This is a genomic window from Psychrobacter sp. PAMC 21119 (assembly GCF_000247495.1).
GTDB classification, from domain to species: domain Bacteria; phylum Pseudomonadota; class Gammaproteobacteria; order Pseudomonadales; family Moraxellaceae; genus Psychrobacter; species Psychrobacter glaciei.
In genome coordinates this window covers 115,344-161,762 of record NZ_AHVZ01000007.1, presented here as the reverse complement: position 1 = coordinate 161,762, position 46,419 = coordinate 115,344, and the positions used below count along the sequence as shown (strand labels likewise).

Here is a 46,419-nt window from a genome sequence, read left to right as displayed (position 1 = left end):
TGATCAAACTCTTCAGTTTAATCTTGCTATGTAACCCTTTTAAAGAGGCTACTAAACTTGGCTCATCTAATCTGGCAAAATCGCTAAAAATTATGTTCGTAATGAATTAACTTTGAGTTTTTCTGCTGTCTTAAATGATAATTTTTATAGTTAGAATCCTATCGAAAAGATAGTCAACCAACTTTATTTTTTAGCATTCTGAATCAGCAAAAATCCACACAAGTTGTTCTTTAGTTATGCTTTTAAATAGTGCTCAATCACTGTCGTCCAGTAACTGATATATTGGGTAACTCTCTTGCTGTTTAGACTTAATCCCTTGCGGGTTAAGCTATCTAGCGAGCCGACTATCTTATCATAATGATTGGGATTGTCAAGATTTTTTATAATTTGTTTCATCAGGTTAACTGGGTTATTAATGTGTAATCTACACACTAGTTACTTCCAGCTCGTCTTGATGAGGGCGTATTATAGACGCTTTAAATTCTGTGTCAAGAGGTAATTTCTATTTAGTTTGAAGTAAATGTCTCATCACTCATTCTAAACAGCCTTCCCTTTCAACTAGGGCGCATTATACGGGGTTTTAGATAGAAAACAAGGGAAGTTTCTAGAAATCGTCTAACTTCATAAGTTCAATTGATTGAGCCTACTATTGAAAACAATCGTAGGCTCAGGTATTTTCTTATTTCCTAGAAATAAACGCTAGTCAAAAGTATAGCTTACACCAACGTTACCACCATTTTGGCTGCCGCTACCACCAAAAGCACTACTGATAGAAAACTGTCCGTCAGATGTGGTGTAACCTACACCAAAAGCATAACCTGTCTCACCCTCCCATGTACCACCGCCTAGACCAACGCTGACTTTACCTGGTACATTAGGGTAGCGTAGGGCACCGAAAGCAAGCGCGCCTGCAACTGCTGAGTGAGTCTCTCCTTCTAGATCATTTATTCTTCTATCTGTATAACCAAAGGCTTCAGCACGATTTTGGTTAAGTTGAGAGACGTTAACGGCATCATTTGGATTGATACCAGCGGCGACATTGGTAACTCGGCGCTGGCTGCTTGCATTGCCAACTGATACGGTATTGTCTGCACTGGTCTGTGACCCTGCTCCTAATGCTATAGCATTGCTATGAGTCACACTGCTATTAGCACCGATGGCCACTGCATTAGCTGCTTGGACGTTCACCGACTCACCGATAGCGACAGAGTTTGAGGCATTAGTCTCGTTTTCAAAAGTTGGTGTACTATTGGTACCAACTGTTGCCGCTGTAGCACCAACAGTTGCATTACTACCTAGTACTACAGAGTTACTGGTAGTATCACCAATGATGTTGTCGTTACCAACTGCATAATTGGCGTTACCACCGACAATATTGGGATCTCCAAATGCACCTGAACGATTACCTGAGACGATGTTGCCATTACCCACGCTAGTAGATTGATCGCCGGTCACTGTATTATTAGTGCCCATAGCGATGCTATCCTTACCTTTAGATTGAGCGTTAACCCCGATCGCTATCGCACCGTCAGCAGTAGCGCCATTACCGCTATAATTACCTGCATCTTCACTGTTACTAGAACCATTAACGCTAAAAAAACGCGCTTGGCTGTCTTCGATTTTACTTTCTAATTCAATTTTAGCTTCTTCGCTAATACCTGAATCACCTTTAGCGCCGTCGATACCATCCTGACCTTCTGGTCCTTGAGCACCATCAACACCGTCTTTACCGTTAGTGCCATCAGCACCATTTAAACCATCTGTTCCGTTTTGACCTGCTGGACCTTGTGGGCCAATTGCTCCTTGAGCACCGTCAGCCCCATTTTGACCATTAATACCGTCTACGCCATTAGTACCATCAGCACCATTAGTGCCATCAGCACCATTTAAACCATCTGTTCCATTCTGACCTGCTGGACCTTGTGGGCCAATTGCTCCTTGAGCACCGTCAGCCCCATTTTGACCATTAATACCGTCTACGCCATTAGTACCATCAACTCCATTCTGACCGTCAATACCGTTTGTTCCATTGATGCCGTCAGATCCTGCTGAACCTTGTGCACCATCTTGACCCGCTGGACCTTGTTTACCTTGCGCGCCGTCCTGACCATTAGTGCCATCAACACCATTAGTGCCATCAGCACCATTAGTGCCATCAGCACCATTTAAACCATCTGTTCCATTCTGACCTGCTTGACCTTGTGGGCCAATTGCTCCTTGAGCACCGTCAGCACCATTTTGACCATTAATTCCGTCTACGCCATTAGTACCATCAACTCCATTCTGACCGTCAATACCGTTTGTTCCATTGATGCCGTCAGATCCTGCTGGACCTTGTGCGCCAGTCTCACCTTGATCGCCTTTGTCCCCTTTAGGTCCAGGGGTTAATGCGATGTTGGTTATTTGTCCTTGCAAATCTGTCAACTTGCCATCAACTGCGGTAAATGCTGAACCGACATCACTGTAGTCAGTGTTATTGATACGATATTTGGGTGCTTGAAATACACCCATGCTGTTAAGCTGCGCACCCCCACCCAAAGCTGCTGCTACATTGCCGAAATAAGAGACACCTGTTGTTTCTAACCTTTTTAACTGAGCAATATTAACGGCATCAGTATCAGATGTCCCTGCCGCTACGCCAGTGATTTGGCGAGTTTGCCATTGGCTAGAGCTGGCATTGCTGGTATCACCAACACTAACGGCGCCAAGAGTTGATTGCCAAATAGGGCTAGTATCGCCATTAGCTGAATAACCTGCCGCGCCAGTTACGGTAGTCGTTTTACTTTTCGATCCTAAGGCAATGCTGTCACGCTTATCAGCCACTGCGTTAGTACCGAGCGCAACTGCTCGGATACCACTCGCCGTAGCACCGATGCCTAGAGCTTCGTAGTCACTCTGTGCAAACTCAAAAATTTGACCGCCAGTACCATCATCTTTAAAACGTCGACCATCATTATTAGTCTGAATGGGGGTAGTAGCCGCAGTAAAGTCCGCTTGCACAGTAGCACCTTCAACAGCAGCTACTGCAAATGTACTGCCACTACCGAGTGCAGTAGCCCCACTAGCATCGGCTCTACTATAACCACCTAATGCTGAGCTGGCATAGCCTGACGCTATATTGCTATAACCCACTGCTGAGCTATTGTTACCTGTGGCTTGGTTAAGGTAACCTGATGCTGAACTATTAAGGCCTGAGGCAAAATTGGCACGACCCATCGCTGAGCTGTCACTGCCTAAAGCTCTATTTCCAGTACCCAACGCTGAGCTATTATTAGATGAAGATTGGTTAGCAACACCTATCGCTGTGCTAGCAATACCAGAAGCTGTGTTACTACGGCCGAAAGCTGAGCTGTCTACTCCAGTTGATCTATTATTAGAGCCTACTGCTGAACTATCATTACTTGATGCAGTATTACCATACCCCACTGCTGAGCTACGTTCTCCCGAAGCAGTATTATTAGAACCTAGCGCTGAACTACGCAACTTAGAAGCTACGTTTAGACTACCGACTGCAGTACTACGCTCCTCAGCGGTTGAGTTGTCGCTACCTATTGCCAAACTACGAACTCCGGAGGCTGTATTTTCGTTACCTATTGCGGAGCTGGCTTGACCAATTGCCTTATTACTAAAACCTACAGCCGTACCAACATAGCCTTCAACCTGGTTAAGGCGACCTGCCGCCAACCCAAAACCTTCTGTTATTCTATTTTCGTTACCAAATGCTGAGCTTCTAAAACCTACGACATAATTTTCTGAACCTATAGCAGAACTAGCATTCCCTAAAGCTCTATTACCAGAACCTATCGCTGAACTATTTTCACCAGAGGCAGTATTAGTGTTGCCTACCGCTGAGCTATATAGACTTGATGCTTCATTTCTATGGCCCATTGCTGAGCTAAAAGAACCTGAAGCGGTATTGACGTAACCTATTGCTGTTGCATTAGTATTCAAAGCTCTATTTTGGAAACCTACTGCTGAGCTAGAAAAACCTGAAGCGGTATTGACGTAACCTACTGCCGTTGAATTAGTGTTCAAGGCTCTATTTTGGAAACCTACTGCTGAGCTGGATTCATTTTGCGCTAGGTTGCCAAACCCACAAGCTATAGATGTATTTTGTGGAGCGACACTTCCATTTGGTCCATTGAACTGCGTTAAGCACACATCTGCCTGAGCACTCATCGCTGTTAATCCTAACACTGAGCCAATTGCAGTGGCAATGGCATGTCGACGTAGTGATGCGCCTGTTTGGCTAGCTGGCACAGTACCAACTTTACCTGATGTGTTGCTAGACTTTCCACCCGACTTGCTGATTTCACTAACGGCGGTATAGCAACCCGTAGAACGATTAAAAACAACGCGGTAAACATGGTTTAACATGAGAGTATCCTGTATATATAAAGTCGCTATCAAAGCAACTATGTGATGACTGATAGTTGGACTATCACTGTTAGATATAGACGTTAGATTTAATGAATAGTTGAACAAGATAGCTATTTTATAGGTAGCTCAATTAGTGACATCTCCAATAGCAGGTTGAAATATTGTTGTCTTAAAACTTTTGAAAAATAAATTACCTGCTGTTTCTAGAAACGACTTTTGTACAATTAAAACATATAAAGAAACTTTTTAGTTACATACTGAAACATTACATGGAAATTGTAAAGTTATTGTTCTGAATTTGCAACTTATAAATATGTATATTACAGAATATACCACGGCTCCAAAACAAGTAATACTGGATATAATCAATAGATATTTAATCTGTATGCATACGTAAACAGCATTAATCTATTAGAGACAGGCAGTATCATTCGTTAAAGTAACGCAGTGTGAAAATTACGAAGAGAGTAATAATTTAATAGCACGCACAAAAAAACCGCTTATTGAAAATAAGCGGTTTTTTTGTGGCTATATCTTACACTTTTAACTGTTATGAGGAATCCAGCAGAATGTTTCAGTCATATTAACGCCAAGCCTTGGCTTTCAACGTCGTGACTATGCCTGATAAAGCATAAATAATACCGATCGCTAAAATACCAACAGGGATATCATAAAGCACAATACTCATGACTAGTACCCCAATGATAAGAACCACAAAAGGTACTTTCTTTTTGTCAAATTCCTTAAAGCTGTAGTATTTAACATTACTGACCATCAGTAAACCGCAAATAACGACCCAAGCCGCGAACAAGAACATTACAAGTGTATCGTACTGTCCTATCCACTGATTATGGTCTATTGCTACCATAACAGCTGAGGTGACCAATATAGCCGCAAGTGGACTTGCTAAACCAACAAAGTATTTTTTGTCGACAGTACCAACCTGCACATTAAACCGTGCCAAGCGGAAAGCACCACAAGCCGTGAATACAAAGGCACAACCAAGACCAATACGACCCAAGGGCTGTAGCGCAAAACTATAAATCAAGATGGCAGGTGCAACGCCAAACGCTAGCATATCGGCTAAAGAATCATACTGCTCCCCAAACGGGCTTTGGGCATTGAGCATGCGTGCGACGCGACCATCAGCCCCGTCGAGAATTGCGGATAAAAAAATGGCTAAAGAGGCTTTGTAGAACTCACCTTGCGTACTCGCCAAAATCGAGTAAAAGCCTGACAATAGTGACAAAGTAGTGATCAAATTGGGTGCTAAATACACACCGCGACTGACCACACGTTTCCCTTCAGCAACTTCTGCCTCAATCACCTCAAAGGTCAAGCCATCGTAGCTGTCATTATCCGCTAAGCGGATATTAAACTCATGCTCATCAACAAAAGGTGGCTGGGTGGCTGCATTATCTTGCAGCAAACCATCGCTTAGAGGCGCATTGTTTGGTTGGCCGGTAGGTGGTTGCACGTTTGTCATCTTGATATCCTTATTGGCCGACATTGCTATTCATTGACCCCGTTGTTTACTAACACCCTTATTTACTGGCGCTATTATTCGCCGACGAGCCAGCGCACATTGGTCGCACTATCAGGCGTTAAATCTGGGGCATTGGCAACTTTTAGTACTGGCTGCAAGAAACGTAGAATTTCACGCGCATGGTTATCGAACTGCCATGGCGGATTGATAATCAGCATTCCTGTGCCGTTAAGACCCACGGCGATATCGTTCGGATAAATATTTAGCTCACAAACCAACTGACGTCTCATTTCAGTACGTTTTAGCTTTTTATAGAACAGCTCTACCGCTTCAATGTTTTTGATCGGGAACCATAATGCATATGTGCCTTGTGGCCACTTATTATAAGAGTGCACCAATAGGTCGATCAGGCGAGTAAAGTCTTTGTGTTCTTGCTCGTAAGGAGGGTCCAAAAATATGAGACCACGACGTTCTTGTGGTGGAATAACGGCACGAATACCTTCAAACGCATCACGATGATGAATGCCGATTGGCAATTTATGTAGCTGATAGTTAAGCGCGTCGTACTCACTGGCTTTGGCTTCAAACGCTTCACCGCGCACGCCTGCATCTGGATTTTTTTCGATATGATGCGCAATCCACCAAGGCGAACCAGGATAGACTTTTTTGTCATAAGTGAAACGGGCTTGCTTGATACCTTCTATATAGTCTTTGACAGCAGGCGGTGCTTTTTCGACATCGGCCTTTACTAAAGATTGGATACCACCTTTAGCTTCTCCTGTCTTGCGCGCCTCTTCACTGGCAAGTGAATACAATCCACGACCGCCATAAGCATCAAGCACATAAAAAGGTTTGTTTTTTTGCCCCAGCTGGTTGAGTAATTGTACCAATAAAATGTGTTTGACCACATCAGCAAAGTTACCAGCGTGGTAGGCGTGTTTATAGTTCATAAGTTCAAAAGTTTAAATAAGAAAAATTGCATCTATGGTAGCATAGGCAGAGTAAAAGATAACGATGGTTTTGGTAAAAAGGCATCGATTGGCTGTGTATTGTCAGCTAATTGAGTGTTTATTGATAACGGCGAGACGAAATGACGAAGATTACTAGCAATCTTGAGGTGACACAATTGGTTGTCGATCAGCCAATCGGTCAGGATAATCCGCCCATGCTGTTTGTCCCAAGTGAAGACTATAGCCATGAGCCGCCAACTCAACACGTCCTGCAAACATCTGACTTTGACGTTGATTGGGAAAACAAACTAACAGATACGAAGTTTGATAAGTTTGTAGAGGATGGCTGGCTAATCATTGATGATGTCTTTGACAGTACTGCATTATTGGCGCTACAAGCGGAAAGTGGTTTTATTGACTATCGTGATGCAGAGTTGACTGCTGGCATTCGCCTCAGTGATATCCGTGGTGATAAAATCCGCTGGATCACGGAAAATTTCTTTGCTGGTTATTATTATTTGCAAAGTATCAATACACTTGCCGCTTTGTTCAATCGCAGTTTGTTTGCTGGTATTCGTCATAGTGAAGCGCATTATGCTTGCTATCCAGTTGGTTTTGGCTATCAATGGCACAGTGACAATCCGGCTGGTCGTGACGAACGTGTTATCTCGGCAGTGTTTTATCTCAATGATGAATGGGCATCAACTGACGGCGGCGCACTAGAAATCGTCGATACACATGGCATTCATCATAATGTCATGCCTGTCGCCAACAGATTGATCATATTTGCCAGCGATCTACAGCATCAAGTACAAATCGCTCATCGCCAACGCTACTCTATCGCGACTTGGTTAAGGCGCGATGATGCTATAGTCTTGGTTGCGCCACTATGAGCGTAAATTTAATACTAGCTATTATTTGAAATAAGCCTTGTTAATTAAGGATAATGACAATGCATAGGACTTTGTTTAGAAACTTTCTCTTAATTATTATATTTCCTCTGATTGTGAGCTGTGAGACGCTTAATCATCAAGCTCCTACTCAACAACACAATGAGTTCTTTTTTACCTATTATTTGCCGAAGTCCACTCCTGAAAGACCTATAATAATTAATCCGACCGCTATTACTACTGAATTCAAATATGAGGATGGATGTCTACTTGCATTTGATGGAAGTAAATGGATGACACCTGTATTTCCCGAAGGACATGCAACTTTTGATAGTCATAATAAGACTTTAAAACTACTAGGAACAAGTTATAAAATGGGTGATGTCATTTCTGCGGGTGGCTATGTGAGTGCTTACAACAGTGACAAAGTTAAAAATTATAGTAATACGCTAGCCGAAAAGTGTATTACAGAGTATCTAGCAATATATTACGGCGATTATGAGAAAATTTACTTGGATAAAAATTAAAGTTATTTTGAGCATCAGAATTGATAAACATCAGCATTAGATAAATCTTATAAAAATAAGCCAGATTTTATCACAAGAAATATTAAATCAACTTATCTAGGAATGTCATGAGTTCAGAAAATAATAGTAAAACCCATCAGCAAGAAACTCTAGATTTAAGTATTGCGTTATTGGAACGCCCTTCCGTCACCCCAGATGATGATGGCTGCCAAGATATGCTGTCAGCACGGTTAGAACAGGCAGGCTTTGACTGCGAGTTTATGTATTTTGGCGATAGAGATAAAACAGGTGAACACGCTGAAGTCAAAAACTTATGGGCGCGCCGTGGCACAGCCGATCCAGTTATTTGTTTTGCTGGGCATACGGATGTCGTACCAACAGGCGATGAAAACAATTGGACTTATCCACCATTTACGCCAACTATCGCTGATGGTTATCTATGGGCTCGCGGTGCTGCTGACATGAAAACAGGGATTGCCGCCTTTACTGTCGCAGCCGAGCGTTTCGTTGCTAATCATCCTAAGCATAACGGCTCTATTGCTTTCTTAATCACCTCAGATGAAGAAGGCCCGTCAATCAATGGCACCGTCAAAGTCATTGAAACCTTAGAAGCACGTCAAGAAAAAATCACCTATTGCTTGGTTGGCGAGCCATCAAGCACTGATACGTTGGGTGATATTATCAAAAACGGTCGTCGTGGCTCATTGGGTGCGGTGCTAACTGTCACTGGTAAACAGGGTCATGTCGCTTATCCGCATCTCGCGTCCAATCCCATCCATGCCGCTATGTCAGCATTAGCAGAACTGACAAACGCCACTTGGGATAACGGCAATGACTACTTCCCTGCGACGTCTCTACAAATTTCTAATATAAATAGTGGCACGGGTGCAACCAATGTCATTCCTGAAACGCTTGATGCCGTGTTTAATTTCCGTTTTTCAACGGAAACGACTGAAGATGAATTGAGAGAAAAAACTCACGCCATCTTTGATAAGTACTTTAAAGATAGCAAAGCCAGTTATGATATTCATTGGAAGTTATCTGGTCAGCCATTTTTGACCCCAGAAGGTAAGCTAGTGTCTGCTTGCCAGCGTGCGATTAAAGCAGTGACCGATGTTGATACTACGTTATCTACGTCTGGTGGCACATCAGATGGACGCTTCATTGCGCCAACGGGTGCACAAGTGGTTGAGCTTGGGGTACGTAATGCGACGATTCATCAAGTTGATGAAAAAGTCGAAGTTGATGATTTAGGAAAGCTTGCGCAGATTTATGAGGGGATTTTAGAAAATTTGTTATTAGGTGAGTAGGCAATTTTTTGAAAAATGCTGTTTGTTTTATAGATAGCATTTTTCAATTCATTTTTTCAATGAATAATTTAAAAATACTGTTATGCATGTAAAATTGAAGCAGATCTAAAACTCCCACTCCTCAACTTTGTTCCAATAATATACCTCCACTAAGTGTTGATAAAATCGCCATACAGCTTTCTTTACATTCTGAATATCTTTTTCAACTTTCGTTGGTGTATAAGTAACATCCGTTTCAGCACGGTGAATTATAGAGTGTCTTAATTCAATTATTCTTTTGAATAAAAGCCAAAAATCTTCTTTTTTCCTACCATCAGGTTTCTTAAAAACACCATGTAAATCTATATTTCTATCAAGCTTCTTGAAAGCTTGATGAATTTTATCCATCTCTTGGAAGTTCATCCATTTAGCTACGGCTTCTGGGACAGTCAAAAACTCCTGCTCAATTAAGACTAGCTCAGCACCTTGAACCCTTGCATCATGAATTATCTTTTCTTTATTTTCTGAATATTTCAAAAGTGCTATGTAAGTTGATCTAAAAAAATCTTCAAAAATAGATAGTATATATGGGACTAATATATTTGTAGCTAATAACTTAGGATTTAGGTCATCAAGCATCTCAATATTCTTTATTGGACGTACATTGTTATTTTTCAGATCTGAAAAATCAATAAAACTATAGGCTCGTTTAATATTATGGACAAAGCGACCGTAAGCTTGATGTACTCCCGCTTCTGCCTCCTGTCGAATAATGCCTTCAAACTTAAAGTATCTATTTCTTCCAAGGTCACTTATAAAATAGCCACCAAAACGCTTTCTAAGTTCTTTGATAGTGTAATTATGAAAATCACTATCGAATTTGCTCCGCCATACTGATGTTCGTGACCAAAATAAAAGTTCTCCAGTCTGTTCGTCAGTGTAAAGTTCTGAATAAACGCCTTCAACGTATTTATAGTCTTTGCTATCAAAAAAGAAATATGGTGTGCCCAATACTCCACTCAAAAAACCCTTTTTACCCTTCTCATAACCTAGTAGAAATAGAAACTCTTGAACCTCTTTTGATTTTGTTTTTAGAGGAAAATGATTCGTACAGTCATAGCCCATCTTCTACCCTTATTCAAACTATCTATAATTTTATTAGAAGTTCTATCACTAAAAATTCAGTATGAATTCTCAAATACATATACAGCTATACTTACTTATCAAGTACGACAATAATAAAATCAAGCTATTGAGAATCCTTACTGTCTAGAATATAAGCAACCTTATTCAATACCGATATAAAGATCTACTTGCCCAAACTCTAGATTACCACCGATATACTGCTCAAAATCGACCTGATACGTTCTAGTATGCTCACAGCTTGGATCGTTAAAGTAAGTCCAAGCATTCTCCCAAGCGTTCATCACTGTATTAGGCATTCGACCTTGTTCAGAGAATACCAAGTATTTCCCTGCAGGAATGCTGACCGTTACTAGATTACCAGCGCTTTGCTGCTCTTGCTCGCTGTCTACCTTCCAACTTGCCACGACATCAAAAGCGCCTACTAAATCATCGCTCTCATAGTTATGAAAAACACCATAAATGTCTTCACCTTCAGGAAGCTGCTTCACGTGATTTTGGTAGAATTTTTGCCATAAACGACCCAATTTAGCAGTGTCATGGCTGATTTCAGCGTTATTAGTGGTACGAGCACTGATGCCTTTGCAAACTATCGCTTCGGATAGTTCTTTAATTTGTGAAGTCATGATAGCGCCTGTCCTGTATATTTAGTCGATTTTTTATTTGAAATAGTACGTAGATTATAGTTAGTTGCTTATAGTTAGTAGCAAAGTTACTCTAATCCGCTTCATCAATCCAGTTCATTTGAATGGCTTCTAAGATGCCTTCATTTGATTTTTGTGGATCATCATCAAAGCCTTCAAGCTCAGTTACCCAGCGATGCAAGTCAGTAAAACGTATGTACTGTGGATCGGTCTCTGGGAATTTTTCATAAAGCTCGATAGCGATATCCAAGCTGTCTGTCCATTTTAGTTTTTGTGGAATCATAATGGTACCTTCTTTTTTAATTTTAGAAAAAATGTTATCGCTTTAATAGCCCCCATCCTACCAAAATTCGTCTTATGATTATAGGCAAGTTCGTTAAGCTGTCTCTATTGCGTCAGCTGGCTCAGCAGATTTGGTAGACTTGACTGCTACTTGGTGTTCATTCCACGTGGTAATCGTATCCGTAATCTGCTCGCCTGTCATATCCAATACCTTTGGTGTGCGCATACCGTTATCGTCTGTAAAAACAAACTTAGTCATGCCGACGCCCATTAGCTGGTTTTTTACAAAGAAGCGATGCTCAAAATATACATATTTGTGATCCCATCCTGCGACTGCACTACTGAGCGTCATTTTGTCCAAAAACTTAATTTGCTTAAGATAAATCATCTCTTGCATGGCGATGACCCAGTTTAGGGGCTTAATGCCTTTTTGGTGACAGTGCTTCATTACCCATCGCGTAATGTTTAGCTCAATAAAAGATAGGTAACGGTAGTTAGGTAGATGGTCGCGAAAACCCATATCATGTGGCAATATTCGATAATGGCGAACCGTCGGTGCAGCCAATGTCTCTATACTGAGCGTCTCACTCACTGATTGCTGCTTAAGTTGTTGTTTTAGCAAACTAACCATAATAAAAAAACGTATCAACATATTCATAAATAACCTTCTTAACTCTTATTTTGTATAAACTTATTTGATGTAAACAATGATTGAATATAAGCGAGGCGTACCTTAACGCAAAAAAAGCCACCTCAGTGACTTTTTTATTTAAAAGCTTATATTTAGAAGTAAATATTAACCGCTTACTCTAAAGATTAATGAGCGCCATTGATACTACGTACCATCTCTTCTACCATCTTTTTCGCATCGCCAAAAATCATCATGGTTTTATCCATGTAGAACAAGCTATTATCAAGTCCTGCATAACCCGTGCTCATCGAACGCTTGATAACCATAACTGTTTGCGCTTTGCTGACTTCTAAGATTGGCATACCAAAGATTGGTGAAGTCGGATCATCTTTTGCAGATGGGTTTACCACATCGTTGGCACCGATCACCAAGACCACATCCGTACTAGCGAAGTCTGAGTTAATCTCATCCATCTCAAGAATGTCATCGTAAGGCACATCCGCTTCAGCCAATAGGACGTTCATGTGTCCAGGCATACGACCAGCAACTGGATGAATGGCAAAACGAACGTTAACGCCTTCTTCTTTTAACAGCTCATACAGCTCTTTTACTGCATTCTGCGCGCGGCCCTGTGCCATACCATAACCCGGTACGATCACAACGTTGCTGGCGTTGGCCATCAAGAAACCAGCATCTTCTGCTGAACCAGCCTTGTAGTTTTTTGGCGCGCCATCGTCTCCGCCTGCTGCCACAGCTGACGTGCCCATACCACCGAACAATACGTTGAGTAATGAGCGGTTCATGGCTTTACACATGATATAAGACAAAATCGCGCCTGATGAACCAACCAGCGAACCTGCGATAATGAGCATTGAGTTGCCGAGGGTAAAACCAATACCCGCTGCTGCCCAACCTGAGAATGAGTTCAATAGTGATACAACCACTGGCATATCGCCGCCACCGATTGGTGCAATCCACATCCAACCGAAGATAACAGCAATCACTGCCATTGCATAAAAGGCAGGTAATGAATCAGTGACGAAATACATGCCGCCAAACCCGATCATCGCAATGAACAGTAGCGCTTGGACAGGTTTGACCCATCCTCCGACCAATGTTTTGGCCCAGCTTTTCGCCGCCAATTTACCGAAAGCAAATACTGACGCTGAGAAAGTAATCGCACCGATAAAGCAACCGATGAACAATTCGACACGAGCAACCGCGCCATGCTGCTGCTCAGTATGCAATACGGTTGCCAAGGCAATCGCAACTGCTGCCAAACCAACGAAAGAATGCATCAAGGCAACGGTTTCTGGCATTTGGGTCATCGCGACCGTTTTTGCCTTCCACATACCGACGACCGCACCCAATACCATGGCACCAATAATCAACCAAAGAACGGGGCCTTCTGCTAAGAAGAATGTGGTCACAACAGCAATCGCCATCGCTGCCATACCAAAGCGGTTGCCGCGGATAGCCGTTTTTGGACTAGATAAACCACGTAGGGTTAAAACGAAAAGAATAGCGCCGACTAGGTAAAACCAATCTGCATTTGCCGCAATCATTGTTGAAAAATCATTCATGCGTTGCCTCCATTTTCAGTCATCCCAGTTTCAAGAGCGGGTGCTTTTTTCACTTTGGGTTTAAACATCGCAAGCATACGCTCAGTCACGGCAAAACCACCAAAGATGTTGACACTGGCTAGAAATACCGCAAAGGCACCCAGCAAGCTGGTTGGTGTAAATATAGAGCCATCAATCGTGACGGTCTGTAGCATCGCACCAACGATGACAATACTTGATAATGCGTTGGTGACGGCCATCAATGGTGTGTGTAGTGCAGGCGTAACGCCCCAAACCACGTAGTATCCGACAAAAATAGCGAGCACAAATACAGTGAAAATCGCTACAAATGGTGTACTACTCATGGCGGCACCGGCTGGCGCGGCAGCTAAAATAGTGGCAATCATCTTATCCTCCTAAAAATTTATTCGTTACTGGCAAATGTATGGTGACAACGTTAGTAGTAACAATGTTGTGATGACAGGCTGTAAAAACTTAGCCAGTCAAACTAGCGTTTGGCCAGTCGTACCTGACTGTCATGTGTCACCGCCAGTGCGCCCTGAATCTCGTCTTCCATGTCTAAGTTAAGTGCCAAGTTAGCTGATGCGTCACTTGCTGAAGCGTCATCGCCAGCAGGCGCAATTAAGGTTGTGATAAAGTTAACAAGGTTATTGGCATACAAATCTGAAGACTGCGCTGCGAGCATCGATGGAATATTGGCAGCACCAACGATACGCACGCCATTATCCGTAGTGATGGTTTCGTTAGGCACACTGCCTTCTACATTGCCGCCCGTTCCAGCAGCCATATCGATCAGCACTGAGCCTGCCTTCATCTTGGCAAGGGTTGCTCCATGTACCAAGCGCGGAGCATTACGACCAGGAATCTGCGCCGTCGTAATCACGATATCGGCATTGCTTAACGCTTTGTCTACCACAGCGGCTTGGTCTTTGATATATTGCTCTGATGGTGTCCACGCATAGCCGCCTGTCGCTTTGGCTTTTTGCGCTTCTTCTTCACTCATCGGTACATCAAGCCATTTACCGCCTAGGGATTCAACTTGCTCTTTTGCTGCAGGACGTAGATCACTGGCTTCTACCACTGCGCCCAAACGCTTTGCCGTCGCAATGGCTTGCAAACCTGCAACCCCAACTCCTAAGATGACCACTTTGGCAGGCTTAACTGTACCCGCTGAGGTCATGAACATTGGAAAAGGACGCGAGTATTCATTGGCTGCCAGCAATACTGCTTTATAACCAGCAAGGTTAGCTTGTGATGACAAGACATCCATATTCTGTGCGCGTGACAATGTGCGCGGCAATAACTCCATCGCAAAAGCAGTAGCGCCTTTGGCAGCATAAGCATCTAGCTGTGTATTACGATACGGATCGAGCATACCAACGACGATTTGACCCGTGGTCAAATGTTCTATAGCCGCAGCAGGTAAGTCATTGACCGTAGTAATAATTCGAGACTGTGTAATGACCTCGGCGCTACTACTGGCAATCTCGGCACCGGCAGTTTGATACATCTCATCAGCATAATACGCTGCTTGACCTGCACCTGACTGTATGACGACTTCAAACCCAAGCTTACGCAATTTTTTGACTGCGTCTGGGGTTATCGCTACGCGACTTTCGCTCGCGATATCTGCACTGATTACACCGATTTTCATACCGTCTCCTTACTTACGTCTTAATGACTACTTTTAATACCCTCAACGCACATTGAAAAAGCACAGGGGACAAAAAAACCTTATGTCATGGTTTATGCAACTTTATGACTAAAGATTATCAATTTAATAAATGATAGCTGGTTTACCATCATGCCTTTTTATTATAGAGATATCATCGGCTAACTTTCATTGACTAATGATGACCCACAAGTAAAATAAAAAGTTAGGTATTTACACCATCTACATAACTTTTATTGTTATATTAAAAAATTTTATTTTTCAACTAACGTGTCAGCCCTTATGGTACATAGGCTAAGAGAACCAGTAACGACCTGTGACATAATTATAAACTACCAGTATACTGGTATATAAATACAAAACCACGACGAGTAAGTCAAGTTAAACCTGTGTATATCGTATAATGAGAAAGGTTGACACCTCAACAGGTCGGTCATTGATTCACTATAATAAGGAATAACGATGTATTTTGTACTCTCCCCTGCCAAATCTTTAAATGAAAAAGATACTATGCCAGTCAATTTAGGCAACTACTATAGTCAGCCTGAGCTGATTGAGCACTCACAGGCACTGATGAAAATACTGAAGTCAAAAGAGCCGATTGATTTGCAAGAGCTGATGAGCATCTCTGATGATTTGGCACAGCTGAATGCACAGCGTAATCAAGACTGGTCTTGGAGTGCTAATACTCACTTTACGGATAGTAATGCTAAACCTGCAGGTTATTTGTTTGATGGAGATGTTTATACGGGTCTTGATATGTATCACATGGATAAAGACACCGTCATTTACGTCAATGAACATCTGGGTATTTTGTCGGGTCTTTATGGCGTACTGAAACCATTGGATTTGATTCAGCCTTATCGCTTAGAGATGGGCACCAAGCTGAAAAATGAGCGCGGTGATAACCTCTATGAGTTTTGGGGCGAAGACGTGACTGACACTATCAACACACGTATGGCCGATAGCGATGACAAAGTATTGATTAACCTAGCCTCTAATGAGTACTTTAAGTCTGTGAAGAAAAAGGCGTTAAATGCTGAAATTATCACGCCGCGATTTGAAGATGAAAAGAATGGCCAATATAAAGTCATTAGTTTCTATGCCAAAAAAGCGCGCGGACTAATGGTGAAATATGCGGCAGATAATAAGCTGACCAATGCTGAACAGCTAAAGCAATTTGATTTGGCTGGATACTACTATTGTGAAGGTGCATCTGATGATAAGACGTGGACGTTTAGACGGGATGAGGCGAATCAGTAGCAGTAATACCTTCAATCAACCTCTGCCTGTGATTAATCTCTAATTGTAAGACCCTAATAAATATAAAGTCTATTAGGGTCTTATTTTATGTATATAGAGTAAGTGACTCATAAAGTATGGCTTGTAAAATTATTAATGAGAGAACGAATAAATTATAGAGAAATCTCAACCTCTATCTTAATTGGTCTTTTTAGATGAATAGTCACTGTAATATTAATAGACGCTGCTTCTGGCGGCTCATTATCTAAAGCGCCATTGACGATATGTGCTATTTTCATCGCTTCTATTTCTTTGAGCTCAAAGCCGCTCGCTTTGGCATTTTTCATAACCTTTTCGTAAATCTCCTTTTCATTGGTATTGCGTTCTTTGTTATCAAACGACAGCTGCATCACTTGTGGCCGTTCAACCCGAGACATGCTCATGGCTTTTTGAGACGTTTGCATACTATTCTGAAATTTATATTCAGCTGAACTAGGAACAGAAAATAGAGCTAACGCTGATACTGCCATCACAATCGATAGTATTTTCATCTGTTAATTCCTTCTAGTTTGATTGGTTGCTTGTGACTCATAGCGAATATATTCGCTATAACAACTATATCTTAATAATCAGTTAATTGAAAATTTAAATCTATATTAGAAATATTAATCAAATTTGATATTAAAAACCCCAGTAAGCTCAGCTCGCTGGGGTTTTTCTGTGTGACGCTAACTATTATATTAAACGCAAAAAAAGCCCTGCTATCTTTCGATAACAGGGCTTTAATGATTAAACAGACTTTGTGACGTTGGTAATACTTCTAGCGAAAAGCGATTCGTCGAGGAAGACGAGCGAAAATAGTACCTATTGTACATTGAGCGCATCTGACAAAGAAAAATCGCTTTGTAGCAGAAGTAAAATTACATCATGCCGCCCATTCCACCCATACCGCCCATACCACCGCCAGCACCCATGCCAGCCATACCGTCATCACCTTGTGGCAAATCAGTAATCATGACTTCAGTCGTGAGCATTAAGCCTGCAACAGATGCCGCATTCTCTAGCGCTGAACGAGCTACTTTAGCTGGATCAAGGATACCCATCTCTAGCATATCGCCATATTCACCAGAAGCTGCGTTGTAACCGTAGTTACCAGTACCGCTCTTCACTTCGTTGACTACCACTGAGGCTTCTTCGCCAGAGTTGGTCACGATTTGACGTAATGGTGCTTCCATTGCGCGACGTAAGATATTGATACCCGCGTTTTGGTCGTCGTTATCACCACGTAGCTCAGACAATGCATTCATCGCACGAACTAGAGCAACACCGCCACCAGGGACAACGCCTTCTTCAACCGCTGCACGAGTGGCATGTAGCGCATCATCAACGCGATCTTTCTTCTCTTTCATTTCAGTTTCAGTCGCAGCGCCAACTTTGATAACGGCAACGCCACCAGCCAGTTTAGCCATACGCTCTTGAAGCTTTTCTTTGTCGTAGTCAGACGTTGATTCTTCAACTTGACGTTTGATAGATTCAACACGGTTTTCGATATCTGCTTTGTTACCAGCGCCATCGACGATAACGGTGTTTTCTTTACCGACAGTGACTTTCTTAGCGGTACCAAGTTGCTCTAGAGTAGCAGTTTCAAGGCTCAGACCAATCTCTTCAGAGATAACCGTACCGCCAGTTAGCGTTGCGATATCTTCTAGCATCGCTTTACGACGATCACCAAAACCTGGTGCTTTAACGGCACAAGTTTTTAAGCCGCCACGCATGTTGTTCACAACTAGAGTTGCCAATGCTTCATTTTCTACGTCTTCAGCGATGATTAGCAATGGCTTGCTCTGCTGCATGACTTGCTCAAGTAATGGCACGATCTCACGGATGTTGCTGATTTTTTTGTCAACCAATAGAATATATGGGTTTTCAAACTCAGCAGTTAAGCTGTCTTGCTTGTTCGCAAAGTACGGGCTGATATAACCACGGTCAAACTGCATACCTTCGACAACTTCTAAGGTATCTTCAAAGCTTGAACCTTCTTCAACAGTGATAACGCCTTGCTTACCGACTTTTTCCATCGCTTGCGCAATCAATTCACCAATTTTGGTGTCTGAGTTGGCAGAGATAGAACCAACTTGAGCAATCGCTTTTGAATCATCAGCGGGAGTAGATAGCAAATGGATTTGCTCAACAGCCGCACGTACCGCTTTATCAATACCGCGTTTCAGATCCATTGGGTTCATGCCAGCGGCAACTGATTTCATGCCTTCTTGCAAGATTGACTGAGCCAATACCGTCGCAGTAGTCGTACCATCACCAGCAACATCGTTGGTACGGCTAGCGACTTCACGAACCAATTGAGCGCCCATGTTTTCGAATTTGTTTTCAAGCTCGATTTCTTTAGCAACTGAAACACCATCTTTAGTAATGGTAGGTGCGCCAAACGATTTATCGATTACCACGTTACGACCTTTAGGGCCTAGTGTGACTCGTACTGCATTTGCTAGAACGTTTACGCCGTCCATCATTTGTTTACGGGCATCTATGCCGAATTTTACGTCTTTTGCCATGTTAAATTACTCCACTATTATAAGTATGAGAATGCAATTAAATGTTTCAATGATATTATCAAAATGCGCTGAGTATAAAAATACTCAAAAGGACTAGCCTTCTAGCACACCCAATACATCAGATTCTTTCATGATAAGTAGTTCTTCGCCGTCAACCTTGACAGTTTGACCAGCATATTGACCGAACAAGACTTTGTCGCCAGCTTTTACATCTAACGCGCGAGTTTCACCATTGTCACGAATCTGACCGTTACCAGTTGCTAGCACTTCACCTTGTGAAGGCTTTTCTTGAGCAGAACCAGGAAGCAAGATACCACCAGCCGTTTTTGTTTCTTCTTCTATGCGGCGGACAACAATACGATCATGTAAAGGACGAATATTCATCAATATGTCTCCAATAATTTAGTTATTTACAATAAGGGTTTATTTGAATTAATGGTCTCAATACCAATATCTATAAGCATTACCGCTTAAAAGCAGCATTCTAAAGATAAGCTTTGAGCTTGTATCAAAAAGTGGGGGCAAGATGGGTTGGCTTCAAGTGTAAACACCAAAAATTTACAAGATTATTCCAGGGTCTGTTGAACATTCAAATATTAGGACTGCTGATCGCTAAAATTGCCCCAAACCTTTTAAACGACGATAATGTCTAGACCTTAGCTAAGTTTACAACAACGTTTGAGGTGATTTTAGCATCAGCCTTTGAGGGCAGGACTATTTTTTGCCAATACATGGCGAAATTGTCTAACCTAGAATGACTAGGCGTCCAAAATTTCACTGCATATTGTCTAAAAAATAGACACTGCCAGTACCACATTTGAATGTTCAACAGACCCTAATGATAATTTAGTATTCAATGTTTTCTTTCATTTATAGTCAAAATACCCCAAAAACGCTACGATACTGCTGATATTACTTTTCACTGACTATAATATTATTTGGCAAATACCATGTACTAACTTTGGAAAAATGAGAAGTGAATATATTGAGGAATGTTGGCTGGATAAAAGGCTTAGGGGAAGGCTACTAAATCGCGGTACTTAATATAAAACCTATGTTTTATTTGTCTCTTATTTCTGACTTTACAGCAAGTTACCTCTAATCGTTGGATCAAGCTTTATAGCAACATTTGCTACAAGCACTACACCTGCCAGTCTGCTGTTGCTCTTGAAAATGTAACAGAGTATGACCATTATAGGGGCTAGAAATATAAGCTATCAACATAATAAGAACTATCGATAAAAGCTGCTATATCAGCATCATATTAACTAAGGAACATCCATGAGTTTTTTATCAAAAAATAAAAAGTCATCAATAGCCGATTCTAACAACACCACACGCAGCAAGTCCAAACTCTTAACCGCCTTGACCACGGGCGCCAGTATTGCTGCTATCGGAGCTTTAAGTATGACCGCACCTACCCTTGCCAGCGCAAAAACCATTCAACCATCGAACGCCAATTATAGCTTTACCGTTGAAGACAAATATAAAGGCACGGCTACCCGTACGCTCAACAAATCGGGCAATACATGGAAGTACAATGTCAATGCACGGGTGGCTGGCGTCGCAAGTGCGGCGCAAAATAGTACGTTTACCATCAATGGTAACAATGTGATCCCAACTCAGGCCAGTACCACCTATAAGCTCCTAGGTATTGGACGTACACATAAATTAGACTTTAACCCAAGTAGCAAAAAGGTCACCAGTAACTATAGAGGCAAAACCTCAACCATGAATATGGCGCAGCAAGCCTTTGATGATTTAAGCCTTGAGGTGCAAATTCGCCAAGATTTACTGAACGGTAAGTTCTCAGGTAATTACTATATGGCGAAGAAAGATAAAATTGAGAAAACACCCTTTAAAAAATCTGGCAATACCAAAATCACCGTGCCAGCCGGTACCTTTGATACCGTGCGTGTCGATCGTATCCATGATGACAATAGCCGCTCTACCAGTTTTTGGTTAGCGCCAAGCTTAGATTATTTACCGGTAAAAGTAAGTCAGATTAATGATGGCAAAAAGATGGACTTAGAATTAACCAAAATCAATTAAGGCTTTTATCACACCAGTAAAAAGACGAAAAAAAGCGGCGCTCTGAATGAAGCGCCGCTTTTTTATGCTGGTAAATCAAGAATGAACGACTAGCGAGAACGAGGCTGCTTAACGACATTATTCATCGATGGCAGACGCTTTAGTAAAATAAATAACCAAACATTGATTGCAAATAGTAAGACAAAATCAAGCAAATAGACCAGAATTTCAATCACGCTGCTGCCATAAAAACGAGTAAACAGCACGACCCCACTAGCGCCTAAGTACACCAAGGTCAGCATACTGCCAATCAATAACATATAGGGCGAGCGGCCGCGTAATATCACTGGTGTCAAGATAAAAGCCGGAATCAACCACAGCGTTTGCCAAGCAATGCCACCAATGATATCAGGGCTAGTCGGATTAAAAACACTAATCATAATCGGCAAGGCCAGTAACCGGTACGCCATCCAAACCAACCACGTGAGCAGCAAGCGTTGACGCATCGGTGCAATAGGCTTGCCAGCAGCAGCATTCTCTATTGGGGCATTAGCCTTGTTATCAGAGCGGTTAATAGCCATTAGAAGTATCTTTTCCTTATAAGCAATATATCAGTGCGACTTAGCATCAGTGCGACTTAGCATCAGTGCGACTTAGCATCAGTGCGACTTAGCGACCAAAGTTAGCCTGTGCTAAAGCCGTCGCCGTAATGGCAAGTCTGCGACCTTGAGCAATTGCCAGTTCACGCTCATCAGCAGATACCGGTTGATCATGCAACGCGCCGCTAACATGACTCACACCATAAGGCGTACCACCACGATTGGTACGATTGAGGGCGGGTTCTGCATACGGTATACCCACGATCATCATGCCATGGTGCATCAACGGCAACATCATGGTCAGCAATGTCGTCTCTTGACCACCGTGCATCGAGCCGGTCGCCGTAAATACCGAAGCTGGCTTGTTTTGTAGATTGCCTGCCAACCAAAGGGTGACGGTATTGTCCCAAAAGTATTTCATGGGCGCGGCCATATTGCCAAAGTGCGTCGGACTACCAAGCGCCAGACCACTGCAATCTTTGAGATCATCCATCGTGCAATACAAATCACCGTCGTCCGGTATCGCTGGCTTGCTTGCCGTGGTTTCGGGTGCAACGGTAGGCACAGTACGGATACGTGCGGTCATGCCAGCATCCTCAATCCCTTGTGCAATCGCATATGCTAATGTCTTAGTCGTACCATAACTCGAGTAATAAAGCACCAAAACATAAAGGGTGGTCTGACTCATTAGCAAAACTTCCTCATAAAATCATCGACGTTATTGTCTTTAGCAGTATTCGCAGTGTACCAGCGTTTTACGCTGCCACTAGGCTGTCAATTTTTGCACAGCCACTTCTATGCCTGTGTATCGTGCAGGATTAAACACCAAAATATATGTGCACATTATGCCCCAGTCATTGACTGACATGCAAACAAACGCTGCTTGACATTGTAGCGAGCCAAACCCGTTAACGGTTGCCGCTGTGCATTTTGACACAATTATTTGGCAGATGCGGATAGTACATTTTTGTTACACTATTGTCACTCTTATCGCTGCTAAATGGTCGACATGGAAAACTTATTAAAAAAAATCCCATTTTTACACCAACGCTGGTTTCAGTTCTTACGATTTTTGATTCGGCACTTTTTTGAAGACAATTGCCAGCAAAAAGCGGCGTCACTTACCTATACAACCATGCTATCCATTGTACCGATACTAACAGTACTACTGATGATTTTATCCTCAGTACCAGCATTGGCTTTGGTCAGAGCACAGATTTATGAGGTTATCTATAGCAACTTGCTGCCACAATCAAGCATGCAGGTCAGCGAGTATATCAATAGCTTTGCGGAAAAATCATCAAATCTGACCATCATTGGGGCGATGGTGCTGTTTTTTACGACCATCATGACTTTGACGACCATTGAGCGCGCTTTTAACCAAATCTGGCGCGTAGAAAATCGTTCAGGTGGCATCAAAAGCATGCTGCGCTATTGGACCATCGTCACCATGGGGCCGCTTGTGCTGGGTACGGCATTTATCGCCTCAAGTACCGTGCAAAGCCTGAGTTTTTTAAACCGCCAAATTGCGGGTTATGGTATTGATTGGTCTTTTTGGGTACAGGCCATCTCAATTGGCATCACCATCGCTGGTTTTATTGGGATGTATTGGTTTATCCCAAAAGCGCGAGTACCAGCAAAAAACGCAGCGATTGCCGGTATCTTTGTTGCCATCGTCTTTGAGCTGATGAAGCATCTTTTTGGTACTGTGATGGCAAACTTTACCAGTTACGAGGCGATTTACGGTGCTTTTGCCGCGCTACCTATCTTTTTATTATGGATATATTTGTCTTGGAATTTAATTTTGTTAGGGGTTGAGATTAGTTATACCTTGACGATTTTTGAAACTGAGGAAGTCTACCCACGCCATCCACTGCTTAGCTTGTTAGACATGCTAAATCTCGTGTATACCCATCACTTAGAAGGTGAAGCGGTTAGTGAACAAGCACTGCGTAATGTGCTGGGTCGTAAAGAGCTACCAAAGTGGTATACCTATATTAACTATCTGCAAGATAGCAATCTCATTACTATGACCGAAGACGATGACTATGTGCTCAAAAAGGACTTGCGCAACATGACGTTATGGGACTTTTATCGTACATTGCCTTATCCGCTACCTATCAAGGATGAGCTGGACGAGATGAATCAAGAAGATCAGAAACCTTGGTTAAGCCTGTTGGTCGCTCGATTTGAGAATACTGAGGCATTTGCCAAAGCACAGCTAAACTTACCATTGGGCACTATCTTCACAAACAGTGAGCCTCGCAAAAAATCAGCAAATGACGAAGCAAGCTCTCATCCGCATAAGAGGGACAAACTGTTTAGAAAAACGATGACTACCCCAACTCAGCAATTAGCCAAAGATACTTCAGATGTTCATAATGATGTCCCGCATTTTGACCCTGTGGCGTATGATAAAGACAGCGATGTAGACTGCGACAATCATGACCATGAAATTGTTATTCCTAAAGACACTGGCGAACAACCAGTAAAAACCGATGCTGGTAGACGCGAAGGTAAAAACACTATCATTACTGAAGCAGACAATCCAAAAGCAATATGAGTAACATCAGTAATTGAGCGGTAATAGTACGGTTAGCGAGGGAAACCCACCCCGGCTGGATGTCATGCTTGCCGTAATTTCTTATATTGAACTGATGATGAATTTTAACCAACCAAGCCATATAACTGTCAAATAACTATTACTTTGGATACCTCAATACCTATGGCAGCCAATGACCATGCTAAAAACAGCCTCTTTACCCGTGCTGTCAATACAGGACAAAACGGACTAAAAAATCTCGCACAGTTATGGTCGCTAAAGACGCTAACCGACTTGCCTGATCGCTTTAGAAACCTTTGGGAGCAGTTGATTGGCTCTTATTGGTTTATCCCGACTGCTTGTGTACTCGTGGGTATAATACTCGCGCCTATCTTAGTCACGATTGATGAGCACTTTGACCGTGAAACCGTCAGGGAGCTAAGTTTTGCCTTTACGGGCGATGATGATGCGGCACGCGCAATTATGACCGCGATTGCAGGGGCGGTACTTGGCGTCGCAGGCACCACGTTTTCGATAACTATTGCCGTATTGTCGATGGCCTCCTCACAATTTGGGCCGCGATTGTTACGTAATTTTTTGACAGATACGCCAAACCAATTTGTCCTAGGTGCGTTTATCGGTACCTTTAGTTATAGTTTATTGGTCTTAAAGTCGATTCATAAGTATGACGTTGCGTTTGGTGTGCCGCAATTAGCAGTAACCTTTGCCATTATCATGGCGATTATCTGTGCCTTGTTATTGGTATATTTTGTCCAACATATGGTACATGCCATTCAAGCATCACATGTCATTCAAAATGCCAGCAACGATGCGATTAAAAGTATTTATCATTGGTATAGTGACCAGTGTGATATCACACATCAGCGTGATGTTGAAGACAATGACGTTGAGCAGTTTTACGCTTGGCCGAAGACGACTATCTATTCGCCAAGCTGTGGTTACTTACAACAAATTTATCTAGAATCGTTGATCACATTGACACAAGACTACGGTGGCGTGGTGCAACTCCATGCCAATTTGGGCGATTTTGTCACTGACAAAAACGTCATTGGCTATTTTTATCAACGCCCAGCTGATCATCCAAACAACCTAAAAAGGACGAAGACAGCACACTTGGCTGTTATCCCGCGTACACCCGATGGCATGTTTTGGCAGCGCTTTGCTACCTGCATACGTATTGAGCAGCGCGTAACACACTCTAATGATATCGCTTATAGTCTAGGACAAATGACCGAGATAGCCGTGCGTGCCCTGTCTCCTGGTATCAATGATCCCAAAACGGCGGTTAATTGTGTACAGTCACTGACCACTTGCTTGAGTATTATCATGCGTCGTCAACCACCAAGTCCTTATCACTTTTATACGCCACCAACGCAAAACGACGACGCTGATACTGGCAGTGAGCAACGATTTACAATGCTAGCTGTCGTCACTCATACGCCAAGAATATCAGACTTTATTGATACCTCACTTGGTGAAATACGCCGTTACGCGACTGCCGACTTGATGGTACTAAAAGCCCTCTGTCAGGCAATGGTCGATTTGAACTACGCTCGAGTAAATACAGCACAACAGCAAACCCTGCTGCACGAACTGAAATTGGTTGCGCGCGCAGGCGAGGAAAATCTGAGCTATATCGAATTAATCGATGATCTAAAAGCCATGTGCCAACAGGCAAAGCAATTTATCCTTGACGACGATGCTGACCATCAATATTTTGCATATGTTGGTGAGTTTGCTGCCCAAATTGATAAAGCGCTACAGACAGAATCAAGCTAATGATCTGAGTTATTGGCACATCGAATGCCAGCAGATAAGAACGAACACTCTATTTACGCAACACTCATAAGCTTTTGGCTTAGAGATATCTTTACATTCACCCTGAGACTTCTTTCATGGCATCTACCACCAGTCTGACCATCCTTGAAATCAGCGCGATTTTTTTATCTATTACCGCCTTATTGACCTATGTTAATCATCGCTTTATTGGTTTGCCCACCACCATTGGTGTCATGGTCATCTCCATTCTCTTATCTATCGGCGCGATTTTTTTGGGCTTTTTAGGCTTTGACCAGCTCATTGATTATGAAGTCAGCTTATTAGAGCAGCTTGATTTTACTGAAGTACTGCTCGATGGCATGCTTTCTATGCTGTTGTTTGCAGCAGCGTTGCACGTCAACATTAGTGATTTAAAACGTTATAAACTACCCATTGGTATTCTTGCAGGTATCGGCACCATAGTGTCATCGTTACTCATTGCCACTGCCCTGTATTTTATGCTGCCCCTATTTGACTTTGGCCTACCTTTTTTGTGGTGCTTATTGTTTGGTGCTTTAATATCACCGACTGATCCGATTGCGGTCATGGGTATTTTGGCATCGGCTGGTGCGCCAAAAAGTATCGAAACGGTCATCGCTGGCGAGTCCTTATTCAATGATGGCATCGGCGTCGTTATTTTTGTCTTGCTGCTTGGGATTTTGTCTAGCGGTGATATTCCGACCGCCAATTACGTGGCACATACCTTGGCTGTCGAGGCTGGTGGCGGTGTTGTCTTTGGCTTAGTGCTCGGTGCGATTTTGTATTATTTACTAAAGAGCATTGATAGTTACCAAGAAGAGGTGCTATTAACCTTAGCAGGCGTCATAGGTGGCTACGCGCTGGCCAGTCATTGGCATTTATCAGGGCCACTGGCTATGGTAATGATGGGATTAATGGTCGGCAACCGCGGTCGCGAGCTGGCGATGAGTGATAAGACTCGCCACTATATTGATTTGTTTTGGGAGTTAATAGACGAAATTCTCAACGCTATTTTGTTTGTTTTGATTGGTCTTGAAGTTGTGATAATTGCCTATTCGGGTAACTTATTTATCGCAGGTGGTCTGACCATTATCATCGCTCTACTAGCAAGGCTGATCGTAGTTGGCATGACCACTAAGACCTTTAGTCGTCAACTTAACTTACCAGCTGGTGCATGGAAAGTGCTGACATGGGGCGGATTGCGCGGTGGTATCTCAGTCGCCCTAGTACTACAACTGCCTATAGGCACAGAGCGCGATATCTTATTGGCACTCACTTATGCCGTCGTCATTTTCTCCATCTTGGTGCAAGGGTTGAGCGTCGGCAAAGTCGCCAAAAGCATTCGTACGGATGAGAAAACCGTTTAGCTATAGTCAAAGAACTCTAAAACGCTACGATACTGCTGATATTAATTTTTTGTAGCCTCTGTCTGCACAGGCACAGCAATCAAGAAAAATTGATGTCAGCAGTGCGTGATTTATTGATATTACTTTTCACTGACTATGTAAACAATAAAAATATCAATTATAAAAGCTTGCAGATAATAAAAACCCAGTATAAAGCCCTTAACTTTATGCTGGGTTTTTTCATCAGTATCTATAGTCAAGGAATGTTAGAATCGCTACAAGGCGACCGACCACATATATAGTCGGTTCAATTTAAAAGTGGTACAAGGCAACCGAGTGTAGATGTATATTTAATACCTCAAGCGAGGTTAACGCTGTAACGCTTTTATAGTGGATTGACTATAGTACACTGAGTCCATCTAGGGCAGGTAACACCGTAGCGGTTTAAAAGTGCTCTGACTATAAAACTTTATATTAGACCTTTTTGCTTCATATTACGATACACCACAATAACGATGACAATGTTTAAAATAAAAATAGCCAGCTTAAACCAGTCAAAGGGACGGGCGATCAAATAATACAGTTCTATAGGAATAAATATTCCGTAGCCGATGACGCTGAACCAATAGGCCCATGTCTTATCTTGCCACAAGCCATAAGCTTCAATGAAACGTATTGCTGCATAGACAAATATAAATAATAGAAACAAAGGCCAATTTTTACTTGCCTGCTGGGCAATCCGCACGGTGCTGTCGATTTGCGGTGCAAGGAAATGACCAAAGTTTTGCTGCCAAGTTTCTGTGGCAGTGGCGAGCCAACGCTCAAGGTCAGTATGCCATAACCATAACGCGACTGCCCCGAGTAGCGCGCTGACTCCTTTAGCCACTTCATAGACAGCCACCGCTTTAATCGACTCACTAGATTCACCGCGCAACCTATCGTCATGACTTGACCGGTCATGGCGATTAGCCCTCGAAGATGTCTGTAAATCCTCGTCCCGTTGGGGAAAATTAGCCAAAGAACGTCTCCACGACGCGCCCTTGCAATTTCTGATTAAAGAACGGCGTGTTTTTACCATTTGACAGCATCGATTGCGCAGTGACTTGCCACTCGATATTCGGATCGACCAATACGGCACCGCCAATGTGTTCATATTGCGTGCTAATGCCAGCGATTTTTGCAGGATTTAGACAGATTTTATCGACCAACTGCTCTAGCGTTAGTACGTCATCATTGACCAGTTGACATGCCAGCGCCATAAAGGTATCAAAGTTTGAAATACCGGGCGTACAATCGGCAAAGGGCGCTTTTTTGGCAGTACTGTTCAATGGCTCATGATGACTACAAATCGCATCAATGGTGCCATCTTTTAATCCACGACGGATGGCTTGCTGATCTGTATTACTGCGCAGTGGCGGCAACACGTAAGCTTGGGCGTTAAAACCCTCTAAATTGTCATCGGTTAAATACAACTGATGCATGGCCACATCACAAGTAACCGGCAACCCTTTATCCTTCGCCCAGCGCATTAGCTCGATGGAAGACTTACATGACAATTGGCTAAAATGAGCAGCAATTCCAGTCTCTTCGACCATCAATAGCTGAGTAGACAAGGCCACAGTCTCTGCAATCCATGGAATACCTTTTAGTCCATGATATGAGGCAATATAGCCCTCATGTGCCACCCCATCTCCTGACAGACTGGACTCGTCAGGATAAAAGAACACTTTCATCCCAAAGGTTGCGGCATATTCTAAAGTACGCAGCAATACCAAATCATTGGCAAAAGGTCTACGTGCATTAGAGACCGCAATACAGCCCCCTTTTTTGAGTCCTGCGATATTAGACGGACGCTCACCTTCCAAACCTGCCGTTAGTGCACCCAGGATATGCAAATAAATACCGCCATCTTCAAGCGCGCGCTCACGCAAACCTTTTAACAGCGAGCCGTTTTCTAAGATAGGATTGGTATCGGGTGGCGTCACTACATGCAAAAAACCATTGGCTCGAGCAGCGCAACCTTCTGACTTTAGCGTACCGTGTTGTTGTTGGCCTGGTTCACGTAGACGGGCACATAAATCAACCAACGGTGGCAGCAACCACATCTCGCGTCCAGCCTCAAGGCTAGCCAGCTTAGTTCTCGCAGTATCTGAAAGTGATGCTTTAAAAGTATCAGGGAGATGGTCAATGAGCGGTGCATCAGTATTGAGCATAGTAGACATGAGCGTTATTACCGTATCAATAAAATAAGTGAGAATAAAACAGCGCGGCAGCGATTACTTACTAGCTGCTTGATGAGCGCGTTGACCTTCCATCGCAAGCGACAATACCGCCATACGAATAGCAATACCGTTATTCACCTGCTTTAAAATCACAGATTGTGCCCCATCGGCAACGCTAGAGGCAATCTCCACCCCACGATTCATAGGTCCTGGGTGCATCACCAACGCATCAGGTTTAGCAAGTGCGACCCGCTCTGGAGTGATGCCATAGTGCTTATAGTATTCATTTGATGACGCCAGTAATGGCGAGCCAATACGCTCGTTTTGAATTCTCAAGCCCATAATCACATCGCAGTCTGTCACGCACTCATCCATATTTTCATAAACTTGTACACCAAAACGCTCAATACCTTTGGGCAATAATGTACGTGGTGCGCAGACGCGAATATCTGTAACCCCTAGCGTTTGCAAGGCGCTGATGTCCGAGCGCGCGACGCGTGAATGCTTTATATCTCCAACGATTGCCACCGATAATTCTTCAAAAGGACGCGGCGCTTCACGGTGAATGGTGAGCATATCCAGCATGCCTTGGGTCGGATGGGCATGCCAGCCATCACCGCCATTGATGATAGCAATGTCTGGTGTGACTTCGGTCGCCATAAAGTGGGCAGCGCCTGAAGCAGAATGGCGTACGACAAAAATATCCGCTGTCATGGCTTGTAGGTTCCACAAGGTATCTCGCAGGCTTTCGCCTTTTTTGGTGCTAGAGCGTTCAATATCGATATTGAGCACATTAGCACCTAGGCGTTTTTCTGCCACTTCAAAGGTCGTGCGCGTACGCGTTGATGGTTCAAAAAACAGATTCATCACCGTGTAGCCTTCCAGCTCAGGACGATTGATTAGTTGTCCATTATCATCAAAAAATGTCTCAGCTTTGGCAATAATCGCCTGCAATTGGGCTTTATTTAACCCTTCTACGCCCAAAAAATGCCGGATGCCGCCATCTATATTAAGCTGTGGACGACTCAACGAGGTATTTAGTTTTTGATGAATAGTATCGGGGTCGAATTTGGCATAATCTGTCGGTGAGATGGTGTGTGTTGCGCTACTATCAATAGAATTTGACATAATGACAAGTCTTTATCGTTGGTTTATATGAGTCAATAATAACGGATTATTCATCTTTGTTTGTTCATTTATAGCGGATACGCACAGATACAGGGACATTTAGGCGCTTATTTGCTACAATTTACCCTAATAGTATAAGCGATGTAAAACAAGTTCGGCAGCGCTATTAGATAATAGTCATAGACATATACCCACCACAATAAAAAACCAGTACTCTAAAACTATCAATGAATAATAACAGAGATAGTGTAGCTGATTTTGTGTGTGGGACAAAGACGCCGTACCACCTATTTAAATATTTACCTGCTCCAAGAGTGGTTAATGCTACCTGCAAACTGCTTTAGCGCTTATCTTTTTTCAAATTTCTAGGCCATTTATTAGGAAGCCTCATGACGACCTTAGCACACTATTTAAACACCAATGCGACCAGCCCTGCACTGAATGACGTTATTATGACGGTCACAGACGTTGGCAAAACTATTTCGCAGTTGCTTAGAAAAGGGGCATTGGCAGATATCTTGGGTGAAGCCGGCAATCAAAACGTCCAAGGCGAAGAGCAAAAAAAACTAGACGTACTGGCAAATGATTTATTGCTTGATGCGTTGGAAAAAAATACCCATTGCGCAGGTGTTGCCTCAGAAGAGCTTGATGATGCTACCGCCGCCAATGCTGATGGCAGTCTTTTGGTATTGTTCGACCCCCTTGATGGCTCATCAAATATCGACATCAATATGGCAGTGGGCACTATTTTCTCTATTTTACCGTATGAGCGTCAAGGTCAGACAAGTGAAAATAGCGATTATTTGCAAGCGGGTAATAAGCAGCTAGCAGCTGGCTATTTGTTATACGGCACCTCTACCGTCCTAGCATTGACCATAGCAGATAACGTTGTCATGTTTAGCTTAGATCCAGACACCAATGACTATGTACTCATTGAAGACCATGTCCAAATCGATGCTGATACAAGCGAGTATGCGATCAACAGCTCAAATTATCGCTACTGGCGCGCACCCATGCAACAGTATATCGATGAATTGATTGCTGGCGAAGCTGGTGTGCGTGGTCGCGATTTTAACACCCGCTGGGTTGCCGCCATGGTTGGTGATGTGCACCGTATCTTATGCCGCGGTGGTCTCTTCACTTATCCGTTTGATACCAAATACGCTCACAAAGCAGGGAAATTGCGCTTGATGTATGAAGCCAACCCAATGAGCTTATTAATCGAGCGTGCTGGTGGCGGTGCTACTGATGCTGTCCATCGTATCCTAGATATCGAACCGACGGATATTCATCAGCGCGTCCCAGTGGTACTCGGTAGCAAGAATGAAGTCAATTATATTAAAGACTTACATGTAAAGCACACTGATAAATAAGTCAGCTGAACCAGTCCGGTAACACTCATTATAATGTCCATTATTGATGTGGATTTATAATGAGTGTCCAAATTCTCTATCTTTTTTTCTAAGCGATCCATTATGGTAGCAAATCCCACCGAGCTGATTACCTCAGATAAAAATACGACGGTCAAACTGGTCAAGGCACTATTGGCGCAAGCTCGACAGCGTAAAAAACAAGGTCAAACTGTCATCGAAGGGATTCATCTCATCGATGCAGCTCTGCGTAGCGACTACCCGTTTACCCAAATATTGCTAGCAGAATCCGCACATCAGCATTCTGAGGTGCAGCAGGTTTTAACTCGTCTGCCGACTTATACGCCTATTCTAACGCTATCAGACTCGCTATATGAGAGTATTCGTAGCTTGGGTACAGGTATCGATATTATGGCGCTTATCAACATACCGACGCCCAGCTTAGCGATAATTAATGATGACTGCCTGATTCTGAATGATGTCCAAGACAGTGGTAATGTTGGTACATTACTACGCACCGCAGCAGCAGTTGGCATCAAGAACATACTCTGTACCGATGCCACAGCGCAAGCATGGTCTCCTAAGACTCTAAGAGCAGGTATGGGTGCTCAGTTTGCCCTAACTATCTATGAAGGTCTAAGTGTGCAAGACATCTTAGATTATGTCCAAGTACCACTTTTAGCGACCAGTTCACATACCGATACAATTATTTATCAACATGACTTAAAAGAACCAATCGCTTGGATTATGGGACATGAAGGTCAGGGCGTTTGCGATGAACTGATGCAGTGTGCCACCCCTATCGCTCTACCACAGCCCAATGGTCAAGAAAGCCTCAATGTCGCCATTGCAGGCTCATTATGCTTATATGAAACGCTACGTCAAAGAAGCTATTCCTAAAGCGCAGTGTCATTTATGTAGTACAGATAAAAGATTGATAAAAAAATGACTGAATAAACATATTTATTCAGTCATTTTTTATTTAGATCTGATTCACTCAACTCTACATACACATCAGTTTTGTGCTTCCATAAAGCTCGCGGAATAGTTGTTCGGTGCATTAAAGTTAGTAAAACTAATACTAATAGATTTTTCCAGTCCATTCACACAGTGCCACCACCCGATAGGAATGAATAATGCATCGCCAGCTTCAATAGTGATTTCAACTGGAGTCACATGCCGCATCAAAGGATGTTTCTTCAGATCGAAAGTAGGAAAATTCACTTCACTATATACGTGCAAATCATTGTATAACCAAGGTACTTGCCATGCTGGAATCAATGTTACTTTCTTAGCACCATATACTTGAACCAGCATATTATTGGTCAAATCGTGGTGTAGCGGTGTAAAGGTTCCTTTGGGTCCCATCCAAAAATACGTACTAAAGGCCGCATCATTGTCTAAAAGCTGTCGATAACCTTTACCAAAATCACCGATGTCATCGAGTGCCGGTTTAATGGTTTCAACGTTTTGTTGCGTGTTATTAGCAGTCATATAATAGTTGTTACTTTCACCGTCATTTTCTATCATATTAACAAATTCAGACATCAGCATTGATTTACGATACTTATCAGAATGACGTTCAAAAAGCGCATCATTCTCGCGGTTGAACTGCACCTGAATTTCTGCATCCCCCAACGTATCTGCAAAATACTGTGGGCTCCATTTTTTTAGTGCTGGCCAATGATCAATGCCTTTTTTCAGTACCACAGGCTTATGTTTACTATAGTAATCTTTGATAAACACCTCAAACGGTGGCGTATCGATCACATCAATTTGCTTGTTATAACCAGGATCTAACTTAGCCAAGTCATCGCAGGTGCTAAGCAGCCATTCTCGTTTTTTTAGGAGCTTAGCGGCTTTAACGCCTGCTTGTAGGTAAGGGCTTTTAGAAGCCGTCTCTATTTCTAGTAATATCTCCGCATGACTAAACCCTTGCTGCGTCAATACGTTCGCAATACTGTTTCTACTCGTGCCTTCAAGCAAATTGGTAGCGACCCATTCTTTCCAGTTATTTGGCAGCCTACGAATCGGTTGTTTACTGTCGTTTGCTGCTACCTTAAAATCATCACTCAGTGCGACTTTGATTTGAGCGTCTGAAAAGCGATTATCCTTTAGTGTTTGAACGATTGTCTCTGTTCGAACACCGCGCATCATATTCGTTGCTACCCAATCATTCCATTCTTGAGGTAAGCGTTCTGACATGTTTAATCCTGCCTCCATTAGTATCTCCTAATCCCTTAACGTACTAATTAATTGGTCTATCATTTAGTCATCTATAGTCAGATCAATCTAAAAACATACAAATCAAATGATAGTATCAGTATAGTAGCTGACATTTATCGATTTGACTAGCGTGTGCCCTCATTTTGATAGGTCTTATAAAATCTAGATAAATTCTAAGGCGTATTATCACTTTGAGAATAATAATAAAAATAAGCTAAATTACAGCGATATAAAAAGTGGCATAGAAAATATCAGTATCTAAAATATCCCATAAAAAAGCCCCCGATTCATTGAACCGGAGGCTTTACGATTTATCATAGATTAAGCGATATCAGACGCTTAATCGTTCAAGCTTACACCTTGCTGGTTAGCTCAGGCAATGCTTCAAACAAATCAGCTTCTAAGAAGTAATCAGCAACGCTAGCGATAGGCGCTTCTGGGTCATTGTTGATAGCAACGATGACTTTAGAATCTTTCATACCAGCTAGATGCTGAATCGCACCTGAGATACCAGCAGCGATATATAAATCCGGTGCAACGATTTTACCCGTTTGACCGACCTGCATATCGTTTGGTACATAGCCTGCATCAACAGCAGCACGTGATGCGCCAACCGCTGCGCCTAATTTGTCGGCTAATGGTTCGATGTACTTAGTGAAGTTCTCACCATTGGCCAATGCACGACCACCAGAAACAACGATACCAGCTGAGGTCAATTCAGGACGGTCAGATTTCGCCATCTCTTCGTTAACAAAGCTTGATTTACCTGTTTCTTGCACGTTATCGATTGCTTCAACTGTGGCTGAACCACCTTCGCTCGCGACTGGATCAAATGCGGTCGTACGTACAGTTAATACCACTTTATCTTCTGATGTTTTAACAGTCGCTGTTGCGTTGCCTGCATAGATAGGACGCTCAAAAGTTTGCGCATCTACGACAGCAGAGATTTCTGACAACATGCTCACATCAAGTAATGCCGCAACACGTGGCATAAAGTTTTTGCCAGTCGTTGTAGCAGGTGCAATGATATGGCTGTAATCGCCAGCAATATCAGCAACCAATAGCGCTATGTTACCAGCCAATTGATGCTCATAAGCTGCATTATCAGCCAATAATACTTTAGCCACGCCTTCAGCTTTCGCTGCTTCATCAGCCACTGCTTGCGCGCCGCTACCAGCGACCAATACATGGACATCACTACCCATTTGTTTAGCAGCAGCGATAGTGTTTAAAGTTGCCTTTTTTAGACTGGCATTGTCATGTTCTGCATATACCAAAATTGCCATTGTTTTTATCCTTTATTTGTTCGTATCATCTATTCATGTGATCATCTGTTCATAAAATTATTCGTACGCTTAGCTTTAAAATACACGAGCAGCGTCATGATAATTTTACACAGAATACGCTATAACAAAGTACTAGATTACTTTTGCTTCGTTTCTTAGCTTATCGACCAATTCATCAACTGACTTCACTGTAATACCAGCTTTACGTTCAGCAGGTGGCACAACTTTAATAATCTCTTGCTTAGAAGCCATATCAACACCAAAATCAGCTGGCGTTTTTTCATCAAGTGGCTTTTTCTTCGCTTTCATGATGTTAGGCAGTTTGGCATAACGTGGCTCATTCAAGCGCAAATCAGTTGTAATCACCGCTGGCAAGTCAAGCGCAAGCGTTTGTAAACCACCATCGATTTCACGTGTGACATTGACTTTATCGCCTTCAACTTTCACTTCTGAGGCAAACGTACCCTGACCAATGCCCATCAATGCGGCTAGCATCTGACCAGTTTGGTTGTTGTCATCATCAATCGCTTGCTTACCCAATAGGATAATATCTGTAGATTCAGACTCAGCAATGCTTTTCAGGATCTTAGCGATTTGCAGTGGATAAGGCTTGGCATCAGTCAATACTAAAACACCACGATCAGCACCCAATGCTAGCGCTGCACGGATTTGCTCTTGTGACTCTTTTGGACCAATAGACGCAACAATGATTTCGTCAATCACACCCGCTTCTTTTAGACGAACGGCTTCTTCTACTGCAATTTCATCAAAAGGGTTGATTGACATCTTAGTGTTAGATAGATCTACGCCAGAGTTATCAGCTTTTACACGAACTTTTACGTTATAATCAATGACACGCTTGACCGCTACTAATGCTTTCATACGTTCCTCGTTTATTAATGTTATGAATTAAAAAATTGTCAGTTAAGAACCAAAGGTTCATCTTTTAAACTGTCGTTCAAATCGTCGTTCAAAATGCTACTTAAGGTCGTTACTGCCTCAACAGCAAATTAATAGTCAGAAATGCCAAAACAATACCAAAGGGTATCGGTCTACTATTCCCTACTCATCAAATCTGTTAAAGCTAAGCCAACCGTTATTATCAGACCTATCTATCTTGCGCGAGCAGCGCCTTAAGGTCAAGGCAGTGCCGTGAATAATGCGTCATAAATTTGTCACTATTATTAAAAAAATAGTTTATATACCTATTATTTACGGTTTCATTCTAATAAGGGGCTTAACCTTTTGCCCTTTATAGCATTATCATCGCCTTACTTACTTAACGTTTTGTTATTATTTATCACCTCAATTCTTTTTATGCACTTAAAACACTTTATAAAGTGCTTTTATCAGGCTTAATCAATAAATCACTATCACGAATATCATCAAACAACGACCAATCGGGAGTGGTGTTATCATTTTTAATGACACTCATGTCCCCTGTGGTTTCCATAATAACTGCAAAGACTTCGCTCTTGGATTTGAGCCCATTTTTGCGTAGTACTTCTTGCACATCACTGGTACTCAAATTCGCTTCTTTTAGGTTATCCAAAAAATATTCACCATGCGCCATCAGTATGATGGCCTGATTATCAATCAAGGATTTCAAGGGTTTGACTTTACGTCTGATAACTGAGATAACCCCTTGAATCATAAATAGCACAGCAACGGCGAATAAGCCTTGTAACAAAGACGGGCTATCGGACAACACTGTTGATGCCAGTATGCTACCAATACCAACTGTCATGGCAAAATCATGGCTCGAGAGCTTAGAAAAACTTCGTAGCCCCATCAATCGCGTAAATAACATGAGTCCTAAATAAAACCCAAGCGCTGATAATGAAATACCCAATACTTGCTGCCATTCAATTGAAAACCATGTATGCCACTTCATAAAACACCCTCTTTCCTACATTTTTATTACGTAAATACGTTACATTATCTGGAATCATCGACCGTTCAAACCGCTAGTATTTAACGACAGTTATTTTCAATGTGAAATAAATGGCACAAAAAAAGCAACCTGATGAGAGGTTGCTTTTCTTTAAAGTCTAAACAGTATTTTTATTGTTTTAACAAACAAAGAAATCTATACATCTTATTAAAATTAACATTGCTGAGAATACTGTTAACAGTGATACTCAACAGCCATTAAAATTAGATGGCTTCGATTTGCTCAGCTTGTGGGCCTTTTTTGCCATCACCTAAGATGAAAGATACTTTTTGGCCTTCAGCTAGGGTTTTGAAACCGCCACCTTGGATAGCGCTGTAGTGAGCGAATACGTCTTGTCCGCCATTGTCTTGAGCGATAAAACCAAAACCTTTAGCTTCATTAAACCACTTTACAGTGCCTTCAACTTTATCTGACATAAATTTTCCTGACTCTTTAACTGTTGGCGAGACGTGTGTCATCACCGATTAATTGATATATACCCTAGATTTTTTGCTGAATGCTACGGCTCAAACTCATAATATATCAAAGAGATAACTTATGGTTTTTGCCTCAAATCCATTGAGTACAGCTTGATTATAACAGTTTTTTTTGACTGCAACATATTAAATTACAGAGTTTTGTAAACAATATAAGAAGCCTTTAATCACCATTTAGCACCGTAATTTAATGGCTCGTTATCTCCTCTAGACCCTTTTATTACTGTCAATTTCAATATTCTTGTTATATATATTCAATAATAAAAATTAGATTTCACCATTTTTTGCATACATTTACTGTGCTATAGGTAGCCATGGTGAGGTCAACACCAGTAAGCAAAGGGCAAAAAATATTAAAGAAAACGATTGGCTATAAGCAATATACTTAGCTGGTATGACCAAATCTTTGGGTGAGTCTGGGATACCTTTACGCTTTAATAATCTGGTGCCGTAAACCCAACCAAACACCGTATAAATCCCGTATGCCGCAGGTACTGCAACCGCTAACGGCGTTAGATCGATCACGTACAACATCACCACAGAGATAAAAAACCATGAGGTGTCTAGCAGCGAGCTGATTTGAAAAAATTTAGATTGTGGCAGCTTGCCATCGGTGCCTTTGAGCATCTCACCTTCGATCCAAATCAAAACAGCCACGACAGCACTAAGAGTAATATACACGAATTGCGGCGTTAGCCAGTCTGGAAAAGATATTTGCACAACATACAACCTGTAATCTATGGAAAAAATAAGAAGAGAAACAACCACCGACCAACCACCAACATAGTCACGTAACTGGACCGACGACGCTTCCTTATATTGGGTGTAGGTTACTGGTTTTCAACCGCTATAGTGAGTGAAAGGTAATATCGATACATCACGCACTGCTGATATCACTTTTTCTTGCGTGCTGTGCTTGCGCAGACAGAGGCGACAAAAAATTGATATCAGCAATACCGTCGCGTTTTTAGGATGTTTTGGCTATATCTTTCAGATATTTTTAAAAATATCTTTGTATTAATAGCAATAAAAACCCCGTGCTATCACTCGATAACACGGGGTTTGTTAAGACTTCTTAAGCCTTATTATCATAAAATATTGACTTAGTTTTTGTCTTTATCAATGATTTTATTACCACCAATCCAAGGCATCATACCACGTAGCTTAGCACCAGTCACTTCGATTTGATGCTCAGCGTTGTTACGACGACGAGCCGTCATTGATGGATAGTTGGTTGCGCCTTCACTGATGAACATTTTTGCGTATTCGCCAGATTGGATGCGTTTTAGCGCATTACGCATAGCTTCACGTGATTGCTCATTGATGACTTCAGGACCAGTCACATATTCGCCATATTCAGCGTTATTACTGATTGAGTAGTTCATATCAGCGATACCGCCTTCATACATGAGGTCAACGATAAGCTTAAGCTCATGCAAACACTCAAAGTAAGCCATTTCTGGCGCATAGCCTGCTTCTGTTAGCGTTTCAAAACCCATTTTTACTAGCTCAACAGCACCGCCACAAAGTACGGCCTGCTCGCCAAATAGATCAGTTTCAGTTTCATCTTTGAACGTGGTTTCGATGATGCCTGAACGACCACCACCAACACCAGCTGCGTAAGACAAAGCTAATTGCTTGGCTTGACCTGAGGCGTCTTGATAAATCGCGATCAAATCTGGAATACCGCCACCTTTGGTGAATTCGTTACGAACGGTATGACCAGGTGCTTTTGGAGCAACCATGATGACATTAAGATCGCTGCGAGGAACAACTTGGTTATAATGAATCGCGAAACCATGAGCAAAAGCTAACGTAGCCCCTTCTTTGATGTTAGGCTCAATCTCGTTGTTATAAAGCTCTTTTTGGAACTCATCAGGGGTCAAAATCATAACCACGTCAGCAGCTTTAACTGCATCAGCAACTTCAGCAACCTTTAGACCAGCATTTTCCGCTTTTTTCCATGAGCTTGAGTTTGCGCGTAGACCAACAGTCACATCGACGTCTGAATCTTGTAGGTTAAGTGCGTGTGCATGGCCTTGTGAACCGTAACCAATAATCGCAACTTTTTTGCCTTGGATAATCGATAGATCGCAATCTTTATCATAATAAACGTTCATAAATAGAGTCCTTTTCCTCAATCATGGCGTGCCATGGATAGTAAACGCTTATGCAGTCGCCATTATCGTAAAATGGTCACTAACATAAGCGTTATGTTAATGGTAAATAGATTATAACTAAAATTATTTTGATTAACTATTTAGCTGCTCAGCCACTAAGCGTATTAAATACTCAGTGTTTTTTCTCCACGTGCAATACCAATCACACCCGAACGTACCACTTCTAAGACACGTTCTCGGCCGATAGTATCGATAAAACCATCTAGCTTAGCCGTATCGCCAACGATCTGAATCGTATAGAGATTGGCATTGACGTCAACAATTTGTGCACGGAAAATATCTGCGCTGCGTTTGATCTCTTCACGTACGCTACCCGTTGCGCGAACTTTGACTAGCATTAACTCGCGCTCAACGTGAACGGTGTCTGATAGATTAAGCACTTTAACCACTTCAATCAATTTATGCAATTGCTTGGTGATCTGCTCAATTCTTTCAGGAGAAGTAATCGTCGTCACTGTCAGACGCGAAATACTCGGATCTTCCGTTGGGGCGACGTTTAAGGTTTCGATATTATAACCACGTTGTGAGAACAAGCCGACTAACCGCGACAACGAACCCGCTTCGTTTTCCATCAATACCGAAATCAGATGTTGTTGTTGCATTAGGTACGCTCCCCTTTGGTTAACCACATATCACGCATCGTCTGTCCAGCGATTTGCATTGGATATACATGCTCATTACGATCGACATAAACGTCAATAAATACCAGCTTGTCTTTCATTGCCATGGCTTCTGCAATCTGTGCTTCCATAGTGGCAGGATCGGTAATCTTGATACCGACATGACCATAACTTTCAGCTAGCTTGACAAAGTCTGGTAATGAATTCATATAAGATGACGCATGACGACCCTCATACAGCATATCTTGCCACTGTTTTACCATACCCAACTGCGCGTTGTTTAGGTTCAAGATTTTGACCGGTAGATTATATTGCAGGCATGTCGATAGCTCTTGAATATTCATCTGAATAGAGCCTTCGCCAGTAATACAGACCACATCACGATCTGGATTAGCAAGCTTGGCTGCCATTGCATACGGCAAGCCAACACCCATCGTACCTAAGCCACCCGAATTGAGCCATTGACCCGGCTCTAGATAAGTATAGTAAAGCGCGGCAAACATCTGATGCTGACCGACGTCACTGGTTATAATGGCGTTGCTGTTGGTCACTCTGTCTAGTGCTTGTACGACACTTTGTGGCTTGATGCCGTTTTCGGTACTGGTGTCATAACGCAGACCATGACGCTTACGCCATTCATTAATCTGTGACCACCAATCTAGTAGGGCATGCTGCTCCAATTCTTTATCTTCACCGATAATCTCCAACATATCCGTAAGAACCGATTTTACGTCACCAACGATAGGAATGTGGGCAAGAATAGTCTTAGAGATAGAAGCTGGATCGATATCGATATGAATAATAGTCGCATTCGGGCAGAACTTTTTGACATTATTGGTGACACGGTCATCAAAACGCGCACCAACTGCCAAAATAACATCTGCATGATGCATGCTCATGTTGGCCTCATAAGTGCCGTGCATACCGAGCATGCCCAAGAACTGACGATCAGAGCCAGGGAATGTTCCCAAACCCATTAGCGTATTGGTCACTGGCAAGTTTAGACGATGTGCAAGTTCGGTCAGCTCTTTATGGGCTTTACTCCAAATCACGCCACCACCAGCATAGATAACAGGACGCTGCGCTGATAATAAGGTCTCAACCGCTTTTTTAATTTGGCCGCCATGCCCTTTCACTGAAGGCTGATACGAGCGTATAAACACCTCTTCTGGGTATTCGTAGGCATATTTTTCGCTAGGCGCGGTCATATCTTTTGGTACGTCAATGACGACAGGACCTGGACGACCAGATTGCGCAATAAAAAAGGCTTTTTTGACAATCATTGGAATTTCGCTAGCATGGCGTACTTGAAAGCTATGCTTTACGATAGGACGAGAGACCCCGATCATGTCAGTTTCTTGGAACGCATCTTCGCCGATTAGGCTGCTCGGTACCTGACCTGAAATCACGACCATCGGAACTGAGTCCATGAAGGCGGTGGCAATCGCGGTTACTGTATTGGTAGCACCAGGACCTGACGTGGCCAGCACGACACCTGTGTTACCAGTCACTCGCGAATAAGCATCTGCCATATGCCCAGCTGCTTGCTCATGACGCACTAAAATATGTTCGATGTTTTCTTGCTGAAACAACGCGTCATAAATGTGCAGCACTGCGCCGCCTGGATAGCCAAAAATATATTTGACACCCTCATCCGTCAGCGATTGCACCAGCATCTCAGCACCAGATAGCATCACAGGCTGCTTGCTACCTTCAGCAAGACGTTGTTGCTTTTCTTCAAAATTTTTGGCGGCATTACCTGTTTGGGTATGTCCCGTCATATTCGGACTTTGCGTGGTTTGCGTCACTGTCATCACCTTTTTTTGCGGCGAGAATTTGCATTATTTTATAAAAGAAAACAACCACGTTTGGGCGTTATTTTAAATCTTATAAAAATGATTGCCAATCCTTGTCCATATCAAGAATGTCTGCCCACTATATTTAAGCAATCGCGTCGTACAACGCAAGATAATACTCAAACACAGCAATGTATTTGGGGTCAGTTTTGTGACAGGAGTTTATCGATATACCATGACAAGATACGAATGCATCTATAAAAGAGGCTTATTACTTATGAGCGATAGTGTTTATAAAAGAGGCGCTGCTATAGCTAAAGTCATAAAGTAATTCTAATAGCCAATACTACGTCATAAGATCATCTGATCTTATAATAGGCTAATAAAAAACATCATAACCAAATATTGTTTTGCATTTAATGCAAGCAATACAACCGCAAAAATCCACACTTAGCGTATTTCAAATAATAAGTTTATCTTAGTCATTGTAGACAGATAAGTCCGGAGACAACATATACAGTCATTAATAATAATCGCTATGATCATCATTTTTGCCATATCGTTATCACAAAGAAAATAAAACGACGTAAGCTACCGATAAGTAACCCGTAGTTCTCATTCTCAAGTGCCACGGCAATATCATAAAAGCCGCTCACTGACCAATCAACTGCTATTATATTCAATGGTTTGAGTCCTATTGTCAAGAAAAACTTCTAAAACCCACCCCTAACTATTAGTTATTAAATAATGTACATTCATAAGCATTATTTGCTAAAATCAAACGCTACTGTATTCATATTGTTATTTATCAATGTAAATACTGACTTTAAATAAATATCTACCTTCATTTTTTACCCCCTTAAGAGGACCGCTACTATGGCATACACGTCTACCATACATACCCCTGCCAAGCTGCTCATCAGTATCAGTACTGCATGTATGATAATGCTGTCAATGAATGCCAGTCATGCTATCCAAGTGTATAAATCAATTGGTACGCACGGTGAAGTGAAGTACAGCCAGCATGCGCCGCAAGAGGGTAGAAATATTGAAGTGATCGAATTTCGTAGCGATGGTAGACAGAACAACGCAGGTCAGCTAGCGGGTAAAACAGAGGCTAACCAAAATACACCTACTCAAAGTGCAGAAGAACAGCGCGTTGCCCAGCTAGAAGCACGTATCAAGGATCAAGAAGCGCAGGCTAATGCGCAGCGCTGCCAATCACTGCGTAATAACCTGACCAATCTAAACGTTGGCGGGCGCATCTATGAGATGGATAGTGATGGCAAACGTGAATACTTAGATGGTCGCGAAATCGAGCTTAAGCGTGAGCGCGTGCAACAAGCCATCACTCAGTATTGTAATGGCTCTACGACCTAGTTTTTATTTAATACGGTGCACTACCCTACTTAATTTTTATTGGTAATCAATTGCATGACGTGACGAATGGCTGCTGGCATATCTTGCGCTTGCAGTCCGCGCTGACCAATCAGTAGCGAGCTATTATGTTGGTAATAGTCAGTATCATTCACCAAGGCGTCTCCTGCTAGCCCATGCAGCAGAACCGCTTGGTGCAAGCAGCGCGCTTCGTCTTCTAGATCTTGTTGTGCCAACAGCCCAGCAATCACCCCAGACAATACATCGCCCATGCCAGCGGTGGCCATGCCCGCATTACCTACGCCGCAAACATAAATATGCGCTTGCGAACCCTTCTGCTCTAATATCCTTTGCTCCAGTACCAATGAGCCAGCGCCTTTTAACACCCAGTCACCGCCATAAGTCTTAGCGCACTGTTTTATAGCTGCTAATCGATCATCTTCTACAATACTAATTTTCTTATCAAGCAATCTAGCCGCTTCACCACTGTGCGGCGTCAAACAAACCTGATGATCCATACTGTGTTGTCGCAGCTGAGCGATGAGTTCATGTTTATGAGGATGCTCACGACTCTCCATCTGCAATGATGCCAGATGATAAAGACCATCTGCATCAATGACCAGTGGCTTCTTCTCTGTTATAGCAGCCTGAACATAACTGATGAATAATGCTTGCGCCTTTTTATCACGCCCCAGTCCCATGCCAATGGTAACGACGCTAGCGTCCTTAATTAAGGTTTTCACCCCCTCTTTATCATGCAAATCAATCGTCATCGCATCGGGTAATGACGTTAATAAAGCACCATGAAAGGCATCGTGACAAGCCACGGTAATTTTGCCCGCACCTGTCGCCATGACACTACTGGCAGATAGAATGGCTGCCCCGCCCATACCTTGCGAGCCATCAATTCGATTACCACCAATGACCAAGACGTGACCATAGCTGCCTTTATAACTGTTCTGTCGACGAGCATTCAAAGCATGCGCTACAGTCACTAGAGTGGCGGCTGAGTTGTTTGACTGAGTCGGTATTAACGGTATATCAATCACGCTCCCGCTATAGTCCATGCCATCTTTGGTATGTAAGCCGAATTTACGGGCGATCAAACACAGCGTCACGTCAGCTTGTATGGCAGTGCGCTCAAATACTTGACCAGTAGAAGCCACTAAGCCACTCGGGATATCAACGGCAATTGCTAAAGCATTATTTGATTGCACTACCTTGTTAAAGGCGCTAATAGCCTGCTCGTAAACCCCTTCAGGTGCACGGTCCAGTCCTATACCAAATAATGCATCGATATAAATATCAGCTTGCCAGTCCGCTTCTCTTATCTCACTTTGATTGGCACTACTATCCTCAAAGCGTTGATAATTTACCTTAGCAGATAGCGCTATTTGTTTCGCTTGCTTAGCATCGGATACAACGTCGTGTCTGTCTACTTTGTTAGCAATTTTCACTGGATTGTCTATCTTCAAATCATCGGTAGCATAGCCGACTGTGATCACTTTTACTTCCCAGCCTGCCTGCTGCAAATAGTAAGCTATAAGCCAACCATCACCGCCGTTGTTTCCCTTTCCTACCCAGATACTTGCTAATTGCTGACAAGTATTACGTCGATAGACTTTATGATCAGCTGAGTCACGATGATCAGCTGAGTCACGATGATCAGCTGAGTCACGAGCTTTCAGATATTTTTTCTCGTAGAGCTGTTCTATATGCTGCGCCATTTGCCAAGCAGCTTGCTTCATCAATCCAAAGCTATCATAACCTTCTGCAAACCATGCTTGCTCCATAGCGTAGACTTGTTCGCTGCTATATAGCGCTATCGGTCTCGTTGTGTCTGATGAAAATACATTGGATTGAGTTTGCATACCGTTCCTCGATTATTTTTATTGGTTTTTTATCACATTGAAACTTGCTGGTTACTCGCTTGTATAAGCTTAGCAAAAGCTCACTTTGACTTATGTATCAATATGAAATGTGAGATTATTTGCTTTTGTACTTGCGCTCTTAGCTCACTGGCTTATCATATCGGTATTCACTCTATTACCTGCTATCACACATGAATAATCCTTCTAAAGTAAACTTATCTAACTCTTCAACTCAGCAGATATCAGCTCAGAAAACGTCTCCTGAGCCTAACCCTGCGCCCGACAAAA

At 42.5% G+C, this 46,419-nt stretch carries 41 protein-coding genes (1 of these 41 cut by a window edge); 12 read left to right on the top strand and 29 right to left on the bottom strand.

Annotation, left to right across the window (positions count from 1 at the left end; all coding sequences use genetic code 11):
* Window positions 1–699 precede the first annotated feature (699 nt).
* From RH96_RS14475 to RH96_RS02350, 3 genes are all read right to left on the bottom strand, one after another.
* On the bottom strand, window positions 700–4,377 hold the full coding sequence (locus tag RH96_RS14475; protein WP_010196886.1) for an ESPR-type extended signal peptide-containing protein: 3,678 nt from the start codon (window positions 4,375–4,377) through the stop codon (window positions 700–702).
* A 586-nt stretch (window positions 4,378–4,963) separates the two neighbouring features.
* Window positions 4,964–5,866 carry a CDP-diacylglycerol--serine O-phosphatidyltransferase gene (pssA, locus tag RH96_RS02355; protein WP_010196883.1) on the bottom strand — a complete coding sequence of 301 codons (903 nt, stop codon included), beginning with the start codon at window positions 5,864–5,866 and terminating at the stop codon, window positions 4,964–4,966.
* A gap of 74 nt (window positions 5,867–5,940) precedes the next feature.
* Window positions 5,941–6,816, bottom strand: coding sequence for a 23S rRNA (adenine(2030)-N(6))-methyltransferase RlmJ (locus tag RH96_RS02350; RefSeq protein ID WP_010196880.1), 876 nt, complete (start codon window positions 6,814–6,816; stop codon window positions 5,941–5,943).
* Window positions 6,817–6,956: 140 nt separating this feature from the next.
* On the opposite strand from RH96_RS02350, the gene RH96_RS02345 reads away from it, so the two are divergent.
* The 3 genes from RH96_RS02345 (at window position 6,957) to dapE (ending at window position 9,543) form a co-directional block, all read left to right on the top strand.
* The gene (locus RH96_RS02345) at window positions 6,957–7,709 is read left to right on the top strand and encodes a 2OG-Fe(II) oxygenase (protein ID WP_010196878.1); all 753 of its coding nucleotides are present in this window, start codon (window positions 6,957–6,959) and stop codon (window positions 7,707–7,709) included.
* 59 nt (window positions 7,710–7,768) lie between these two features.
* Window positions 7,769–8,233, top strand: a complete 465-nt coding sequence (locus RH96_RS02340) for a hypothetical protein (RefSeq protein ID WP_010196876.1) — start codon at window positions 7,769–7,771, stop codon at window positions 8,231–8,233.
* A 107-nt stretch (window positions 8,234–8,340) separates the two neighbouring features.
* Window positions 8,341–9,543 carry a succinyl-diaminopimelate desuccinylase gene (gene dapE / locus RH96_RS02335; RefSeq protein ID WP_010196874.1) on the top strand — a complete coding sequence of 401 codons (1,203 nt, stop codon included), beginning with the start codon at window positions 8,341–8,343 and terminating at the stop codon, window positions 9,541–9,543.
* 105 nt (window positions 9,544–9,648) lie between these two features.
* On the opposite strand, the gene RH96_RS02330 is transcribed toward dapE, so the two are convergent.
* From RH96_RS02330 to RH96_RS02300, 7 genes are all read right to left on the bottom strand, one after another.
* Window positions 9,649–10,647, bottom strand: coding sequence for a hypothetical protein (locus tag RH96_RS02330; RefSeq protein ID WP_010196871.1), 999 nt, complete (start codon window positions 10,645–10,647; stop codon window positions 9,649–9,651).
* A gap of 161 nt (window positions 10,648–10,808) precedes the next feature.
* Window positions 10,809–11,291 (bottom strand): GyrI-like domain-containing protein, encoded by a 483-nt coding sequence (locus RH96_RS02325; RefSeq protein ID WP_010196868.1) that lies wholly within the window; start codon window positions 11,289–11,291, stop codon window positions 10,809–10,811.
* Between the two features lie 91 nt (window positions 11,292–11,382).
* Complete coding sequence (gene iscX / locus RH96_RS02320) at window positions 11,383–11,592, bottom strand: Fe-S cluster assembly protein IscX (RefSeq protein ID WP_010196865.1); 210 nt, start codon at window positions 11,590–11,592, stop codon at window positions 11,383–11,385.
* A 93-nt stretch (window positions 11,593–11,685) separates the two neighbouring features.
* Window positions 11,686–12,249, bottom strand: a complete 564-nt coding sequence (locus RH96_RS02315; protein WP_010196861.1) for an acyl-CoA thioesterase — start codon at window positions 12,247–12,249, stop codon at window positions 11,686–11,688.
* A gap of 158 nt (window positions 12,250–12,407) precedes the next feature.
* Window positions 12,408–13,805, bottom strand: coding sequence for an NAD(P)(+) transhydrogenase (Re/Si-specific) subunit beta (locus tag RH96_RS02310; RefSeq protein WP_010196858.1), 1,398 nt, complete (start codon window positions 13,803–13,805; stop codon window positions 12,408–12,410).
* Entirely contained in the window at window positions 13,802–14,149 is a 348-nt protein-coding gene (locus tag RH96_RS02305) for a proton-translocating transhydrogenase family protein (RefSeq protein ID WP_202801446.1), read from the bottom strand. The genes RH96_RS02310 and RH96_RS02305 overlap by 4 nt, the downstream gene beginning before the upstream one ends.
* 143 nt (window positions 14,150–14,292) lie before the next feature.
* Entirely contained in the window at window positions 14,293–15,459 is a 1,167-nt protein-coding gene (locus tag RH96_RS02300) for an NAD(P) transhydrogenase subunit alpha (RefSeq protein ID WP_010196851.1), read from the bottom strand.
* A gap of 480 nt (window positions 15,460–15,939) precedes the next feature.
* Between RH96_RS02300 and yaaA the strand changes: the two genes are divergently transcribed.
* Window positions 15,940–16,740, top strand: coding sequence for a peroxide stress protein YaaA (gene yaaA, locus RH96_RS02295; protein ID WP_010196849.1), 801 nt, complete (start codon window positions 15,940–15,942; stop codon window positions 16,738–16,740).
* 152 nt (window positions 16,741–16,892) lie between these two features.
* Here the strand turns inward: yaaA and RH96_RS02290 are convergent, their stop codons facing one another.
* The 3 genes from RH96_RS02290 to RH96_RS02280 all read right to left on the bottom strand — a co-directional run bounded on the left by RH96_RS02290 (window position 16,893) and on the right by RH96_RS02280 (window position 19,676).
* The gene (locus tag RH96_RS02290) at window positions 16,893–17,270 is read right to left on the bottom strand and encodes a hypothetical protein (protein WP_010196846.1); all 378 of its coding nucleotides are present in this window, start codon (window positions 17,268–17,270) and stop codon (window positions 16,893–16,895) included.
* Between the two features lie 369 nt (window positions 17,271–17,639).
* Window positions 17,640–19,289 carry a chaperonin GroEL gene (gene groL / locus RH96_RS02285; protein ID WP_010196843.1) on the bottom strand — a complete coding sequence of 550 codons (1,650 nt, stop codon included), beginning with the start codon at window positions 19,287–19,289 and terminating at the stop codon, window positions 17,640–17,642.
* Between the two features lie 93 nt (window positions 19,290–19,382).
* The gene (locus RH96_RS02280; protein WP_025652227.1) at window positions 19,383–19,676 is read right to left on the bottom strand and encodes a co-chaperone GroES; all 294 of its coding nucleotides are present in this window, start codon (window positions 19,674–19,676) and stop codon (window positions 19,383–19,385) included.
* 894 nt (window positions 19,677–20,570) lie between these two features.
* Here RH96_RS02280 and RH96_RS02275 point away from each other — a divergent pair.
* Window positions 20,571–21,341: a DUF3108 domain-containing protein gene (locus RH96_RS02275; RefSeq protein ID WP_010196832.1), complete on the top strand. Its 771-nt coding sequence runs from the start codon at window positions 20,571–20,573 to the stop codon at window positions 21,339–21,341.
* Between the two features lie 89 nt (window positions 21,342–21,430).
* Here the strand turns inward: RH96_RS02275 and RH96_RS02270 are convergent, their stop codons facing one another.
* Both RH96_RS02270 and wrbA read right to left on the bottom strand, forming a co-directional pair.
* Window positions 21,431–21,901, bottom strand: coding sequence for a hypothetical protein (locus RH96_RS02270; RefSeq protein WP_010196830.1), 471 nt, complete (start codon window positions 21,899–21,901; stop codon window positions 21,431–21,433).
* Between the two features lie 88 nt (window positions 21,902–21,989).
* Window positions 21,990–22,607: an NAD(P)H:quinone oxidoreductase gene (gene wrbA, locus RH96_RS02265; protein ID WP_010196829.1), complete on the bottom strand. Its 618-nt coding sequence runs from the start codon at window positions 22,605–22,607 to the stop codon at window positions 21,990–21,992.
* 321 nt (window positions 22,608–22,928) lie between these two features.
* On the opposite strand from wrbA, the gene RH96_RS02260 reads away from it, so the two are divergent.
* The 3 genes from RH96_RS02260 to RH96_RS02250 all read left to right on the top strand — a co-directional run bounded on the left by RH96_RS02260 (window position 22,929) and on the right by RH96_RS02250 (window position 27,646).
* A complete protein-coding gene (locus tag RH96_RS02260) occupies window positions 22,929–24,482 on the top strand; it encodes a YihY/virulence factor BrkB family protein (protein WP_010196827.1) in 1,554 nt (517 codons plus the stop codon).
* A gap of 162 nt (window positions 24,483–24,644) precedes the next feature.
* The gene (locus RH96_RS02255) at window positions 24,645–26,261 is read left to right on the top strand and encodes a DUF2254 domain-containing protein (RefSeq protein ID WP_010196824.1); all 1,617 of its coding nucleotides are present in this window, start codon (window positions 24,645–24,647) and stop codon (window positions 26,259–26,261) included.
* Between the two features lie 116 nt (window positions 26,262–26,377).
* Window positions 26,378–27,646 (top strand): cation:proton antiporter, encoded by a 1,269-nt coding sequence (locus RH96_RS02250; RefSeq protein ID WP_010196821.1) that lies wholly within the window; start codon window positions 26,378–26,380, stop codon window positions 27,644–27,646.
* 448 nt (window positions 27,647–28,094) lie between these two features.
* On the opposite strand, the gene RH96_RS02240 is transcribed toward RH96_RS02250, so the two are convergent.
* Genes RH96_RS02240 through RH96_RS02230 form a run of 3 tightly spaced genes read right to left on the bottom strand, consistent with a single transcriptional unit; the run spans window position 28,095 to window position 30,975 of the window.
* Complete coding sequence (locus RH96_RS02240) at window positions 28,095–28,643, bottom strand: DUF2127 domain-containing protein (RefSeq protein WP_037032979.1); 549 nt, start codon at window positions 28,641–28,643, stop codon at window positions 28,095–28,097.
* Window positions 28,636–29,847, bottom strand: a complete 1,212-nt coding sequence (locus RH96_RS02235; RefSeq protein WP_010196814.1) for an amidohydrolase family protein — start codon at window positions 29,845–29,847, stop codon at window positions 28,636–28,638. Before RH96_RS02235 ends, RH96_RS02240 begins: the two co-directional genes overlap by 8 nt.
* Window positions 29,848–29,901: 54 nt before the next feature.
* Window positions 29,902–30,975 (bottom strand): aspartate carbamoyltransferase catalytic subunit, encoded by a 1,074-nt coding sequence (locus tag RH96_RS02230; protein ID WP_010196811.1) that lies wholly within the window; start codon window positions 30,973–30,975, stop codon window positions 29,902–29,904.
* 389 nt (window positions 30,976–31,364) lie between these two features.
* Between RH96_RS02230 and RH96_RS02225 the strand changes: the two genes are divergently transcribed.
* Both RH96_RS02225 and RH96_RS02220 read left to right on the top strand, forming a co-directional pair.
* Window positions 31,365–32,348 (top strand): class 1 fructose-bisphosphatase, encoded by a 984-nt coding sequence (locus RH96_RS02225; protein ID WP_010196809.1) that lies wholly within the window; start codon window positions 31,365–31,367, stop codon window positions 32,346–32,348.
* Between the two features lie 102 nt (window positions 32,349–32,450).
* Window positions 32,451–33,245, top strand: a complete 795-nt coding sequence (locus RH96_RS02220; protein ID WP_010196807.1) for a TrmH family RNA methyltransferase — start codon at window positions 32,451–32,453, stop codon at window positions 33,243–33,245.
* Window positions 33,246–33,359: 114 nt separating this feature from the next.
* Here the strand turns inward: RH96_RS02220 and RH96_RS02215 are convergent, their stop codons facing one another.
* The 10 genes from RH96_RS02215 to RH96_RS15015 form a co-directional block, all read right to left on the bottom strand.
* The gene (locus RH96_RS02215) at window positions 33,360–34,550 is read right to left on the bottom strand and encodes a cupin-like domain-containing protein (protein ID WP_157999875.1); all 1,191 of its coding nucleotides are present in this window, start codon (window positions 34,548–34,550) and stop codon (window positions 33,360–33,362) included.
* 374 nt (window positions 34,551–34,924) lie between these two features.
* Window positions 34,925–35,857: an electron transfer flavoprotein subunit alpha/FixB family protein gene (locus RH96_RS02210; protein WP_010196802.1), complete on the bottom strand. Its 933-nt coding sequence runs from the start codon at window positions 35,855–35,857 to the stop codon at window positions 34,925–34,927.
* 132 nt (window positions 35,858–35,989) lie between these two features.
* Window positions 35,990–36,739, bottom strand: a complete 750-nt coding sequence (locus RH96_RS02205; RefSeq protein WP_010196801.1) for an electron transfer flavoprotein subunit beta/FixA family protein — start codon at window positions 36,737–36,739, stop codon at window positions 35,990–35,992.
* A gap of 451 nt (window positions 36,740–37,190) precedes the next feature.
* Entirely contained in the window at window positions 37,191–37,751 is a 561-nt protein-coding gene (locus RH96_RS02200) for a DUF421 domain-containing protein (protein WP_010196800.1), read from the bottom strand.
* Window positions 37,752–38,014: 263 nt separating this feature from the next.
* Window positions 38,015–38,227: a cold-shock protein gene (locus RH96_RS02195; RefSeq protein WP_010196799.1), complete on the bottom strand. Its 213-nt coding sequence runs from the start codon at window positions 38,225–38,227 to the stop codon at window positions 38,015–38,017.
* A gap of 354 nt (window positions 38,228–38,581) precedes the next feature.
* Window positions 38,582–39,007: a hypothetical protein gene (locus RH96_RS02190; protein ID WP_010196781.1), complete on the bottom strand. Its 426-nt coding sequence runs from the start codon at window positions 39,005–39,007 to the stop codon at window positions 38,582–38,584.
* A gap of 383 nt (window positions 39,008–39,390) precedes the next feature.
* Complete coding sequence (gene ilvC, locus RH96_RS02185; RefSeq protein ID WP_010196778.1) at window positions 39,391–40,407, bottom strand: ketol-acid reductoisomerase; 1,017 nt, start codon at window positions 40,405–40,407, stop codon at window positions 39,391–39,393.
* A gap of 164 nt (window positions 40,408–40,571) precedes the next feature.
* Complete coding sequence (gene ilvN / locus RH96_RS02180; protein ID WP_010196775.1) at window positions 40,572–41,069, bottom strand: acetolactate synthase small subunit; 498 nt, start codon at window positions 41,067–41,069, stop codon at window positions 40,572–40,574.
* Window positions 41,069–42,901 carry an acetolactate synthase 3 large subunit gene (locus tag RH96_RS02175; protein WP_189586296.1) on the bottom strand — a complete coding sequence of 611 codons (1,833 nt, stop codon included), beginning with the start codon at window positions 42,899–42,901 and terminating at the stop codon, window positions 41,069–41,071. Before RH96_RS02175 ends, ilvN begins: the two co-directional genes overlap by 1 nt.
* A gap of 527 nt (window positions 42,902–43,428) precedes the next feature.
* Window positions 43,429–43,566: a hypothetical protein gene (locus RH96_RS15015; protein ID WP_157999874.1), complete on the bottom strand. Its 138-nt coding sequence runs from the start codon at window positions 43,564–43,566 to the stop codon at window positions 43,429–43,431.
* Between the two features lie 193 nt (window positions 43,567–43,759).
* Between RH96_RS15015 and RH96_RS02170 the strand changes: the two genes are divergently transcribed.
* Window positions 43,760–44,263 carry a DUF4124 domain-containing protein gene (locus RH96_RS02170; protein WP_010196759.1) on the top strand — a complete coding sequence of 168 codons (504 nt, stop codon included), beginning with the start codon at window positions 43,760–43,762 and terminating at the stop codon, window positions 44,261–44,263.
* A 29-nt stretch (window positions 44,264–44,292) separates the two neighbouring features.
* Here RH96_RS02170 and RH96_RS02165 read toward each other — a convergent pair whose 3' ends face one another.
* Window positions 44,293–46,131: an NAD(P)H-hydrate dehydratase gene (locus RH96_RS02165; protein WP_010196757.1), complete on the bottom strand. Its 1,839-nt coding sequence runs from the start codon at window positions 46,129–46,131 to the stop codon at window positions 44,293–44,295.
* Window positions 46,132–46,322: 191 nt separating this feature from the next.
* On the opposite strand from RH96_RS02165, the gene queG reads away from it, so the two are divergent.
* Window positions 46,323–46,419 carry the 5' end (the start) of a tRNA epoxyqueuosine(34) reductase QueG gene (queG, locus tag RH96_RS02160; RefSeq protein ID WP_010196756.1) on the top strand. 1,142 nt of this gene lie beyond the right edge of the window, so 97 of the gene's 1,239 nt are visible here — the first part of the coding sequence; the start codon lies at window positions 46,323–46,325; the stop codon falls past the right edge of the window.

Excerpts from the sequence above, each read along its gene's own strand:
- yaaA (WP_010196849.1), top strand. The coding sequence starts at position 15,940 with ATGTATTTTGTACTCTCCCCTGCCAAATCTTTAAATGAAAAAGATACT.
- RH96_RS02325 (WP_010196868.1), bottom strand. The coding sequence starts at position 11,291 with ATGACTTCACAAATTAAAGAACTATCCGAAGCGATAGTTTGCAAAGGC.
- RH96_RS02300 (WP_010196851.1), bottom strand. The coding sequence starts at position 15,459 with ATGAAAATCGGTGTAATCAGTGCAGATATCGCGAGCGAAAGTCGCGTA.
- RH96_RS02200 (WP_010196800.1), bottom strand. The coding sequence starts at position 37,751 with ATGAAGTGGCATACATGGTTTTCAATTGAATGGCAGCAAGTATTGGGT.
- RH96_RS02235 (WP_010196814.1), bottom strand. The coding sequence starts at position 29,847 with ATGTCTACTATGCTCAATACTGATGCACCGCTCATTGACCATCTCCCT.
- RH96_RS02215 (WP_157999875.1), bottom strand. The coding sequence starts at position 34,550 with ATGTCAGAACGCTTACCTCAAGAATGGAATGATTGGGTAGCAACGAAT.
- RH96_RS02310 (WP_010196858.1), bottom strand. The coding sequence starts at position 13,805 with ATGAATGATTTTTCAACAATGATTGCGGCAAATGCAGATTGGTTTTAC.
- RH96_RS02350 (WP_010196880.1), bottom strand. The coding sequence starts at position 6,816 with ATGAACTATAAACACGCCTACCACGCTGGTAACTTTGCTGATGTGGTC.
- RH96_RS02230 (WP_010196811.1), bottom strand. The coding sequence starts at position 30,975 with ATGTCAAATTCTATTGATAGTAGCGCAACACACACCATCTCACCGACA.
- RH96_RS02165 (WP_010196757.1), bottom strand. The coding sequence starts at position 46,131 with ATGCAAACTCAATCCAATGTATTTTCATCAGACACAACGAGACCGATA.
- RH96_RS02345 (WP_010196878.1), top strand. The coding sequence starts at position 6,957 with ATGACGAAGATTACTAGCAATCTTGAGGTGACACAATTGGTTGTCGAT.
- RH96_RS02260 (WP_010196827.1), top strand. The coding sequence starts at position 22,929 with ATGGAAAACTTATTAAAAAAAATCCCATTTTTACACCAACGCTGGTTT.
- RH96_RS02255 (WP_010196824.1), top strand. The coding sequence starts at position 24,645 with ATGGCAGCCAATGACCATGCTAAAAACAGCCTCTTTACCCGTGCTGTC.
- iscX (WP_010196865.1), bottom strand. The coding sequence starts at position 11,592 with ATGATTCCACAAAAACTAAAATGGACAGACAGCTTGGATATCGCTATC.
- RH96_RS02175 (WP_189586296.1), bottom strand. The coding sequence starts at position 42,901 with ATGACAGTGACGCAAACCACGCAAAGTCCGAATATGACGGGACATACC.
- RH96_RS02340 (WP_010196876.1), top strand. The coding sequence starts at position 7,769 with ATGCATAGGACTTTGTTTAGAAACTTTCTCTTAATTATTATATTTCCT.
- dapE (WP_010196874.1), top strand. The coding sequence starts at position 8,341 with ATGAGTTCAGAAAATAATAGTAAAACCCATCAGCAAGAAACTCTAGAT.
- wrbA (WP_010196829.1), bottom strand. The coding sequence starts at position 22,607 with ATGAGTCAGACCACCCTTTATGTTTTGGTGCTTTATTACTCGAGTTAT.
- groL (WP_010196843.1), bottom strand. The coding sequence starts at position 19,289 with ATGGCAAAAGACGTAAAATTCGGCATAGATGCCCGTAAACAAATGATG.
- RH96_RS02195 (WP_010196799.1), bottom strand. The coding sequence starts at position 38,227 with ATGTCAGATAAAGTTGAAGGCACTGTAAAGTGGTTTAATGAAGCTAAA.
- ilvC (WP_010196778.1), bottom strand. The coding sequence starts at position 40,407 with ATGAACGTTTATTATGATAAAGATTGCGATCTATCGATTATCCAAGGC.
- RH96_RS02210 (WP_010196802.1), bottom strand. The coding sequence starts at position 35,857 with ATGGCAATTTTGGTATATGCAGAACATGACAATGCCAGTCTAAAAAAG.
- RH96_RS02305 (WP_202801446.1), bottom strand. The coding sequence starts at position 14,149 with ATGAGTAGTACACCATTTGTAGCGATTTTCACTGTATTTGTGCTCGCT.
- RH96_RS02275 (WP_010196832.1), top strand. The coding sequence starts at position 20,571 with ATGAGTTTTTTATCAAAAAATAAAAAGTCATCAATAGCCGATTCTAAC.
- RH96_RS02225 (WP_010196809.1), top strand. The coding sequence starts at position 31,365 with ATGACGACCTTAGCACACTATTTAAACACCAATGCGACCAGCCCTGCA.
- RH96_RS02205 (WP_010196801.1), bottom strand. The coding sequence starts at position 36,739 with ATGAAAGCATTAGTAGCGGTCAAGCGTGTCATTGATTATAACGTAAAA.
- RH96_RS14475 (WP_010196886.1), bottom strand. The coding sequence starts at position 4,377 with ATGTTAAACCATGTTTACCGCGTTGTTTTTAATCGTTCTACGGGTTGC.
- pssA (WP_010196883.1), bottom strand. The coding sequence starts at position 5,866 with ATGACAAACGTGCAACCACCTACCGGCCAACCAAACAATGCGCCTCTA.
- RH96_RS02330 (WP_010196871.1), bottom strand. The coding sequence starts at position 10,647 with ATGGGCTATGACTGTACGAATCATTTTCCTCTAAAAACAAAATCAAAA.
- RH96_RS02250 (WP_010196821.1), top strand. The coding sequence starts at position 26,378 with ATGGCATCTACCACCAGTCTGACCATCCTTGAAATCAGCGCGATTTTT.
- ilvN (WP_010196775.1), bottom strand. The coding sequence starts at position 41,069 with ATGCAACAACAACATCTGATTTCGGTATTGATGGAAAACGAAGCGGGT.
- RH96_RS02220 (WP_010196807.1), top strand. The coding sequence starts at position 32,451 with ATGGTAGCAAATCCCACCGAGCTGATTACCTCAGATAAAAATACGACG.
- RH96_RS02290 (WP_010196846.1), bottom strand. The coding sequence starts at position 17,270 with ATGAAAATACTATCGATTGTGATGGCAGTATCAGCGTTAGCTCTATTT.
- RH96_RS02315 (WP_010196861.1), bottom strand. The coding sequence starts at position 12,249 with ATGAATATGTTGATACGTTTTTTTATTATGGTTAGTTTGCTAAAACAA.
- RH96_RS02170 (WP_010196759.1), top strand. The coding sequence starts at position 43,760 with ATGGCATACACGTCTACCATACATACCCCTGCCAAGCTGCTCATCAGT.
- RH96_RS02270 (WP_010196830.1), bottom strand. The coding sequence starts at position 21,901 with ATGGCTATTAACCGCTCTGATAACAAGGCTAATGCCCCAATAGAGAAT.